Origin of the sequence: Hymenobacter antarcticus, assembly GCF_039539545.1 — a bacterium.
GTDB classification, from domain to species: domain Bacteria; phylum Bacteroidota; class Bacteroidia; order Cytophagales; family Hymenobacteraceae; genus Hymenobacter; species Hymenobacter antarcticus.
The window spans coordinates 1-57,671 of the sequence record NZ_BAABDI010000025.1; the positions used below are offsets into that span (position 1 = coordinate 1).

Sequence of the window (57,671 nt, forward strand, 5' to 3'; positions counted from 1 at the left end):
GAACGGCCCCACCTGGCCCTGAATTACTTAACCCCCAATCAAGTCCATTTGCAAGGAAAAAGCCCCGCCGGAAAATCCGAGCAGGGCCCTTGCCTTATTCCTGTCAACATATAGCCGGACGAGACATTATGTGCTATGCGGTTAGCTGGGGAGCTGGCGGGCGGGCATGGGGTGGGAGGGGGCTTGGTGCTCGGCAAAGTAGGTCTGGAGGATTTTGGCTTTGGCTTTGCCGACTTCGGTGATTAGCTCGGCTTCGGTGAGCTCGCGGATTTTTTTGACGGATTTGAACTTGTTGAGGAGCTTGTCGGCGGTGACGGGGCCGAGGCCTTTGACATCGGTGAGCTCGGTTTTGAGGGTGCCGGCATCGCGGAGCGAGCGGTGGAAGGTGATACCGAAACGGTGGACTTCGTCGCGCATGCGCTGGAAGAGGCGGAGGGACTCGCTCCGTTTGTCGATGTAGATAGGCAGCGGGTCATTAGGAACGTAGATTTCTTCGAGGCGCTTGGCGATGCCGATGACGGCAATCTGGCCCCAGAGGTTGAGGTCTTTCAGGGCCTTGACGGCCATGCTGAGCTGGCCCTTGCCGCCATCGACGATGACGAGTTGCGGGAGGCTGGCCCCTTCATCGACGAGGCGGCGGTAGCGGCGCGACACGACTTCGTACATGGAGTCGAAGTCGTTGGGGCCGATAACGGTTTTGATGTGGTAGTGGCGGTAGTCGCGCTTGCTGGGTTTGGAATTGCGGAAGCAGACCATGGCGGCCACGGGGTTATCGCCCTGGAAGTTGGAGTTGTCGAAGCATTCGATGTGCTTGGGGAGCTCGGTGAGGCGCAGGTCCTTCTTGATGGTTTCCATGATGCGCACCTCGTTGCTGTCCTTGCTCTTTTCGTTCATGCTTTCCTTCTCCTTGCGGGCGTAGAGCACGTTTTTGATGGCCAGTTCGAGCAGCTTGCGCTTGTCGCCGATTTGGGGGACGGTGAGGGTGGTGCCGGGCAGGGGGAGCTCGACGGCCACGTTGGTAAGTATTTCCTTCGACTCGCTTTCAAATTCCTGGCGCAGCTGCATGATGAGCGGGGCCAGGATTTCGGCATCGTCCTCGTCCAGCTTTTTGGTGACTTCGAGGGATTGGGTGAGGATGATGCTGCCGTTCATCACCTTTAAATACGTGATGAAGCCGGATTTCTCGTTGCTGGCGATGGCAAATACGTCGATGTTGGTGAGCGTGTCGCTCACGATGGTGGACTTCGCCTGGAAGTCTTCGAGCTTATCGAGCTTCTGCTTGAACTGGTGGGCCAGCTCGTACTGCATGTCCTGGGCGGCAGCGCTCATGCGCTCGCGGAAATACTGCTTGGGAATGCGCAGGTCGCCGTTGAGGATGTTGCGGATTTGCTGGATGTAGGCGTTGTAGGTGGCCTCGTCTTCGCGGGCAATGCAGGGGGCGTTGCAGTTGCCGATTTGCAGCTCCAGGCAGGGCTTGAACTTGCCGGCCTCGACGTTGGCGGCGCTCAGGTTGTAGTTGCAGGTGCGGAGCGGATACAGGGCGCGGATGAGTTCCAGCAGCACGTTGAGGGCGGTGCCGTTGGCGTAGGGGCCGTAGTAGCGCGAGCCGTCGTTAATCTTGTTGCGGGTGGGGATGAGGCGGGGGAACCGCTCGTTGGTGAGGCAGAGGAAGGGGTAGGTTTTGCCGTCCTTCAGCAGGATATTATACTTGGGCTGGTGCTGCTTGATGAGGTTATTCTCGAGCAGAAACGCGTCGGATTCGGAATCGACAATCGTGAATTCCAGGCGCTTGATGTTGCGGACCAGCTGTTGGGTTTTCTTATTATGGTCCTGCTTGGTGAAGTAGCTGCTCACGCGCTTGCGCAGGTCGATGGCCTTGCCCACGTAGATGATGCCCTCGTCGTCGAAGTACTTGTACACGCCGGGCTTGTGGGGCAGGGCATTGATGAGGGCTTGTAGCTCGGGATTGGCTGCCATAAATCGCAGATTGTCGCTGATTAACCGTGATTACGCTGATTTAGGCGGCGTATTGGACGAAGTGGAAGAAGGTGTCGGCTAGGGTTGAAAACCCAACTCGGAAGACGCTACCCGTAACAAAAAATGACCAGCAAAAGTCGCCGGTCATTTTTTAAAACCGTTGCTCAACCAATTTCACCGAAAAAAATCAGCGAAATCACGGTTAATCAGCGGTAGTCTGTGATTTAGATGTCCTGGTCGTCCAGGTCGCCGGCGTTGGGCACCTGCATTTTCTGGGCGTCGGGAATGGTGTCGCGCTGGCCGCCGTAGTACTTCGAGCAGTCGATTTCGATGCCGAGCGGGGCCGCGGGCCTGGGGAAGGGCGCGGTGCTGATGCCGATACTTTTGTCCTTGTATACCTTCTGCATAAACAGGCCGTAGAGGGGCAGGGCCAGGCGCGCGCCCTGGCCGTAGGTGCCGGTGCGGAAGTGGATGCTGCGGTCCTCGCCGCCAATCCACATGCCGCAGACCAGGTCGGGGGTGATGCCCATGAACCAGCCGTCGGAGTAGTTGCTGGTGGTGCCGGTTTTGGCCCCGATTTCGTACGGAAACTTGAAGCCGGTGTGCAGGATAGTGCTGGTGCCGCCGGGCTCGGTGGTGCTGGCTTGCAGCATGTTGGTCATGATGTAAGCGGTTTCTTCGCTGAGCACTTCCTTGGTCTGGGGCACGAACTCGCGCAGTACGTTGCCGTTCTTGTCCTCGATGCGCGTGACCATGGTGGGGGAGGTCCAGACGCCCTTGTTGACGAACGTGGAGTACGCCCCGCACAGCTCGTAGATGCTGCAATCGGACGTGCCGAAGCCCATGGACGGTACCGCCTCGATGGGCGAAGTGATGCCCAGGCGCTTGGCGTAGCTCACGATGGTTTCGGGCGTGAGCTTCATCACCAGCCAGGCCGTGATGGAGTTCATGGAGCGGGCCAGGGCCTGGCGCAGCGTGAAAGTGCGCCCCGTGAAGACGCCCTCAAAGTTGCGGGGCGTGTAGGCAGCGCGGCCGGCCACGGCCGGGAACGTGGTCGCCACGTCGGGCCGGGGGTAGCAGGGCGAGTAGTTCTGGTCGATGGCCGCCACGTACACGATGGGCTTGAACGTGGAGCCCGGCTGGCGCTTGCCCTGGCGCACGTGGTCGAACTTGAAGAACTTGTAGTTGGGGCCGCCCACCCAGGCCTTAATCTGGCCGTTGAGCGGGTTCATGGCCATGAACCCGGCTTGCAGGTAGCGCTTGTAGTAGGCCAGCGAATCGAGCGGCGAGAGGTACATTTCCTTCTCGCCCTGCCAGGTGAACACCTGCATCTTGTACTTCTTACGCAGGTAGAAGTTCACCGAGTCGCGGTTCCCGTCGTGGATGTTCATCAGCGACTTGTAGCGCTGGGTGCGGCGCATGGCCTTGTTCAGGAATTCGGGGATAACCTTGCCGTTTTCGTCACGCCAGGGCAGCTGGCCCTTCCAGTGGGCGGTGAACCATTTCTGCTGCAAGGCCAGGTGCTCGGCCACCGATTTCTCGGCGTAGGTTTGCATCCGCGAGTCGATGGTGGTATAGATTTTCAGGCCATCGGCGTAGAGGTCGTGGTCGGTTTCCCTGGCCCAGGCGATGAGGGATTTGGCCACTTCGGACCGGAAGTAGGGGGCCAGGCCCTTGGTGGGATTCTCCACGGAGTAGTGCAGCACGATGGGCCGGGCCGTATCGGCGGCCAGCTCGGCATCGGTGATGTAGTTGGACTTGGCCATCTGGCGCAGCACCCAGTTGCGGCGTAGCCGCGAGCGCACCGGGTGGGCAATGGGGCTGAAGCGGCCGGGCGCGTTCACGATGCCTACCAGCGTGGCGGCCTCGGGCGTGGTCAGGTCCTTGGGCTTTTTGTTGAAGAACGTTTTGGCGGCGGTGTTGATGCCGAACGAGTTCGAGCCGTACTCCACGGTGTTGAGGTACATGCGCAGGATTTCGCGCTTGGTGTAGTTGCGCTCCAGCCGGATGGCCAGAATCCATTCCTTGGCCTTGGTGATGAGCAGGCCCACCTTGCCGCTGCCGTTGAGCGAGCCATCATTGAGGTTGCTTTGCTCGCCGGGGCGGGTTTTGAACAGCACCTTGGCCACCTGCTGGGTGAGGGTGGAGCCGCCGCCGTTGCGGTTGAACGTGGCCACGCCGGCCACGGCCCGCATGATGCTCTTCATATCGATGCCCGAATGCTGCTCAAACCGCACGTCTTCGGTGGCGATGAGGGCATCAACCAGGTTCTGGGGCAGGTCCTTGAATTCGGCGGGCGTGCGGTTCTCGCGGAAGTACTTGCCCAGCAGCACCCCATCGGCCGAATAAATTTCGGAGGCCAGCTCAGAGCGCGGGTTTTCCAGGGTTTTGAGGTTGGGCATGCGCCCAAACAGGTTCAGAAAGTTGCCGCTCACGGCCAGCACAAACAGGCCCAGGCCCACCACACCCGCGCCAAACAGTAGCCACATGGTGCGCGTGAACGCCGTGAACCGCCCCGAACGCGCTGGTTTGGGGGCTAAAGGCTTGGGGCGACGGGCAGGCGAGGAGGGGGGCATCCGTTAGAGTTAAGAGTTGGGAGTTAAAAGTCAGGAGTTAAAACTCAAGCAGACCTAACCACCGCGCAAAGGTCCAACTGCGAACTCATAACTCATAATTCCTGCCTTTTAACTCATTTATATACGCGCTGGTAAAAGGCCAGATACCCGGCCAAATCGCCGGTAGCTTGCAGCAGCGTCAGGTTTTCGAGGCTGATAACCACGGCCTGGTAGCCGGCCCCGCGCAGGCGCGCCAGCGGCGACTGCGGCCCGCGCAGCTTGGTGGCGTAGCTCTGGGCCACTTTGGACCCCGGCAGGGCCCGCACCACCACCAGGTCCTGGTCGGTGCCAAGGGGCTGGGCCGCCACCTGCAGGTTATTGGCCCGGAAGAAGCGGTTGTTATACGTTCCCAGCTGAGTGGGCAGGTCGGCGGCAGCGGGCGTTGCTTTCGGGAACACCAGCACCACGGCGTGCGCCCCGCTCAGCTGCGTGGTGTAAGCCGTGGCCGGAGCCGTGGGCACGGCCGGAGCCGGGCTGGCACCAGTAACCGGCGCGCTAGTGGCTGGGGCTGGCGTGGCCGGCAGGTTTGCCGGCGCCGAAACCGGGGGAGCCGGCAGTTTCTGCGCGGGGGCTGCTGCCGGGGCCGGCTGCGGAGCGCCCACCGGTGCCGGGCCGGCCGAGCCGCTGGGGGCTGGCAGCGGGGTTTTGGCGGCCGGGGTCGGGGTTGTCGCCGAGGCTGCTTTAGTGGCCGCCGGGGCCGGGGCAGCCGGAATGGCCTTGGCCGGGCTTTCGTCAGCGCGGTACACGATGCGCATGCGGTTATCAATCTCGCCGGGCCGGAAGATGGATACCACGGGTTTCTCCGTCGAGGCCAGGGCCCCGGCAATCTCGCCCGTTTCGCGGCGCATATACGCCTGGGCCAGCGCCTGCGCCTGCGGCACCAGCGGGCTGTCGGGAAAGTCCTTGTAAAACTTCTCTACCGAAGTACGGGCCGTGAGCGGCGGCTGGGTGCGGATGATGAGCAGGGTTTTCAGGTAGGCCACCCGGTCGCTCAGGTCGCTCTTCGGGTAGGTCTTATCGGTGCGGGCCAGCACGGCGGTCGCCTTGCGAAACTCCTGGTTTTTGTAGTAGGTAAAAGCCGAATCGACGCGGCTGGCCACGGCGTTGTGCAAGGCCAGCTGATGCTCACGGTACAAGGGGTCGGCAATCAGTCTGGCATAGAGCGAAGTCGGAAATTCCCGTTGCAGGGCCGCCGCGTACTGCGCCATCTTAGCCGCGTCGGGCTTATCCTTATAGTGCAGATACAGAAGGTAGTAGGCATCGGGCGCGTGTTCGCCGCGCTCGTAGCGGGTCACCTGCTTCTCGTAGGTTTCGATGCCCTTGTCGCGCTCCTTCAGCTGCTCTTTGTAGATGCCGCCCAGCTCATACAGCGCCGCCTCCACCTGCTTGTCTGATACTTGCAGCATTTGGGGCGTGAGGGGCAGGTCTTTGCGATACTGCGTCACCAGCGTCTGCTTTTCCGCGTCGGGGTTGGCGACGGCGGCCGTTGCCACCAGCTCGTTATCAGTACCTCCGTTCACGCGGGTATCGCTGTTGCCGGTCATCGATACCGGAGCCCCCCCGTTGGCCGGGGTGTTGGGCGAGCTGCTGGCCTGCCGGCTGGTTCGCCAGTTGTCCTGCAGCTGCCGGTCGCCGTATTTCCGCAGGAAGTCGGCGCGGGCCGTGCCCAGCGTGGCGGGGTTGTCGAAGTACCACTTAGCCCCCGTGCCCGCCGCGGTGGGGTCGAAAGCCGTCAGGTCGGGGGCCGGGGCACCGCCGGGCAGCGACGAGCCCAAGGAACTGCCGCTGCTGCTGGTGCGCGAGGCAATTTCAGCGGCCCGGTCCTGGGTCTTCTGAATCGCTGCCAGGCGGGCCGCTTCCTTCTGCTTCGCCAGTATTTCGGCGTCGGCATACTGGTTGAGGCGCTGCGTGAGGTCGTCGCTTCCCAGGCGGGCCAGGGCCTGCAGGCTGTCCTGCGTTTCGATAATGGTGTACTGCTTGGCGAATTCCTTGAGAATGTCGCTCCGCTCCTTGATGGCCGCGTAGGTGCGGGCCTCCGGGGCCAGGCTCTGCACCGTGCTGTCGTAGTAAGCGGCGGCCAGGCGGTACTTCTGCAGGTTTTCGTAGTAGATGCGGCCCGCCAGCAGGTAGGTGTAGCTCTTTTGCAGGCGGTTGGTGGTGGTGGCCGCGATGGACTGGCGCAGCAGCTTCAGCGCCGCCGGGTAGTTCTGTTCGCGGTAGTTGAGCCGCGCCATCTCGTAGTAAATCTTGTCGCGGTAGTCCTTGTTCTTGAGGTCTTTCAGCAGGCCCGCGAAGTTCTTGTCCAGCTTCAGCCGGTCGGCCGGGCTCAGCTCCGAAACCTGGGCCAGCATCAGCTTCGACTGAAAGTCCAGCTCGTACGGCGGGTTGCGCTTCAAAATCAGGCCGAGCTGCTCGTAGGCCTTCTTGTTCTCGCTCGCTTCCTGATACAGCTGCGCCAGCACGTAGCGCGTCCGCGACCGTTCGTTCTTGAAATCAATCAGCGGAATGGCCTTTTCCAGCTGCGGAATAGCCCTGGCCGGCTCGCCCGTGCGGATGTAGTAGTCGGCGCGGGTCAGAAACAGCTGGCGCGCATCCTGCGGCAAGCCGGTTTCCTTGTCCAGCAGGTCCGACACCGCCTTGGCGCTCTCCAGCTCGCCCTGCGCCACGAAGGTGCGCATCAGCCCAATCAGCGCTTCGTGCTTGGCATTGGCGTCCTTGCTGGTCGAGTTCACGTACTTAAACGTGAGCGCCGCGTCATCAAACTGCATCTGATAAAACCGCGACCAGCCCACCAGTACGTAGGCATCATCGGTCCAGTCGGAGCCCGCCCGGTGCTGAATCGGCATCGAAGCCTTCTTGATAATGTCGTTCAGCTCGGCCCGGTTGGCGCGCACGCTGGTGCTGTCCAGGGTCGGGAACAGCGGTAGCGTCTGGTTGTAGTCGTTCACCCGGCTGCCGTAGAGCTTGTCCTCAACGGCGTGCAGCTTTTCGCGGGCCAGGAAGTAGGCATTGTCCCGGGCCGCCACGTTGTTGAACGCGTGCGCCACCAGGTTTTTGTCCGATGCACAGCCCGCCGCGCCCAGCCCCAGCAGGGCCAGGAGCAGCGTTGCCCAGCGGGTAGTCAGCAGTTGATGTGTCAAAGTCAAGAGCGAAGGAAAGGACGGACCAGAGCAGCCGGAACGTCCAAAGCAGCCGAAAATGTTCGTCGGCCCAGTCAGATAACGAAGCCGAACGGGTAAAATTACGTTTTTCCCGGGGCAAACGTAGCCCCGCGCCCGGCGTAACTTTGCCGGGCCGCTTTTCCGCCATCCATCATGCCCACCCTGCCCGAGTCCCCGCCGCCCGGTTCCAACCGTCTCCGCGCCTTCGCCAAGTATTCGGGCCTAGCCTTCCAAATGCTGGCCATCATCGGTGGCAGCACCTGGCTGGGCACATGGCTTGATGAGCGGTACCAGTCGCGCAATCCCTGGTTCACCATCGGGCTCATGCTGCTTGGGGTGCTGGTCGCGCTGTTCCAGGTTATCCGCAGCCTCACCAAAGACGTGGAGTAAACGGCGGCCTTCTTCCTACTAAAGAGTACTACTATGATGCAGTTCCTGCGCCAGTTTTTGATTTTTGGCGGTGGGCTGGCCCTCCTGATTTTTGGGCTGCACCTCGTGTACGGGCCGGCCGTAGTGCACCCGCGCACGGGGCTCATTTTTGTGGTGATGGCGGGCCTTACCTGGTTTGCCTACAGCCTTACGGCGCGCCTTGTAGCCCGCTCGCCCGACAACCTTGGCATTGGCTACCTCATCGGCATGACGGTGCGGCTGCTGGTGTCGCTGGGCCTCGTCACATGGCTGCTGGCAAGCGGAATTGCGCGCGAGCCGCGGGGCGTTTGGACCTTCCTCGGCGCCTTCTTCATCCTGTACTTTTCGTGGGCTGGGTTTGAAATCTGGGCTACTTTGAGTAACTTGCGGCCGATTTCAGGAAAGCAAGTGGCGCAATGATAGCGCGTTAGCCCGAAATTCCTCATTAACTAACTTTGAATGAAGCGTTTACTCTCGATTCTTCTTTGCTTCGTATCCCTGTCCGTTTTCGCTAACGAACCCGCCAATGAGGCCGCCAAGGGGGAAGGCTTCAATCCCGGCGAAATGATTTTGGAGCATATCGGTGATTCTCACGAGTGGCATCTGGCCACCCTGGGAGCCGGCGAACATGCCAACCACATCAGCATCCCGCTGCCCATCATCGCCTACCAGCCCGGCGCGGGCCTGAGCACGTTCTCGGGCAGCAAGCTGGCCCACGGCCAGAGCCACAACGGCCTCAAACTGGAGGAAGACAAGCTCGTCGCCCTCGACGGCAGCAAGGTATACGACTTCTCAATTACCAAAAACACCGCCTCGCTGCTGATTAGCGCCGTGCTCATGCTGCTGGTTTTCACCGCCGTAGCGCGGGGCTACAGCCGCAACCACGGCCGTGCTCCCAAAGGCATGCAGTCGTTCTTCGAGCCGGTTATCATCTTCATCCGCGATGAAGTGGCCAAGAAGAACATCGGCCCCAAGTACGAGCGCTACATGCCCTATTTGCTCACGGCTTTCTTCTTCATCTGGTTCAACAACCTGCTGGGCCTCATGCCCGGCGCGGCCAACCTGAGCGGCAACATCGCCGTGACCATGGTGCTGGCAGCACTTACCTTGATTATCACGCTGGCTTCCAGCAACAAATACTACTGGGCCCACATCTTCGCCACGCCCGGCGTGCCGAAGCCGCTGTTGCCCATCATGATTATCGTCGAGTTTCTGGGCATCTTCACCAAGCCCTTCTCGCTCATGATTCGTCTGTTCGCCAACATCACGGCGGGCCACATCGTGGTGTTGAGCTTCATTAGCCTGGTGTTCATCTTCAAGTCGTGGGCCGTGGCTCCCGTCACTATCGCCTTCGGTCTGTTCATTAACGTACTGGAACTGCTGGTGGCCATTCTGCAGGCTTTCATCTTCACGCTGCTCACCGCCATGTACATCGGCGGCGCGGTGGAGGACCACCACGATGCCGACATGCAGATGGGCTACGACGACGGTTCGGCCTCGACGCACGTTGCCCACTAATCCTCTTTTGACTTTCCGTCGGACGGCTCCCGCAGCCGTCCCGATGTTCTGATTGTTTCAGTCAGACCCTTGCAATCCCCCCCCCCCGCAGCGGGTCTGGCTAATTTTTCCCTTTTCCCCTTTTTCTTTTTTTTATGCTTCTTTCTTTGTTGATGCAAGTTGCTGCCATGGCAGCTAATTACGGTCCCGGTTTGGCAGTAATGGGTGCCGGTATCGGTGCTGGTTTGGTGGCTTTGGGCGTAGGCCTGGGCATTGGCCGCATCGGCGGCAGCGCCATGGATGCAATCGGCCGTCAGCCGGAAGCTTCGGGCAAAATCCAGACGGCTATGATTATCGCCGCCGCTCTGATTGAAGGCCTGGGCTTGTTCGCAGTCGTAGTCTGCGTACTTATCTGGACCAAACTCTAGGATATTCTGCCGGGCCCCGTGCCCGGAAGTAGTTGGAAGCCCGCCGCCCGCTGCTGCCTATGCAGTTGGCGCGGCGGGCTTACCTGCTCCTAATCTGCATAGTTGATTAGTCGGATTTTTCGATTTCCCCTTACTATACCGTATCAATGCTGCCAGCTTTTTTATCCCCTGAACTCGGCCTGATTTTCTGGCAACTGGTTATTTTCCTGCTGGTGCTGTTTCTGCTGGGCAAGTTTGCCTGGAAGCCGATTCTGTTGGCGCTCAAAGAGCGTGAAGACAACATCGAAGGTGCCCTGCGCATGGCCGACCAGGCCAAAATCGAGATGCAGCAGCTGAAAGCCGGCAACGAGAAGTTGCTGACCGATGCCCGCCTCGAGCGCGACCGCATGATGCAGGAAGCTACCGTGATGGCCAACCAGCACCGCGACGCCGAAAAGGCCCGCGCCACGGAAGAAGCCAACCGCATTATCCAGCAGGCCCGCGAAGCCATTCAGCAGGAGAAGAACATTGCCTTGGCTGAAGTGAAGAACACCGCCGCCAAGCTGTCGGTCGACATCGCCGAGCGCATCCTGCGCCGCGAGCTCACTGACCCCACTGCCCAAACGCAGCTGGTGGATTCGTATTTGAAAGACGTTAAGCTTAACTAACTGTCTGTCATGCTGACGAAGGAAGCATCTTATCGCAGCTGCTTTCGTCAGATTTAGCTTACCGAGCACTGCGGACCTGATAAGATGCTTCGCAAGCTCAGCATGACAAACTCCAAATAATATGGCTGACCAACGAGTAGCCGCCCGCTACGCCAAGTCGCTCCTCGACTTGGGCAAGGAGATGGGCACGCTGGAAACGGTGAAGCAGGACATGGACCTGCTGGGTAAGACCGTGGCCGAAAACCGCGATTTACGCCTCTTGCTGCGCAACCCGATTGTGAAGCACGATAAAAAGCTGGCCATCCTCACCGCCATTTTCAAGGGCAAGGTGTCGGACGTGACCATGCAGTTTTTCACCATCCTGACCCAGAAAAACCGGGAGTCCGCGCTCGAAAGCATGGGCACAGAGTTTCAGGCGCAGTACAACGTGATGCAGGGCATTCAGACCGCCGAAGTCACGTCGGCCACGCCGCTCACGCCCGCCTCGCGGGCCGAGCTGGAGCAGCTGGTAATCAAGCAGACCGGCCTCACGCAAGTGAAGCTTACCGAAAAGGTGGACGCCAGCCTCATCGGCGGTTTCGTGCTGCGGGTGGGCGACCAGCAGATTGACGATTCGGTGCGCACCAGCCTTCGCAAGCTGCGTACCTCTTTGCAGGAAAATACTTATTCAAATAACTAGTGATGAAGTGACGGAGCCAAGAGGGCGTCATGCTGAGCTTGTCGAAGCATCTCGCTCGCACCGTTGAACGATTGAATTGCTACCACACGCGAGATGCTTCGGCAAGCTCAGCATGACGTTCATTGGTTGGCCACCTTTTTTGCCTTCATCACCTCCATCACCTCATCACTTAGATTCCCAAACAAATGGCAGAAGTACGTCCGGATGAAGTCTCCGCAATCCTGCGGCAGCAACTGTCCAATTTCAAGTCCGAAGCCGAGCTGGAAGAAGTCGGCACCGTATTGCAGGTGGGCGACGGCGTGGCCCGTATCTACGGACTGGGCAAAGCCCAGGCGGGCGAGCTGATTGAGTTCGAGAATGGCCTGCAGGCCCTCGTGCTCAACCTGGAAGAAGACAACGTGGGTGCCGTAATGCTGGGCGACTACTCCGGTATTCAGGAAGGTGCCACGGTGAAGCGCACCAAGAAAATTGCCTCTATCAAGGTGGGCGAGGGCATCGTGGGCCGCGTGGTAAACACGCTGGGTAACCCCATCGACGGCCGCGGTCCCATCACCGGCGAGCTGTATGAGATGCCCCTGGAGCGCAAGGCTCCCGGTGTAATCTACCGTCAGCCCGTAACTGAGCCGATGCAGACCGGCATCAAGTCGATTGACGCGATGATTCCGATTGGCCGTGGTCAGCGCGAGCTGATTATCGGTGACCGTCAGACCGGCAAGTCGGCTGTGGCCATCGATACCATCCTGAACCAGCGCGAGTTCTTCGAGCGCGGCGAGCCCGTGTTCTGCATCTATGTCGCTATCGGCCAGAAGGCCTCGACGGTGGCCCAGGTGGTGCAGTCGCTGACCAAAGGCGGTGCCATGGACTACACGGTGGTGGTAGCGGCTTCGGCGGCTGACCCCGCGCCGCTGCAGTTCTACGCGCCTTTCACCGGTGCTGCCATCGGCGAGTATTTCCGCGACACGGGTCGTCCCGCGCTCGTGGTGTATGATGACTTGAGCAAGCAGGCCGTGGCTTACCGTGAGGTGTCGCTGCTGCTCCGTCGTCCTCCCGGACGTGAGGCTTACCCCGGCGACGTATTCTATCTGCACAGCCGCTTGCTGGAGCGGGCCGCTAAAATCAACGCTTCGGACGAAATCGCCCGGAACATGAACGACCTGCCTGATAGCATCAAGCATTTGGTGAAAGGCGGCGGCTCGCTCACGGCTTTGCCCCTGATTGAGACGCAGGCCGGTGACGTATCGGCGTATATCCCGACCAACGTGATTTCGATTACGGACGGCCAGATTTTCCTTGAGACCAACCTGTTCAACTCGGGGGTGCGGCCGGCTATCAACGTGGGTATCTCGGTATCGCGCGTGGGGGGTAACGCCCAGATTAAGTCGATGAAGAAAGTGGCTGGTACGCTGAAACTCGACCAGGCCCAGTTTCGCGAGCTGGAAGCTTTCGCCAAGTTCGGCTCCGACCTCGATGCCTCGACCAAGCTCACCATCGAGCGTGGCCGTCGCAACCTGGAGATTTTGAAGCAGCCCCAGTTTTCGCCCGTGAAGGTGGAAGACCAGGTGGCCATCATTTACGCCGCCACCAACGGCCTGCTCGACACCGTACCCGTGAACCGCGTGCGGGAGTTCGAGAAGGAGTTTGGCCAGGTGATGAACTCGCGCTACCCCGACGTGCTGAAGGCCCTGAAAGCCGGCAAGCTGGAGGACGCCGGCACCAAGGCCATCCGTGAGGTAGCCAAGGACGTTTCGGCGAACTACGCGGTGAAGTAAGAACCAAGTTAATAAGAGGAACGTCATGCTGAGCTTGCCGAAGCATCTCTCCCGCTTCGTTGAATCAGCAATGATTACTACTGCGGTAGAGATGCTTCGGCAAGCTCAGCATGACGTTCGATTATCCTCAATATGGCAAGCTTAAAAGAAGTCCGCAACCGCATTCAGTCGGTGAGCAGCACGCAGCAGATTACCAAAGCCATGAAAATGGTGGCGGCGGCTAAGCTGCGCCGCGCTCAGGACAACATTATCCGGATGCGGCCCTATGCGCAGCGGCTGAATACCATTCTGGCGAACCTGACGCGTAATGCCGACGACGACATCGTGAGCGACTTCGGCGTGGCGCGGGAGGTGCATAAAGTGCTGGTTATTGCCGTTACTTCGGACCGGGGCCTGGCCGGCGCGTTCAATTCGAACGTGTTCAAGGGCGTGAACGCGCTGATTGCCGGACGTTATGCCAACCTGCCGGCCACCAGCATTTCGGTGATGGCCATTGGCAAGAAGGCGCACGACTACTACACCCGCAAGGGCAACATCGTGGGCAACTACACGCACGTTTTCGCCAAGCTGTCGTTCGAGACGGTGCGCGAGGCGGCGGAAGTGGCCATGGACGGCTTCCGGGCCGGCACCTACGATGAGGTGGTGATGGTGTTCAACGAATTCCGCAACGTGGCTACGCAGATTATCCGCACCGAGCAGCTGCTGCCGCTGGTGCAAATTGAGGCTCCCGCCGGGGCTGCCCTCACGGCTAATGTGGATTACCTGTTCGAGCCTTCGAAAGAAGACATCGTGCAGACGCTGATTCCGCAGTCCATCAAAATCCAGCTCTACAAAGCGGTGCTGGAAAGCAACGCTTCGGAGCATGGTGCCCGCATGACGGCCATGGACAAAGCTACCGACAATGCCGGTGAGCTGCTGAAGGAGCTGAAGCTGACCTACAACCGCACGCGTCAGGCGGCCATCACGACCGAGATTCTCGAAATCGTGGGCGGGGCCGAGGCGTTGGCGGCGGGGTAATTCTTCGCAGTGAATGCAATTTGAAAGGCCCGCTTCCGTTGGAAGGGGGCCTTTTTTATGCTGCATCTCGGCTTTCTCCCGGTTTACAATGAAAAGCTTGGTCGTTATCTCCCGAATAGGTTGGCTACTAGGCATGGCTATTTCCGTTGTCCTGACCGGACCAGCTGCCCACGCGCAAGAACCGCCCCCGTTGGCTGAGGTGAGTGTTTACCCCAATCCGGCCCACATTCGCGCTACGGTGCAGGTACCAGCGGTGGCGGGTGCCACGCGGGCCACCATCACTCTCACTGATGCGCAGGGCACGGTCGTATTTGAGCAGCCGGTGAGCCTGACCGAGGCTGGCGGCACGGCCGAGGTGCCGCTGCTGGGCCGCACCCCCGGCCTGTATCGGGTACAGGTGCAGGCTGGCGACCAGCGAGTGGCCCGCCCGCTGAAGGTGGAGTAGCTAACGGCGCACTCGGCCGGCGGACTTCGGCGCTTCAGGCTGTTGCTCCAGTAGCTCCAGCAAATGGGCAGGCATGAGGTCAGTGAAATCCTTGATAACCGTGAGCGGGGCTTGGAAGTCGGGTGCTGAAAGACTAGTAGCCACGCCTACGCAGCGCATACCAGCCCGGTAGGCGGCCTGCTCGCCCAGTACGGCGTCCTCGAAAACGATGCAGTTTTCGGGCTTCACACCCAGCTTAGCGGCGGTGGCGAGGTAGGTGTCGGGGTGGGGTTTGCCCTTATCCACGTCGTCTTTACCCACGATAACATCGAAAAACGGGCGCAGCCTGAGGTGGTCCACGATGTAGCTGATGGTTTCCGTACCCGAGCCGGTGCCCAAGCCGATGGGGTGGCCCGCAGCGCGGGCCGCCCGCAGAAAGGCCGTGAGGCCGGGCAATTCGCGCCGCTTGCTCCAGTAGAGGGTGCGGTAGAGAAACTCGCGCTGTGCGGCATATTCCTCCAGCTGCTTTTTGGGCACGGGGTGGCGGAATACGGTCTTGAGGATGTCCGGGGCGGGCATGCCGTTCAGGCGCTTGAGGAGCTGGCGGGCGTTGGTGGTCAGGCCGAGGTCGCGGAACAGCAGCTGGAAGGCGCGGGCCTGGTAGGCCGTGTTGTCGACGAGCACGCCGTCCATGTCGAAGATGAGGGCAGGTTTCACGTAATGAGAACGTAATGCGAGTAGAGAAGGGAAAGTGCGCGGCTGGCGCACGGCGCGGGGTATCTTTGTGGCTGCGTAGTCTTACCCATTTTCCGTTGAAAAAGATACTTGCTTTCGTGCTGGCGGCGGCGGTAGCCGCCCCGGCCGCTGCCCAAACCCCCAAGCGCACCCTCCCATCAAAAGCCGGCAGCGCGGCTAAAACGGCTCCTTCAGGTGCCCTGGCGCGCCCCAGGCTGGTGGTGGGCATCGTGGTCGACCAAATGCGCTACGACTACATCTACCGCTACTGGAGCAAGTTTGGCAACGGCGGTTTCCGGCGCTTGCTAGGGGAGGGCTTCAGTTTCGAGAGCTGCCATTATAACTACGTGCCCACCTACACCGGGCCGGGCCACGCCAGCATCTACACCGGGGCCACGCCGTCGGTGAACGGCATCGTGGGCAACAACTGGTACGAGCGCGAAACCGGCCACAACACCTACGTGACCGAGGACAAGACCGTGCAGGGCGTGGGCAGCAGCGGCGCGGCCGGCCAGCAGAGCCCCCGCCACATGCTCACCACCACCATCACCGACGAGCTGCGGCTGGCCACCAATTTCCAGAGCAAAGTCATTGGCGTGTGCATCAAGGACCGGGGCAGCATCCTGCCCGCCGGCCACGCCGCCACCGCCGCCTATTGGTACGACGGCGGCAACGGCTCCTTTATCACCAGCACCTTTTACCAGAAAACCCTGCCCGACTGGGTGGTGAAGTTCAACCAGCGCGGGCTGCCTGCCAAGTACCTTTCGCGCCCCTGGAACACGTTGCGGCCCATTGCTGAGTACACCGAAAGCTCGCCCGATAACGTGGTGTGGGAAGCGGCATTTAAGGGCGAAGCCGCGCCCGTGTTCCCGCACAACCTGCCCGCTATCAGCGGCGTGCCGGCCGCCGTGGCCCTCAAAGACAACCTGCCCGGCCCCGCCAGCCAGACGGCCGCCGACGGCCAGAAGGCCTCAGCCACGCCCAAGGCCGGCGCCACGCCCGCCAACGCCGCCACCCCCAACCTGGGCCTGCTGTCCAGCACGCCCTTCGGCAACAACATCACCACCGACCTGGCCCTGGAAGCCATCCGCGCCGAGCAGCTGGGCCAGCGCGGCATCACTGATTTTCTGGCCCTGAGCTACAGCAGCACCGACTACGTGGGCCACCAGTTCGGGCCCAACTCCATTGAGGTGGAGGACACCTACCTGCGCCTCGACCAGGATTTGGCCCGCCTGTTTCAGTACCTCGACCAGACCGTGGGCAAGGGCCAGGCGCTGGTGTTTCTCACGGCCGACCACGGCGCGGCGCACTCGCCCGAGTTTCTGCGCGCCCACAGCCTGCCGGCCGGCGCCGTGGGGGCCAGCGTGATGCGCGACACCTTGCAAAACCGCCTCGTGCGCCGCCACGGGGCCGGCAACTGGGTGCTGAGCTACGAAAACCAGCAGGTGTACCTCAACCGCACGCTGGCCAACGACAAGAAAATCAAGCTCGCCGACCTGGCCGAGGAAGTGGTGCAGGTGATGGTGCAGCTGCCTGGCGTGAGCCGCGCCCTCACCGCCGAAGACATCCAGAAATCGCACTGGGAGAGCGGTACGCTCATGTACCTCGAAAACGGCTACTACCCCAAGCGCTGCGGCGACGTGCTGGTGGTGCTGGAGCCCGGCTGGTACGAGGCCTACAGCTTCCCGGCCAAGGGCACGACCCACGGCGAATCGTGGGCCTACGACACGCACGTGCCGCTACTTTTCTGGGGCTGGCACGTAAAGCACGGCGAGTCGGTAGCGCCCGTGCAGGTCGTCGACATTGCGGCCACCCTGGCGCGCTTCCTGCACCTGCAGGAACCCAGCGGCTGCACCGGTGTTCCACTGGTAGAAGTGCTAAAGTAAAACCCAATCCAACATTCGCGCAAGGTTTCGCGAGGTTGGAGGAAGTTTCGCAAAGTTTCCCCCCAGGATATTCCCTTGCGAAACTTCTTTCAACCTTGCGAAACCTTGCGCGCAAGCCTCATCACCCTATTACCTCATCACCCAGAAATGACCCATTTTAACCCCTGGCACGACGTGTCGCGCGGCGACAATAACCCCGAAGTCGTCCAGTCCATCATCGAAATCCCCAAAGGCAGCAAAGGCAAATACGAGCTTGATAAGGAAAGCGGGCTGCTGAAGCTCGACCGCGTGCTGTTCTCGGCCGTGCACTACCCGGCCGCCTACGGTTTCATCCCCCAAACGTATTGCGACGACAAAGACCCGCTCGATATTCTGGTGCTCTGCTCGGTCGATATCGTGCCCATGTGCCTCGTCGAGGCCAAAGTCATCGGCGTGATGCAGATGGTGGACCAGGACGAGGAGGACGATAAAATCATCGCCGTAGCCGCCCACGACATCTCCGTGAACCACTACAACGACATCGCCGACCTGCCCCCGCACACGTTGCTGGAAATGCGGCGCTTCTTCGAAGACTACAAGGCCCTGGAGCACGACAAGCACGTCACCGTGGAGCGCTTCATGGGCAAGGAAGATGCTTACCGCATCATCAACGCCAGCATCAAGCTCTACGAAGACACCTTCGGTAACCGTAAGGCGTAGCGGTCATTCGTTTTCAGCCATGGGGGCGAAGCAAGGCTGGAAGGCCCGGCTTCGCCCTTTTTGCGTTTGAAAAGATGTGATGCCGACCGCCGACCGCAGGCTTACCCGGCTTTACCTTCGCCCGTGGTTTCACCGTCGCCTTCCGCTGAACCGGCCATCGGACCGGGCTTGTTCCGCCGCGTCCTCGATGCCGTGCTGTACAGCAGCAGCTGGCTGGCCGCCGCCGCCGCCGCCCAAACGGCCGCCACGTTCCGCAACTGGTCGCCGGCCGGCGGGGTGAACTTCCGGGTGGTGGCACTGGTGTTTGCCGCCACGCTGCTCGTGTACAACCTCGATGCGGTACTGCCCTTCAAGCACCGGCAGCCGGCCGGCACCTCCCGGCGCAAGGCCTGGCAGCAGCAGCACCGCCGGGCCCTGGCGCTGCTGGCCGGAACTGCGGCGCTGGTAGCGGGCTACCTGTTTCTGGCAGACGGCTGGTGGCGCTACCTGCCCGGTCTGCTGCCGCTGGCGGCCCTGGCGCTGCTCTACTCGTGGCCGCTGGCGCGCTGGCGCGGGCAGCGCCGCGCCCTGCGCGAAGTGCCGCTGCTGAAAATATTCCTGATTGCCGGGGTGTGGTCGGCCATCACCGTGGGCGTGCCCACGCTGGCCCTGCACCGGCCGCTGGGGCAGGCCGCCGGCTTGCTGGCGCAGCGGTTCTGCCTGGTGCTGGCCCTGGCCATCGTGTTCGATATTCGGGACCTGAGCCGCGACCGGGCAGCGGGCACCCGCACCTTTCCCGTGGTGCTGGGCCCGGCCGGGGCCAAAGCGTTGGCCCTGGCGTTTCTGGCCGGAGCCATGGCCCTGGGATTCGAGCGGGGCGTGCCGCCGCTGGGGCTGCTGCTTACCGGCCTGTCGGCGGCCTCGGTTATCAGCTGGGCCGATGAGCGCCGGAGCGACTACTTCTTCGCCCTGCTGGCCGATGGGGTGCTGCTGGTGCCGGCCGTGCTGCACTTGTGGGGTTGAGCTGCAACCAGCGTGTACCCCGAAATTTCATTTTGGCCCGTGAGAACGGTTTGTTCTCACGGGCCAAAATGGAATTTCGGGGTACACGTTCTGTTCATGCTCCCTCAAAGCCGGGCCAATATGCCGCACGATATCCCCCGCCACCAGCCCGGCCTGCCCGGTTGCGGCGGCGGCCAAATCGCCGGCCAGCCCGTGGGCATACACGCCCAGGCGCACCGCCTCGAAAGCCGGTAGCTGAGCATGCGCTCGCAGGGCTAAGAGCATACCCGTGAGCACGTCGCCGCTGCCGCCGGTGGCCATGCCGGGGTTGCCGGTGCTGTTGAAGTGCAGGTCGCCGGTGGGGGTGGCCAGGCAGGTGTAGGCACCCTTCAATACCACGAGGCAGCGGTGGGTTTGGGCGAAATCGCGCAGCAGCTCCAGGCGGTGGTAGTCGTCGCGGGCCGGCTCGGTGAGGCGCTCAAACTCCCTGGGGTGAGGGGTAAGGACCGTGTTTTCGGGCAGCAGCGCCAGCAGCTCACGGTGCTGGCCCAGCAGGTTCAGCGCGTCGGCATCGATGATGAGTGGTAATGGTTCCGGGCGGGTTTGGGACGCGACAGCTTCCCTGAGCAGCTGTTGCAGCACGGCCAGGCTGGCGGCATGCTGGCCCAGGCCCGGCCCAATGCCCACGGCCTGATACGGTTGCAGGTCGGGCAGCTCGCTGAGGTAGTCGGCTTGCGGGTCGGGCCGGCACATGGCTTCGGGCTGGCTGATTTGAAAAATGTCATAGCCCAGACTCGGAATCTGGGCGGTGAGCAGGCCCACGCCCCCGCGCAGGCAGGCCCCGGCCGCCAGCACGGCCGCGCCCATTTTGCCCCGGCTGCCGGCCAGCAGCAGCGCGTGGCCAAAAGTGCCCTTGTGGCTGAATTTGGGCCGCGCCGGCAGGGCCCGGGCCACGGCCCGGGCATCAGTATAGTGCCAATAGGTAGCCGCCCCCGCGATAAACCGGGTGCTTAGCCCAATGTCCTCGATGTGCCATTCGCCCACGAAATCAGCATTCTGCGGCAGCAGGAAAGCCAGTTTGGGCAGGCCAAAGCTCACCGTGTGCCGGGCCCGCACCACGGCGCTGTCCGCCGGCTGGGGCGCATCGGCAAACAGCCCGCTGGGGATGTCCACGGCAATGACCCGGCCCCCGGCCCGCGCCAGGTGGGCGACCAGCGCGGCGGGCAGGCCGGCCAGCGGCCGGGACAAGCCGGTGCCAAACAGGGCGTCAAGCACCACCGTGGCGGGCGGAATCTCCGGCAGCTGCCCTTCGGTGATTTCGGCTACGGGTACGGCGGCGGGCAGGTGGCGGCGCGCGTGCAGCCAGTCGGCCGAATACTTGCCGGCCGGGAGCAGGGCCACGCGCACGGCGTAGTTGCCCTGGTGCAGCAGGAGGGCAATGGCGAGGCCGTCGCCGCCATTGTTGCCGGGGCCGCACAGCACCAGAATTTCACCGGCTTCTTCCGGGCCCAGCCGGCCACAAAACCAGTGGGCGAAAGCGGTGGCCGCGCGCTCCATCAGGGCGGCGGGCGGCAGGTGCTGCTCGTCGATGGTGGCCTGGTCGAGCTCGCGGGTTTGGGCGGCGGAGAGGATTATCATAGCAGGGAAGAAAAAGGTCTCGGAAAGCTACTTTTGAAGATGCAACAAACCGCCCGCGTCTTCATCGTGCCCGGCCTCGGCAGCTCCGGCCCCGACCATTGGCAAACGTATTTCGAGCGCACGCGGCCGGACTTTACCCGCATCAACCAACGCGAGTGGGACGCCCCCGACCGCGCCAGCTGGGTGGCCACCCTGGAGCAGGCCTTGGCCGGCGAGGACCTGAGCCGGGTGGTGCTGGTGGCCCACAGCCTGGGCTGCGTCACGGTGGCGCACTGGGCCGGACAGTTTGGCCACCGCATCAAAGGGGCGCTGCTGGTGGCCCCAAGCGACGTAGAAACCGCGCATTACGCCGCCTTCCCCACCACCGGTTTCGGCCCCATGCCGTTGGCGCGGCTGCCCTTCCCCAGCACAGTCGTGTTCAGCCAGAATGATGAGTGGGTAACCCCGGCGCGGGCCCGGCAGTTTGCCGGGGCCTGGGGCAGCGAGCTGGTGGACATCGGCGCGGCCGGCCACATCAACACCGCCAGCGGCCACGGGGCCTGGCCGGCCGGGCTGGCGCTGCTGGACGAGTGGCGGTAGGCGGCGCGGGCTGCCGGAATACGCAAAAAGGGGCTGGCCACGCGGCCAGCCCCTTTTTATCGTGGGCTCGTTGGAGCTTACTCCACCACCAGGCGCAAAGCTTTATTACCGGCCCACACTACGTACACGCCCGCCGGCAGCCCGGCCGGCAGCACCAGCGCCGCCGTGCCGCCCGCATCGGCCGGGGCCGAGGTCACGAGGCGACCCAGCGCGTCGAACACCGTGACCACCGCGCCGGGCTGCGCCCCCGTGAGCGTGGCCCCGGTGCGGGCCGGGTTAGGAAACAGGGCCAGGCCCGCCACCCTATTCACCGTCACTGCCCGCACGGGCGAGTAGGCAAAGGTGCCGTCCACGTCCACCTGCTTGAGGCGATAGTAGAGCAGGGCCGCGCCGGGCAGCTTGCTATCCACGAAGCCGTAGCGGCGGGCGCTGCTGCTGCTGCCAGCGGCGGCCACTATGCCCAGGGCAGTGAACTTCTGGCCGTCGGCGCTGCTGCCGCTGGCGGCCCCGGTCGGCACCACGGCCGTGAGGGAAGTGGGCGAGTTCACCGTCACGCTGCCGTCCTCGTCGCGCCGCTGCTTTTGCAACTGCCGCAACGCCCGCCGCTCACTATCGGTCAAGTGTACCTGCATGGGAACAAGTTTAGTACATTTCAACGACTATTTTCGCAACTCACTTCGCGACGAGTATAGCCATTGACCAACGCGTTTCGGCCCACGAATGGTGTTTGGTCGGCCAGCCGCACAGAATCATATACTGACCAGAATAGGTTTGCCACCGTCGTAAACTTACCAGGCGGCCATTGCGTTTTAACCTGGAAACAAGCAACCGCCAACTACCCAACCATGCAAACCTGGAACGACGTTATCCGCCTCGCCAACCACCCCACGCCCTCGCCCCGCCGCGTGGAGAAAACGCCCGAAGAGTGGCGCGCCCAGCTCACGGCCGAGCAATACCACGTCACGCGTGAGCACGGCACCGAGCGGGCCTTCACCGGCGAGTACTGCGAGGCCCACGAAGCCGGCCTCTACGCCTGCGTGTGCTGCGGCACCCCGCTCTACGACTCGCGCACGAAGTTCGAATCTGGCACCGGCTGGCCCTCTTTCACCCAGCCCGTGGAGGAAAGCGCCATTCGCTACAAGAAGGACACCAGCTACGGCATGACCCGCATCGAAGTGCTCTGCAACGTGTGCGACGCCCACCAGGGCCACGCCTTCCCCGACGGCCCGGCCCCCACCGGCCTGCGCCTGTGCATCAACTCGGCCAGCGTGCAGCTGGTGCAGCAGGAGCAGCCCGCCAACGGCTGATGAGTGGATAAACCCAGGCTTCGCGAAAGTCCATGTACAGCGTTTAACTCTCCCCTTTTACAGCGATTGTCAGGTTAGTGTACACTTTTGCAGAAAGTTAAAAGTTGAGAGTTAAAAGTTAAAAATCAGATACAATGAGTTTTAACTTTTAACTCTCAACTTTTAACTCAGTACACAAAAAGCGAAACTGCTCTAACGCTGTACATGGACTTGAAAACCGCTGCAACTATCCTTTGGCAGGGTAAGCCTTTGCCGAGATGCTGTGGGGAGGCTTTTTCGGGTATTCTTTGGCTTCGACAGGGCGCCATAAAGCCGCGACCGGGCTGCTGAGCGCCCCCCGGTAGCCGCTCCAACGTGGCACCAAAGACGTCCGCCCGGCCACCGTGGCCCCGGCCGGCTCAAGCACTCCGCGACCGGAAAGATTACGCCGGGGCGAGGCTGCCAAAAACCAGCTCGTGGTTCAGGGCCGTGGCGGCCCGGGTGCCACTGGCCGCCGCCAGAATATCCTGCCGGAATGGCCCGCTCATGCTGCCCACGGCGTACGTGCCGGGCACGGTGGTGAGGCCCGTGTCGCTCACCCGCACGTACACGCCGTCGGGGGTGAAGGCGCAGCCCAGCTGGGCGGCCAGGTTGGCGCGCTGCCGGGGCACGGGCCGGAGAAACAAGGCATCGAGGGGCAAGCGGCTGCCATCCGCGAAGGTTAGCGCAATCAGGCACCGGGCGGTGCTGTTGAGCGCCGCCACGGGCTTTTCATTCACGGCGATACCTAATTGCGCCAAATGGGCGCGTTGGGTGGGCGTGAGGCGGGCGGGGCCGTCGGTGGCCAGCGTCAGCTGCGGGGCCCATTGGTGCACCAGCACGGCTTGCTCGTAGCCGGCTTCGGCGCGGCCGTACACCACCACCCGGCTGTGGCGGTTTTCCCAGCCGTGGCAGTAGGGGCACTGGTACACGCCATGCCCCCACTTGCTCGCTACTCCCGGCACGGCGGGCAGCTCGTCCACGATTCCGGTGGCCAGTATCACGGCCGCGGCAACTACTTCGGTGCCGCTGAATAGGGTAAGTACGGTGCCCGTTTCGGTCCGCTGCACCCCTTGCACTTCAGCTACGCAGATTTCCACGTCGTAGGGTTGAAGCTGTTCGCGCACGCTGCGCAACGCCTCCTGCGCGCTGGCCCCACTACGGGGCAACAAGCGGTGAGCGTGAGCTAAGAGTGCCTCGCGGGGTGGTTCGCCGTCGAGCACTAGTACGCGGCGGCGGGCGCGCCCCAGCACCAGGGCCGCGCTCAGCCCCGCGTGGCTGGCCCCCACTACAACAACATCGTAACGGGACAGGGCAGGTAGTGAGAATTTACGTATCATGAACGTGGAAAGGGAAAAGTAGGTAGTCAGTGTTAAGTAGTCAGGAGCAAGGCATCAAAGCGCTGTCAGTCAGGTAATGACAATAAATGCCGCTCCTCATATCCAACTACTTTAGGTACTTGTGCAGAAGTAAGGGTATTCAAATCGAAACTGCCGGTCCGACCGCCCCAGGCGGTCTGACCGGTTGAAAATCAACCGGCCCGGCGGGCCATATTCCGGGGCCAGACCGGGGCCGCGCTGCTTGCAGGCAGGCGCGGCCCCGGCGGGCCAGGGCGGGCAGCCCCGGCCAAAACAAGCCCGCTACTCACCAGCAGGCCCGTTCCGGCCGGGTTGGCCCCGGAAATTGCCAGTCGCTTACTGCACCGTCACGGGGAAGGTCACTTCGATGTCGGTATCGCCGGGGGCGAAGGTGCCGTTCTTGGTGCCGGGCTGGTGGCGGAGCGTGATTTTGAGGTTGCCCGTGCCCGCCGCGGTGGTCACGACGCGGGTGGCCAGGCCCACTTCCAGGTTCTTCGAGTCCTTATCGGTGCGCGTGATGCCCAGCAGGCTGGCCGGCGTGGTGTCAAAGAAAAACAGGTGGTCGTCCAGCTCTTTTCGAATTTCGTCCGAGGTCACTACCACCGGGTTCTTAGTTTCGTCGAGCAGGGTGAGGGCCCCGGTGTAGGTCGTGTTCGGCTTCAGGTTGAGCGTGCCGATGGTGGGGGCATTGCCGCCGGTGCCATCGGTATCGCGCCAGGTAACGGTGGCGGTGGGGGCGGTGCTGCCGGCCGCCGGGGTGAGCAGGTAGGTCACGGTCGTGATTTGCTCATTGTCGTCGGCGGGTTCGGGGTCTTTCTTGTCTTTGCACGATGAGAAGATGAGCGGGGTGGCCAGCAGCAGGGCCGCCAGGCGGAAACGGGATTGGAAAATGGTCATGATGAAAAAAATGTGAGAATGTGAAAAATGTGAAAAATGCAATGAGAATAATGTTGAAAACCAGCGAATTGAATTCGCAAAAGGTCACTTTTTAGTCCCGCCAAAGGCCAGCGGCATCCGCAGGCGTAGCGTCACGTTCTGGCCCAGCTCATCCAGGAAATAGCGGTAGCGGTTCAGGTAGTCGCGGTAGCGCGTGTCGAGCAGGTTGGTGCCGGTGAGGCTGATTTCGAGCGGCGTGCGCGGGCCCAGGCGCAGCGTGCCGCCTACTTCGGCCCCCAGCAGGTAGTAGCCGGGCGGCGGGCTCTGGTAGTCGCGCTGCTCATTGTCGCGCGGCACGCGGGTCTGGCGGCGCACGCCCTGCGCCCCGAGCTGGGCATAAAACCCCGTGAGGCGGCGCGGCGTGGCGCGGGGGGCGGCGGCCGGCGCTTCGTAGCGCAGCCAGGTTTCGAGGCGGTCGGCGGGGGCCAGGATGAGGTAGTCGTTCAGCCGCAGGTCGCGCTCAACCACCGTGGCCGCCTTCAGGCCCAGGCTGAGCGGGCGGGCCACCCGGTAGGCCACCAGCAGGTCGAGGCCCCGGAAGCGGGCATCGGTTTGCTGGTAGCGGTACGAGGGGAACAGCCCCCGAATGTCGAGCACGGGCGGAATAAGCGTCTGAAAAATGTAGTTGTCGATGCCGGTCTGGTACACGGTCAGCTCGCCGTTGAGGCGGGGGTGGTCGTGCCAGCTCAGGCTCAGGGCCACCGAGCGGGCCGTTTCCGGCCCCAGCGCGGGCGTGCCCGCCGGGCGCGTGATGTCGTAGCCCTCTTCGTAAATACCGTTGTGCACGCCCTGGCTGGCCCGCTCGTTGGCGGCCGGCGCGCGCCGGAGCAGGCTGGCATCGGCCCGCAGGGTTACGTGCGGCCCCAGCTCGCGCACCAGCCCCAGCGAGGCGGCCGGCGTAGTGAAGGCAAAGCTTTCGCGCACCACCTCAAACGCGCCGCTCACGCGGGTGGGCCGGCGGGTGTCGAGGGCGCGGCGGTCGAGGCGCAGGCCCGCTTCAAGCAGCCAGGGGCCGGGGTGCCAGCGCCCGATGGCGTAGGCCCCGCCCGTGCGGTTGGTGTAGTACGGGATGAAAAAGCGGCTGCCCGGCCGGTAGGTATTGTCCTGCAACGTGCCGCTCAAGCCCAGCTCGCCGCCAAAGTTGCCGTGCGGGCGGGGCACCCAGCGCAGGTCGGCGGTGGTGGTCTGGTTGCGGTAGTCGAGCTCGGGCAGGTTCCGGGCGGCCAGGTTCTGGTTGCGGGGGCGGTACTTGTCGTACTCGGCCCGCCGGTCGGCCTGCTGGGCCAGAGTCAGGGTCACTTGCCCGCCCCAGCCCGGCAGATTATAGAAGCCGCTGAGCTTGAAGAGCGTGTGCTGAATCTGCTGGTAGGGCCGGTCGAGGCGGTAGCTGAACGCGGCCGGCAGCGGGGCCGGCGACGAGTCGCGGGCCACCCGGTTCCAGTTTTCCGGCACCGGGTACAGCCCCAGCTGGGCGTTGTACTGGCTCAGAAATGCCTCCACGCCCCAGCGCGCCCGCTGCCAGCCCACGGCCCCCGAGTAGTTGTACTCGGCCAGGGCCGAGGTGCTGATTCGGTAGTCGGGCGTGCGGCTGAGGCCGGCGCGGCGCACGGTGCCCTGCGCCCGCCAGGCCAGGCCGGGCAGCTTGCCGGGCGCCCCCTGCACCGTGGCCGATACCGCCCCCAGGCCGTTGTTGCTGGCCCCCACCAGGTGCAGGTCGGCGGTGGTGCCGGCCGAGTCGGGCAGGGCCGCCGGCTGGGCCAGCACCACCCCGCCGATAGCATCGGCCCCATAGCGCACGCCGGCCGCGCCCTTCACCACCGTCAGCCGCGAGGCCACGAAGGGGTCGATTTCCGGGCCGTGGTCCTGGCCCCACTGCTGGCCTTCCTGCCGCACGCCGTTGTTGAGCAATGCCACGCGGTTGGAATGCAGGCCGTGAATCATGGGCTTGAACACGTTCGGCCCGGTTTGGATGGCCGATACGCCGCTCACTTTCAGTAGGGCTTCGCCCAGGCTCTGGCCCCGGGTGGCGGCCAGCTCGCGCCCGGCCAGGGCCGCCGTGGCCTGGGTGGGCGTGGCCCCGCCGGCCGTGCCGCGCACCACGGCCCCGGCCAGCCGCACGGCATCGGCATGGAGCTGGAAGTTGCGGACGACGGCCGTGGCTACGCGCACCTCCAGGGTTTCGGGGCGGTAGCCCACGAAGCTTACTTCGAGGTGGTAGGTGCCGGGGCAGACGTGAAAGTGGTAGTTGCCGTCGGCCCCGGTGGCGCTCACCTCGCCGGTTTCGAGCAGGCGCACGGTGGCCCCCGGCAGCAGCGTACCGGCTTCGTGGTCGGCCACGCGGCCGGCCAGCGCCAGGGTGCAGGCCTCGGGGGCCGGGGCGGTTTGCGCCCGGCCCGGCTGGGCCAACAGGCTCAGCAGCACCACGCCCAGCCACGCCGCGACGCGGCCCGGCAGGCAGGAGAAAATTCCCATCAAAAAACAAAGGAGGCCGTGCCCAAGCAGCGGCGTAAGCGCAAGCCGGCCCCCGGACCGCGGCGCAGTCGGGGCAAGGCGTAGCTTAAATCAACAAAAGCCGGGTGCCGCTTAGGCCAGCGGCGGCCCGCGCAGCTGGGCGGGGCAGCGCGCAATCCAGGGCGCGGTAGCCACGGTGGGCACGGGCGCGGTGGCAAAGCACGGCTGAGTGGCCGGGGCCGGCACCACCACCGGCGCGCCCGGCAAAAAGGGCACGTTGTAGAGGTTGTCGATGGGGCAGTGCTTGTGCTGCATGCTCACCAGGGCTTTGCCCTTGTGGCGGAAGGCGGGGGCCTGGGCCGGTTCCTCGGTGGTGTGCTCGTGGCGGTGCAGGGCCAGTATCCACGCCTCGGGCAGCAGCGTCCGCGTGAGGCAGAGCAGCAGAAGCAAGGCGAAGTACGGGCGGAGGACGAGGCGCAACGGCGTAGTAGTAAGCGGGTTCCCTTCACGCGGGACCATCCCCCCGAGGGTTCGGTGGGCAGCCAAAGGTACAACGAAAAGCCAACGAGGGATTTTTGCCAATGCAGCCTGTTTGCGTTGGGGCTTGCCTCCCGCTGCCTTTGCCCGGCATTCGAACCCCTTTGCTGCTGCTATGGCAATGTCTTCTCCCGCGCCGCGCCAACGGCTGGTTGCCGGGCGCAGCCATTTCCCGGGCGGCGGCTTACCGTGCCGCCCTGCGTCAATCCCGTAGCTTTAAGCCCCGGTTGAAGACACCTTCGGCCGGGCCTTTGCGTTTACTGCTTATTCCATCCCAATCCCACCCGCGCCATGTCTTTGCTCTTCAACGATTTTGCCTCCTGGGGCGCGCACTGCGCCAGCACCGGCGAGCCCCTCTACCAGCCCGTGCTCGATTACGAAATCGAACAAAAAGGCCGCACCGAGGACGAAATCTGGACGGGCCTGCAACGGGCCTACGACGTGATGCGCGATGCCGTGAAGGAGAGTATGACCGGCGACATGACCTCCCGCTCGGGCATGATAAACAACGGGGCCAAGAAAATCGCCGCCTCGCCCGTCACCGTGCTTTCGCCCGAGTTCAAGCAGCTCATCACCCGCGCCCTGGGGGCCAAGGAGGTGAACTCGTGCATGGGCCGGGTGGTGGCCGCGCCCACCGCCGGGGCCTCCGGCATCCTGCCCGGCGTGCTGGTCACCATTCAGGATTTGCACAAGCTCTCGGACCGCCAGATTCTGGAGGGCCTGCTCGTGGCGGCCGGCATTGCCCTCATTATTGAGCAGAATGCCTCCCTGGCCGGGGCCGTGGGCGGCTGCCAGGCCGAAACCGGCTCGGCCGCCGCCATGGGCAGCGGGGCCATCGTGTACTGTCTGGGCGGGCCGGTCGAGCAGGTGTTCGCGGCCGTGGCCGTCACCATCCAGTGCATGCTGGGGCTGGTATGCGACCCCGTGGCCGGCCTCGTGGAAGTGCCCTGCGTGGTGCGTAACGCCTCGGCGGCGGCCATTGCCTTCTCGTCAGCCCAGATTGCCATTGCTGGTATCGACCCGGTTATTCCCGTCGACCAGTGCGTGGCGGCCCTCGGCGAAGTGGGCCAGGCCATGGAAACCCGCTACAAGGAAACCGCCCTCGGCGGCCTGGCCAACACCACGCGCGGCCGCGAAATCGAGAAAATGGTGCTGGTGCAGGATGTCAATATTCTGCCTGACGAAGGGGAGTAAGGTCGCGTCGTTGCTTCGCCTTTCCTCACAATAATGATACAAAAAATCCCCGCCGGCAATGCCCGCGGGGATTTTTGATTCGGACCGTAACCGGGCGTTTACTGCCGCACCAGGCGGCGGGTTTCCGTGCCGTCGGTGTTGCTTAGTCGCAGCAGGTACACGCCTGTGGCCACCCCCGTCAGGTTGAGGGAGTGGATGGCGGTGCCGGCGGCGGCGGGCAGCAGCTCGGTGGCTACCACGCGGCCCAGGGCATCAAGCACCGTGAGCTGGGTGGGCAGGCGGAAGCCCGTCAGCTCCAGCGTTACCTCGCCGGTGGGCGTGGGGTTGGGGTACACGCGCAGGCTGGTGCCGGCAATGCTGTTGCGGGCGGCCGTTACCACCAGCGGCGTCGAGGGCAGCGAAGCGCAGCCGTTGGCGTTGGTCACCACCACGGTGTAGGAGCCCAGCTGAGCGGCCGAGCCGTTTATCACGTAGGTCTGGCCCGTGGCCCCGGCAATGGCTACTCCGTTCAGGAAGAACTGGTTGCCGGTGGTCGCGCTCGACGTGAGCGTGGTCGTGGTGCCGTTGTAGGCGGCCGTGAGCAGCGGCGCCGCCGGGCGGGGGTTCACCGTGAAGGTGGTGGTTGCCGTTGCCGTTGCGCAGCCCCCGCTGGCCGCCACGGTGTTCGTCACCGTGTAGGTGCCGGCCGTGGAAGTCGCCAGGTTGATGGCACCCGTCGTGGCGTTAATCACCAGGCCCGTAGTCGAGGAGAACGTGCCGGCCGAAGCGCCCGCGCCCAGCGTGGGCGTTGCGGTGCCGGTGCTGCCGGCACAGCCAGTCGCTGAGGCGTAGCTGAACGTGGCCACCGTAGCCGCTGTGATGGTCACCGAAGCCGTGGCCGAGCTGCCGCAGGCCCCGGCTACCGTGTACGTCACGGTGTAGGTGCCCAGCGTCGAAGTCGTCAGGTTGATGGCACCCGTGGTGGCGTTGATACTCAGACCCGCCGGAGCGGCCGTGAACGTGCCGCCTGTAGTACCCGTCACCGTGGGGCTGGGGTTGGAAGCGCTGGCGCAGAACGACGCGTTAGCGAAAGCGAACGTAGCCGTCGTAGCCGGCGTGATGGTTACCGTAGCGGTAGCCGATGTTGCCGCGCAGCCGCTGCCAGCAGCGATGGTGTTGGTCACCGTGTAGGTGCCGGCCGTCGACGTGCTCAGGGTGATAACGCCGGTAGCCGGGTTAATCGTCAGGCCGGTGGTCGAGGAGAACGTGCCGGCCGTAGCGCCGGTGCCCAGCGTGGGCGTTACGGTGCTGGTGCTGCCGGCGCAGTAGGTGGTAGTCGCCGGGTAGCTGAACGTAGCCACCGGAGCCGCCGTGATGGTGACCGAAGCCGTGGCCGTGGCCGCCGCGCAGCCGCTGGCGGCTGCGATGGCGTTGGTCACGGTGTAGGTGCCCGGGGTCGACGAAGCCAGGGTGATGGCCCCCGTGGTGGCGTCAATCGTCAGGCCCGTGGTCGAGGAGAAGGTACCCGCGCTGGCACCCGTGCCGAAGCTCGGAACCGGATTGGTGGTGCTGCTCACGCAGAAGGTCGGCGTGGTGCCGTAGCTGAAGGTAGCCACCGGCGCATTCGTAATCGTCACCGACTGCGTGCTGCTGGAGGAGCAGGCCCCGCCCACGCTGTAGGTTACGGTGTAGGTGCCGGGCGTGCTGCTGCCGAGGGTGATGGCACCCGTAGTAGCGTTAATGGTCAGGCCCGCGGTGGAGCTGAACGTACCACCGGCGGTACCGGTCACGGTAGCCGTGGGGTTGGAGCCGCTCACGCAGAACGTGCCGCTGCCGTAGCTGAAGGCTGCCGAAGTGGCCGGTGCGATGGTCACCGACGTAGTGGCCGTGGCCGCCGCGCAGGCTCCTGAAGCAGCCACGGTGTTGGTCACGGTGTAAGTGCCGGCCGTGGAAGTGCTCAGCGTGATAACGCCGGTAGCCGGGTCAATCGTGAGGCCCGCAGTGGAGGAGAACGTGCCCGCCGAAGCACCGGTGCCCAGCGTGGGCGCTACGGTGCTGGTGCTGCCGGCGCAGTAGGTGGTAGTCGCCGGGTAGCTAAAGGTGGCTATCGGCGCCGGGCTGATGCTCAGGGCCAGCGTGGCCGTGGTGGCCGCGCAGGGTCCGGCAACATCCGAAGTCAGTGTAATGGTCACTGAGCCAGCGGCTACGTCAGCCGCCGAGGGCGTGTAGGTGGCGTTCAGCGTAGTGGCATTGGGCGCGAACGTGCCGGTGCCGCTGCTGGTGTAGGTGCCCGTGGTCAGCGAGCCCGTTACCGTGCCCGCCAGCTGGTAAGCCGACGTGCCGCAGGTAGCCGCCGTGGCCGTGGGGAAGCTGGCCGTGGCCGGCTGCGTCACGTTCACCTGAATGGCCGTGCGGGTCGCGCTGGCGCATTCCGTGCTCACGGCGATGTTATAGAAGTAGTAGTATGTGCTGCTGGCTCCGCTGATATACCCCCCGGTGATGGTCACGGCACCGCTGGCCGAGGCATAGGGGTAGGTATTGCCGCTAAAGTCGCGGTAGAGCGTGGGCGGGGCGGGCGAAGCAGCCGTTACCAGGCGGTAGGAGCCCGCGGCCGGTACGGCCAGGTTCAGGGGCAGTACCGTTGGCAGCAGGGCCGTGGTGCTGCCGGCGGGCACAGCAAACGGGCCGGCCGTGGCCACCAGTGCGCCCGTGGCGTTATCGCGCAGCTCCACCGTTACCGAGCCGGCGGTAGCCGTGGCGTTGAATACCGTAGCCGTCTGGAGTAGCACCGGCGCTGCCGCGGTGAACACCAGGCCGGTGTTGCCGCCGCTAAAGCCGCCGTCGGTCTGGCTGGCCGTGGCTTTGCCCACGTTTTCGCTGCCGCCCGTGAAAGCTTCAGCGTAGTACGTGGTCGAGGCCGTGAGCGCGGGCGTGGTATAAGTACCTGCCGTAGCCAGGGCCGTGCCGCCGGTAGCCGCGCCAAAGAAGCGTACCGAAGTACCCGTCGACGACGAAGCCGTGAGCGTAGCCGTGCTGCCGGCGCAGATGGCCAGCGGCGTGTTGGTAGCCGTCACCAGCGGGTTATTCACCGTGATGGTGGCCACGTTGCTGGTTGCCGTAGTGGCGCAGCGCACCTGAGCGCGGAAGTACGTGGTCTGGGTGAGTACCGGCGTGGTGAAGGTGGCGGCATTGGCACCGGTCACGTCCGTGAACGTCACGTTGTCGGCCGACTGCTGCCACTGAATCGTGCCGTTGGCGGCTCCGTTCAGGGTCAGGGTCGAAGTACCGCTCACGCACAGGGTAGCCGTGGCGGGCGTCACCGTGCCCGCCACGGGGGCGGCTACGGTGCGGGTCACGGCTGGCAGCACGTCGTTGCCGGTTACCTGGTCGCCCTGCACGGTTGCCGTGATGGCGAACGAGTACGTGCCGATAGCCGTCATGTCCAGGGTCGGAGCCAGCGTAACCGCCTGCGTGGCGCTCGGGGCCAGCGTGCCGGTCGAGAGCGTCGTGGTCAGGGTCTGCGGGCCGCCGGGCGTGGTCACCACCGCCGTCACGGTGGCGGGGTTCACGGCGAAGTCCAGGGTTTGCGTGCCCAGGTTGCGCACGGTGATGCTCACCGTTTCGGCCGCCGAGTAGCAGCTCGTGGTGGCGGCGGGCGTAGCCAGGGCCACCGGGGCCAGGTCGATGGGCAGCGGGCTGCTCACGCTCAGGTTGTCGAGGTGGAAATCGTAGTCCGGGGTGTCGTCAACCGTGCCTTCCGAAGCGAAGAAGGCCAGGATGATTTGCTGGCCGGCGTAGGTGCTCAGGCTAATCGAGTAGTTGGTCAGGCTGCCGTTGCCGGGCTGGTTGCCCGCGTTGAACTGGGCAAAGGCCGGGATGCGGGCAAACGTCAGGCCGCAGTCGGTTGAGATGCGCACCTCCACGAAGTCATCGGTGCCGGTCATGCCGGCCGGGTCGGGGTTGGTGCTGGCAAAGTCCGTGATGGCGGCATCGAAGGTGAGTACCGTCGAGGCCGTGGCCAGGAACTTGGGCGACACAATCCACTCGTTTTTACCGGTCGAGAACAGGTTGATTTTGGCCGTAGTGTTGCCGGCCGGGAACGAGGTCGACGTCCAGGCCGAAGTCGAGCCGGTGGGGATAGTGGCCCCGGTGGCTTCGGCCCAGCCCGGGAATACCGTGCCCAGGTTGGCCCCCGTGAACCCGGTGAAGGTGACCAGCTGCGGCTGCGTGGCCACGCCGACCACCGTGCGGGTCACGGTCAGCAGGTCGTTGCCGGGGGTGCCGTCGCCGGGGGTCGAAGCCGTGATGGCGAACGAGTAAGTGCCGACCGCGCTCATGTTGAGCGTGCCGGGGAAGGTCACGCTCTGCACGGCGTTGGGGGCCAGCGTGCCCGTGTTGAGCGTGGCGGTAAAGGGTTGCGTGGTGCCGCCGGGAATGGTGACCACCACCGTCACCGTCACCGGGTTGAGGCTCAGGTTCAGCGCTGCCGTGGCGTTGTTGGTGAAGCTCGCCGTCACGGTTTCGGCCGCCCCGAAGCAGCCGGCAGCGGCCGGGCTAACCAGGGCCGTGGCCGCCACATCAATGGGGGCCGGCGTAAACTCGTAGGCCCCAATGTCGGGCGTAGTGCTACGGGTGGTACCCGGAAAATCGACCGTAACCCCGGCAATCGGGGTCGCGATGTTGTTCAGGGCCGCCGCCGTGGGCGTCAGGTCGAACGGAACGGTGCCCGTCTGCGCGAAGTTGGGGTTAGCGCTCAGCGAATTGGCTTCCTGGGCAGTAGCCGTGCGCCAGGCCGCGAGGTCCACCGCGTCCACGCTGTTCAGGCGGCCAATGCGGGCAGTGCCGTTGGCACCCACGGTCACGAACAAGTCGTTGTAGTTGAGGGTGCTGCCGGCGTAGGTAGCCAGCGTGGTGTAGTGGGCGTAGAGGCCGGTGGTGGCCCCGCCGCCCGTGCCGCCGATGATGCTGAAGATGTTGTTGCGCACATCGATGTTCGTGGCGGCAGCGGCCGTGATGCCGTTGCCGTTGCTGAACGCGGCCGAGCCGGCCGAGCCCGTTGTCGCGCTAAGCTGGCCGGTCAGGTACACCGTGTTGTAGTAGTACTGGTCGCCAAAGCCGCCGTTGTTGTTGATGCCGCTGGTGTTCCACGACGCGCTGGTGGCTGAAGAGTTCAGGTTGTATACCAAGTTGTTATCAAAGCGGGTGGCGCTGGGATTGGCCGCGGTGTTGAAGCCGCTGGTCGAGAGCTGCGTCGAAATGCCGTAGAGCTTGGCGGTGCTCGTGCCCGTGTAGGTCAGGTTGTGCACCGAGTTGCGGGTCACGATGCCGGTTTTCACATCCTGCAACAAAATGCCGGTCATGTTAGAACCAGACGTAGCCGTGGGATTCACGATGTTCTGCACTTCGTTGCTGCTCACCACCGGGCTCAGGGCATTGGCCACCACAATGCCCGTTTGGTTGATGTTGGCCCCAACGGTGTTGGTAGGCGGGCCCACCACGTTGCCCGTAATCAGCAGGTTATCCAGCCCGCCCGCCGAGGTCGTGGTTGAGCCAAAGGCCTGGATGCCAATGGTCACACCGCGTACGCTGTTGTTTTGCAGGGTGGCGTCGTCGTTGTCGGCCCCATTGAGCAGGATGCCGAAAGTAGCGTTGGCCGTCACGCCGCCACCGGTCACGTTCACGTTGCGCACGGTGGTGAAGAGGTTGGACTGCGCCAGCCCGACCTGGGTGAGCAAGCCCAGCCCGTACGTGTTGGCGGTCAGGGCCGTATTGTTCAGGGTGAGGTCGCGCGTGGTGCCGCCAGCGCTGTTCGAGCCGTCGATGGTGACGTAGCGGGTGCCGGCCAGGGCCAGCACGCTGCCGGCGGCCGTTACCACGGGCGTAGCGCCGGTGTTGGGCTTGATGAGCAGCGTATTGGTGGCGCTGGCATCGGGGTTATTGAAGAAGACCACCGGGAAGGTTTCGCCCAGGGCGGCCGTGTAGGCGTTGTCGAGGAGCAGAAAGGTGACCGGCCCGCCCATGCCATTGTTGGAATAAGCGGCGGCGGCGGCCGTCAGGGTAGGGTAGGTGCGGGCGGGGTCGGGCGAAGTGCCCACGCCCACGTAGTAGGTGCCCGCCAACGCGGCCAGCACACGGTACTGGTACACGCTGGCCGGGCTGCCCGTGCCGGGCGGGTTGGCCCCACTGCCACCGAAGGGGTTGGTGCTCACATTGCCCGCCGCCGACAGGTCCTGCGCGGCCACGTAGTACTGAATGATGTCGTTGCCGGCCACGCCGCCAACCAGGGCGTAATCAAAGGTGAACGTGTAGGCCGCGCCGCTCACCGTGGTGGCATTCACAAACTGGAATGCGCCCGTGGTGCCCTTGCGGAAGTACAGGCGGGGGGCGTTGGGGCCCGTGGCAACGCCGCTGGCGTCCGTAATGGTCGCCGTGATGGTGCGGTTGGTCAGGCTGGACGTGTTGCCGAGCGGGGTGAGGGCAATGGCCGGGCCCACCAGGTCGAGCGGGGTAAATGCGCCTTCGTCGGCCCCAATGTCGGGCGTACCGGCATCGCGGGGGTCGCCATCATAATCCGTGCTCACGCCGGCAATGGGCATCGCGCCTTTTTCCACCTGCGTGGCCACGGCCGGGTTGATGTGCAGGAACGTTGCGTCGGGGCCGTTGGTGCTCAGGAAGGGCACGTCTTCAGTCACCGAGCTGCTCTCGCGCGGGCTGATGAAGGCCTTGTAAGCCGTCAGCGTCTGCTGCGCGTTGGTTGCCGTAGCGGTGCCCTCCACGTAAATCACATTCGTCGCCGAAGGCGTGCCGGCGAAGTACAGGTTATTGTTGGTGGTGGCGGCCAGGTTGGCCGGGGCCGTGCCCGCCGTGCCCGATACCCGGCGCAGCGCGGCCGTGAGGCCGCCCGTGCCCACGGCCGTCGACTTATTCACCACGATGTTGTTGCGCAAATCGAGGGTCAGCGTGGTGCTCAGCAGGCTGATGCCCGTGGTGCCAAACGTAGCCCCGGTGCTGCTGGCGCTCAGGTAAATGGTGTTGTAGTAGAGGTTGGCGGCCGTAGCGCCGTTCACCTGAATGCCATTGACGGCCGACAGGCCCGTGGCCGCCGGGGCGCGCAGGTCCCCAATGAGGTTGTTGGCCACCGGAAAGGTGCCGCCGCCGGTGATGTCAATGCCGTTGGCAATGCTCGTGGTGCCGCCCGCGCTCAGGTTATAAATCTTGTTGCGGGCAATGCTGGAACCCGCCCCGCCGCCCGATACGAAGAGCATGCCGCTCGCCGTGCCGGCCCCACTCCCCACCACCGATAAGGCGCTGATGGTGTTTTGGGTAATAACCTGAACCGTGGTAGCTGTGGGGAAGGTGCGAATGCCGGCCACCACGTGGGCGGTGGAAGTGGAGGTGCCGCCCACCGTCAGTCCCGAAATCAGGTTGGAGGTCAGGGTTTCCGCCGTGGGGCTGCTGTTCTGGTAGTAGCCATAAACGGTGCCCGCCGAGCTGGAAGTGCCCGAAATGGTGATGCTATTGTTGCTAATCGTGTTGTTGCTGGCCGTCACGGCCGTCGTGCTGGCCGTCAGGCATTGCATGGTGGTGGCGGTGCTTGGGGCCGCTGGCGTTTTGCTGTTGCCCGTGATGGTGTTGCCATTCATCGCCAGGGTGGTGGGCGCGCCCCCCGATACCAGCAGCATAGACCCGGTACCCGTCGCCGTGTTGTTCGTCACGGTGTTGGTGCTCAGGTTCACGGTGCCGGCCGAAGCCGTATTGACAACCCCGGAAAATGACCCGGTGGTGGCCGCCGAAAAGGCGCAGTTCGACACCGTGTTGCCGGTCAGGTTCACCGTGGCCGCCGACGCCGAGTTCACGATGCCATTGATGGTGCTGCTGGTGGTGGTGGCGCTGCTCAGCTGCACCGTGTTGCCGGTAATATTGACCGTGTTGCCAGCCGCCGTCGAGCCGATGCCGTTGTCGATGCCGGTCACCAGCGAAGCAGTCGAGCCGCTGGCCAGGGTCACGGTGTTGCCCGTGATATCGATGCTGGCCGAAGGGCCAGAGTTGCCATAAATGCCGCGCAGCGTGCTGGTTACCGCGCTGGCTGCCACCGGGGCGGTGGTGCCGCCGGCGAAATTCAGCGTGTTGTTCACCACGTTGTTCACCACCTTGAAGCCGTTCTGGTAGTTGCCCCCGATGCCCCAGCCCGTGGCCGTGGTGCCGAAGTTGTAGACCTGGTTGGCGGCCAGCACCCCGATTTCGTTGTTCTGGTCGTAGTTGGCCAGCGTAGTCAACGTCGAAGCGGTGAAGTACATCCCCGACGCCGAGTTGGTGATGATGGTGCCGTTGACCTTGTTGCTGGAGTGAGCGCCCGCCGGCGACGTAGCCGCCACCGAAGTAGCCAGGGCCGCCGTCGTAGCCGCCCCGTAGATACCGAAGGTGCCCGTGTTCACCTTGTTCAGCGTCACCACGCAGTTGCGGATGGTGTTGTTCTGGCAGCCGTCGGTGGGCGTGGGGCGGAACAGGGCAATGCCGAATTCCATCTGCGTCGTGGCCGTGGCATTGGCGGCATTTTCGGCCAGCTCCAGGCCGTCAAGCGTCACGTAGTCCGAGCCCGCGAGGCTGATTATGGCGTCCAGGTTGGTGGTAGTGCCCACGCCGGCCGTGATTCTGGGGTTGGCTCCCGCGCCGGCTTTTTGAAAGACAATGGGGTTGGCCGCCGTGCCGGTAGCCGTGATGGCCCCGGCCGTGGGGCTGGCAAACGTTTCGGCGTAGCCCGCCGCGATGTTGAACGTGACGCCGCCCGCCCCCACGCCCTGGGTGTTGAGGTCGGTAATGGCGGCGGCCACCGTGGCATAATCGCCCGGAATAGCCTTGGGGCCAGCTAATTGGGCGTTGGCAGCTGGTGCCGCCAATAGCCCGATAACCGCCACGGCCAGCCACCGGCCGAGCCGGTTAGCAAGTAGGGGTGTTTGCATAAAAGTTGCTGAATAGGGTGGAAAAAAGAGGGGTGAAACGAAAAAGGGAATTGGCTGTCAAAAAATTATTCGGGCGCGCTGGCCTACGAAGAGCGCCGTAAATTAAGCATTATTTCAAGGTGCATATGCCAACGGCCCGCTGAAAGTGGCCAGGTAGTTGGACCATAGAAAAAAAAGTGCCACGGTGTGAAGCCGTGGCACTTTTGAAAACCAGAAATAAAGCACCTTACTGACTGCTGTTACGCACCAGCCCCGCTGCGTACCAGCAGTTACTTCCTGATAGCCTTGAAGTGATGAAGCTGACCATCGAGTAGCAGCTGCCCGAAATAGGTGCCGGCCGGCAGGCCCGCCAGCCCGGCCACGGGTAGCCGGTTGGGCCCCGCCGCCACCTCCAGCCAACGCGTGAGTACCACCCGGCCCACAGCATCAAACAAGGTGAGCGGGGCTGCCTGGGCGGTGCGGGCCTCAGCAGCTATCAGCAGCTCTCCTTCAAAGGGGTTGGGCACCGCGCCCACGGCAAGCGTCGTTTCCGGTCCGAAGGCCACGGTGCGGACCGGCGAAAAGCTGGCCCTGCCGTCGGTATCTACTTGGCGCAGGCGGTAGTAACGCAGTCCGGTTTTGCCGGCCTCGCGGTCGGTGTAGGCGTAGCGGTGAGGGGTGCTGCTGCTGCCGGCCCCGGCCCCGGCCACGAAGGCCAATGCCTGGAACGTGCGGCCATCGGCGCTGGCCTGCACCTCGAAGCCGCGGTTGTTCTGCTCGCTGGCCGTGGCCCAGGTCAGGGCCGCGGTGCTGCCCTGGCGGGTGGCTTCAAAAGCGGTGAGCTCCACGGGCAGGGGGGCGGCGGTGCGGGTGAAAGTGCCTTCGTCGGCACCCAGGTCGGGAAGAACGGCGTTGCGCGTGTCGCCGTCGAAGTCGTCGGCGATACCGGCCACGGGCCGCCCCCGGCTCTCTACCTGGGTAGCCACGGTGGGGTCAATTTTCAGGAAGCTGGCTGAAGAGCCGATGGTGCTGAGAAAGGGCGGGTTCTCGGTGAGGGAGTTCGCCTCGCGCGGGGCCAGCAGCAGCTTGTACGCCGCCAGGTCCTGGGCGGTCACGGTGCCGTCGGTGAAAATGACGTTGGTGGCCGACGGTGTGCCGGCCCAGTACAGGTTGCGGTCGGTGGTGGCGGCAAAGTTGGCGTTGGTGGTGTTCGCACCGTTGCGGCGCAGGGCCGCCGTCGTGCCCGTGCCATTGGCTGTTGATAAATTGACTATTAGGTTATTGCGCAAGTCGGCCACCGGCGCGGCAGCGCCCACCAGCATGCCCGACGTGCCAAAGTTGGTGCCCGTGCTGCCGGCGTTCAGGTACACGGTATTGAAGTACACGTTGGCCGCCGTGCCGCCGGTCAGGCTCAGGCCGTTCACGGCGTTGGACGCGTTGGCGGCCGGGGCCCGGAAGTCGCCCAGCAGGTTGTTGGCGTAAGTGAACGTGCCGCCGCCGGTTTGGGCAATGCCGGTGGCCGCGCCGCCGGCACCGGCCGCGCTCAGGTCGTATATTTTATTGCGGGCAATGCTGGTGCCGGTGCCGCCGCCGCCCAGCAGGTAAATACCGGTAACGGTGCCGCTGTTGGTGCCCGCGATGCTGAGCGCGCCCACGGTGTTCCGGGTAAAGGTTTGGGGAGACGCGGAGCCGGGGCTGGTGCTGATGCCGCGCACCTCGTTGGCCGTGCCGGTGCCGGGGCCCGCCACGCTCAGGCCGGTTATCGTGTTGCTGGTCAGTGTTTCCGAACTGGGCGTGCCGTTCTGGAAGTAGCCGTACACACTGGCGGCATCCGTGTTGTTGGGAATGGTGTTGTTGGCGATGGTATTAGCGTTGAACGTCACCGCGCCGCTGTTGACGTTGGCGCTGAACAAAGTGCCGCTGGTAGCCGTGATTTGGTTGCCGGTTATCTGGTTGCTGCTCACCACGACCGGCGTGGTAACAGGAGTGGCGTTGGCTACTTGAATGCCGTAGAACTGCCCCGCCCCGCTTTTCGTGTTGTTCGTTATCTGGTTCGAGGCTATGGTAACAGCTGATGCGTTGACGCCCGTTCGGGAAATGCCATAAACGATGCCTGTGGTAGCGGTGCTATTGCCCGTGACCTGGTTGCCGCTAATGGTAACCGTTTGCGGTGAGGTCGGGTTGCTGCTGGCATCCAGAATCCAGGTCACGGCATTTGTGTTGACACCGCTCAGCAGGGAGTTCTGGACGGTGTTGCCGGTAATCGTGACACTCCCCAGCGCTGACCCGCCATTCTGCCGGATGCCATACACCGGCCCCGTCGTGGCCGATGTGATGCGGACCGTGTTGTTGCTGATAACTAGGCTGCCCAGCACGCCCGCTGCATTGCTCGACCCACACGAAATGCCATGCAGGATGGTGTTGCCAGTGGTGCCGGTGGGAATAACAATATCGTTTTTCTCTATCCGCAGGTCCTGCTGAAAATCAGCCTTAATCCCATGCACGGTTGCCGCCACGGTGCCGCCAATGTCGGAGATAGTGTTGCCCAGCGTGGAGCCTATTTTATTGCCAAGGTCTGGCAGGGCACTGGTCCCGCCCAGCAACGAAATGCCCCAATAGCTATTGGTAATCGTGTTGCCGTCGAATTCGTTGCCGGAGTTGCTCCCCGATGCGGTAGCCCCGGCACTCTGAGCAACGGCGCTGATGTTTTCGTTGGTGCCGTAGATGCCGACGGTGTTGCTGTTCGTCTTGTTCAGCGTCACGGCGCAGTTGCGGATGATGTTGCTCTGGCAGCCGTCGGTGGGCGAGGCGCGGAACAGCGCGTAGCCGTATTCTATCTTTTGGGCGTTGGTGCCGCCCGCGCTGTTGGTGTCGCTCACGTCAATGCCGTTGAAGGTAATGAAATCGGCCCCGCTCAGCTTAATAACAGCATCCTGAGTGCCGCCGCCGGCATTGGTCAGGGGCCGCACCACGGGCCGCACATTGGCACCGGCGGCGGTAGAGTTGTCGCGCTGAAACGTGACGCGGGCGGCGGCGCTGGTGCCGGTCACGGCGTTCAGCTGCACGTTGTTTTCGGGGTAAATGGTGTTGTCGCGCACGTTGAATGTGGTGCCGCAGGCAATGCCTGCCGCATTCAGCGAATTGAATGCCGTGCCAAACGAAGTGAAGTTGGTGGCGCTGGCATCGAGGGAGTTATCCACGGTGTAGGTGCCGCACAGCGGGCTGCCCGTGAAGCCGAACGTGGCCACGAAGTTATTGCCGCCGTTGCTGTCGAACCGGTCGCCCTCGTTGGTGCTGGCCCGCCAGAATACCTCCACCACGTAGGTGCCCTGCTGGGTGAGCCCGGCCGAGAGGTTAATGTTGGCCCCCGTCAGCGACCACAGCTGGTCGCCCGGCGCGGCGAGGTTGGCCCCGAAGGGAAGGTTCACCGCCGTGTAGGCCGGCGAGGCGCTGCCCCGGGTGGTGCTGCCCAGCAGGTACACGCGGTAAAACAGCGTAGCGCCGGTAACGTCGCTGGTCCCATTCTTAAAGGTGCGGACTTCCGCGCCTTCCAGAATCAGGCCGGGGTTGCCCGGCGAATAGCCTTTCAGCCCCAGCACGGCCCCTTCAAACGCGGGCGTGGCGAAGGCATTGGCGTTGCCTGCCCGAACGAAGTTGGCCACCGTGACGGCGGTATGAAAAATGCCGGTTGTGGCCCCGGCCCGCTGGCTGCCAACGATAATCAGCAGTCCCAGAATCAGCATCAAGCGTTGGTGCGCGCCGCGTGCCGCAGCTTTCAGTGTAGAAAGTAACGAATTGGGCATAGTCAAGTGGAGTAAGCGGACAAGCAAAGGGAGTCAAAACAAGTAAGCAAGGGTAAGACATCTTGATTTCGCAATAAGGAAATCTTGCCAAACTATAAAGTTCGTGCGCCGCCGGGCTTAAAGCAAATAAGCCGGACAATTGCCGGCTTATCTGGTCATCTGATGCTTGCCTCACGGGGGCGGGCGCTACGCCAATTTCAGGCCCGGGGCCATCGTCAGGCGGGCCAGAAAATCGAGGGCGCTGGCGTAGCGGCTGCGCAGCTCCTGGTACTGCTGCCAGGCCCCGGCGCGGTCCTCGAACAGGGTCAGGCCCTGCGCCTCCAGCTCGGCACAGGCCAGGTCGAAGTCGGCCCGGCCGGGGTCGGGGGCATCCTCGTTGGGGAGCAGGTCAACCGGCTTGGTGCCGGCCCGGTCATCAAAAAAGCGGTATATCCGGTTCAGGGCCAGGCAGCCAGCCTTGAAGGTGATTTGGGTCTGGCGGGGCCGGGGGCCGTCCACGGCACTGAACAGCAGCGCGGCCGTGTCCAAAATCAGCCCGCAGCTCGTGACCCAGGAGCGCCCCGGCTGCGGCGACCGGAAAAAGGACAGAATCGGCAGCGAGGTGTGGCTTTCCTCGATTTCCACAAACCAACGCTCCCATTCGGCCCACTGCTGGTCGTCGTTCTGCACCGAGCCGTCGTGGTTGAGCCAGCCCAGCAGGCAGGCGGCCGTGGGGGGCGTGCCGGCCCGTAGCTCCAGCAGGGCCACCGTCACCTCGCGCCGCGAAAACGCCTGGTAGATGGTGGGCAGGTAGGAGAGTAGCAGGGTGAGCAGCAGCAGGCCCAGCGTGGCTTCGGAGTAGGCCAGGACCGTTGCGGCGGCCATGACACTGTCGACGGTGCCCAGCGTGAGCAACGAGCTGCCGCTCAGCTGGTAGCAGTGCAGCCAGTTGCCTTCGCCCACCGCCCAGTACATGCCGGTGTAGCCCAGGCTCACCAGGGCTTCCCACACCACGGGCAGCGCCACCAGCGCCACCGGGGCGTAGTGGGCCATAATCCGGTCGCGCCGCTCGTAGGAGTTGGCCCTCTTCGCGGCCGCATCAAAAACAGTCCGAATGCTCATGAATACCCACACGTTCATGCGCACCACCTCATTGCGGGGCAGCACGAACGAGCGAATAGCCGCCGACAACGTGGTGATGACCAATACCATCCCGCCCAGGCCGGTGATTATGCGCAGAAATAGAAGCAGGTAGGGATGCATGACGCTCTCAAACGCAAAAAACTGGGCGGCGGCTATTTAGCCCCCGCCAGCGAGTAGCGCAGGCGCTGCCGGCGGCTGGCCAGCGTGTTGGCATACTGCTCGCGCAGCTCCGCCGGGAGCAGGGATTTTTCCAGCAAGTTCTCAATGGCGGGCTCGTGGCTCACGATATCGGCCAGCAGGCGGCGCACCCGGCTGGGCGGCAGGCCGATGCGAATACCAAGCTCCAGAAAATCATCGTAGGCCAGGAAGCCGTTGGCCGCGAAGCTGGCCGTTTCGTAGCCATCGGCAAACAAGTCGAGGGCCAGGCCGTTGCCGTCGCTTACGTGCAGGGCGGTGTTCAGCAGGTCGTAGGCGGGTGTGAGGTGGTACTCGCCGGTTTCGGGCCGGCGGTGCAGCGAGTAGTTCTTCAGGTGCGCGTCGCCGTTGGAGACGAGGTAGTTGAAGAGGGTGAGGCGGAAGAAGAGCGTCGCCTCGGGCAGGTAATGCGTGGGCAGGTATTTTTTCAGAAGCACACCTATTTCTTCGTAGCTGAAATCGTATTTGTAGTTGGGGCCGTGTTCCTGCTCGGTACGCTGGCTTAGCTGGGCAAAGTCCTCCTGGGCCAGTCGCAATCCGTCGGGCCGTACGTCGAAACGACGGGTCAGGTAGGCGGGGCTGCCATCGGCCATTTGCAGCAGGGCACACGCCGCCGTGGGCAGCTTAAATACCTGCCGGGCCAGCTGCATAGTAAAATGCTCGTTGGCGGGCACACTTTGTACAGCCCCAAAATTGGCAGGCGGCACGGGTTTCAGGAGGTAAGTACCACCGCGTACCACTAGTTCCAGGCGGCCGGGCTCGTCGGCGCTGCGGGCAAGCGAGAATTTTTCCTGCACGCCCGAAATGGATATTTGCCGGGTGAGCCGTTGAAAATTTTCGACTTCTGCCATCGTTGCCTGGGCCGGTGAGGCAAAAGTCAGGCGGTTGCTCACGGGCGCACCGTCGAATAGCTCCGTCCGGCAAGGGGGGCAGAAGTCCCCATCCGTCTTTCGCAGCTTGCGCAGGCAGCTGGCACAGTAGCTCATGTCAGGTCTTCGGGAATCGCCCGCACCGTAACCGCGCCGATTGTTTCGGAATGGGCCGTCATCAGGAGTCGGGTGAAATAATCTTTTTCGTCCAGGTGCAGCGTGCGGCATTGCAAGTCCTTAGCCGTGCCTTCGGCAAGCAAACCAGCAAAAAAAGCAAACAGCCCCGGCGCTACGAAAGAAGCCTGTTGTTTCGGCAGCGTGAGGCTGATGGGCGGATGCGCCGACAGCAGGTAGTCCGGATGGTAGCGAAAAACAAAGCCAGTGCTGGTTTGGCGCAAGGTTCCGGCTACAATGCCGTTGTACAATACTTCCCCAACGGTGTTTTTCATACGCTGGGTTTGAAGTCGATTGTGAGGCCCAAAACTTGCGTTAACTGGCTCAATGACCGAATGCCAATGTTACCCCGGCCACTTTCGAGGTCGCGGATAGTTCGGACCGAGACGTGTCCTAACTCAGCCAATTCCTCTTGGGTGAGACCTGCTCGTTCGCGACTGACACGAATAGTATTGCCAATTTTTTGCAAAGTTTTCGTCAATTTTTCGCAAAGTTTTTTGCAAAATGAGACGGCAATATATTGCCTGTTTTGAACAAATAAAAGCCAGGAAATATTATTTTTCAAATAAATGGGCAATATATTGCCGCTGGCAGGGCCATGTTGAATATGGTCCAGCGTTACCGCGCCTGCCACAGCTCCCGGAACGACTGCCCCGCGACGTGCAGACTTTCGCGCCGCTTGCTCCAGCCCACCTGGCCCAGCAGTTGGCCCAGGCTCCAGTCTTTAATCGCGGCGGGCAGCACATCGAGCGCCCAGCGGTGTTGCATGCTCCACTTCCAGAGGCCGATAGCGGCGCGCTCCTCCATCGGCGCATAGCCCTCGCGCACGCTTTGCTGGCGGTTGAGCAGCAGGAGGCTGTGCAACGGAATGCGCACCGGGCACACGCTGGTGCAGGCCCCGCACAGACTGCTGGCGTAGCTGAGGTGCTTATGCTCGGGCAGGCCGCCCAGGTGCGGGCTGATAACCGAGCCGATGGGGCCGGAATAGGTGGTTTCGTAGGTGTGCCCGCCGATGTTCTTGTAGACCGGGCACACGTTCAGGCAGGCCCCGCAACGGATGCAACGCAGGGCGGCGCGCTTGTCGGGCTGGGCCAGCAGGTTGGTGCGGCCGTTGTCGAGCAGGATGACCACCATTTCCTCCGGCCCATCGACCTCGCCGGGCTGGCGCGGCCCGAAATACACCGTATTATAAACGGTGACCTGCTGGCCCGTTCCGCTGGTGCTGAGCAGCGGCCAGAACAGGTCCAAATCCGTCAGCTTCGGAATGACTTTCTCGATGCCGACCACGGCGATGTGCAGCTTGGGGAAGGTGGCCGAAAGGCGGGCGTTGCCCTCGTTCTCCGTCACGGCCACCGCGCCCGCGTCGGCAATCAGGAAGTTGCCGCCGGTCACGCCCACTTCGGCGGCGGTGTACTTATTGCGCAGCAGGTGCCGGGCCGTGAGCACCAGTTCCTGGGCATCATCGGTCGATTTCGTGCCCAGGTGCTTCACGAAGATGTCGTTGATGTCGGCCTTGCTCAGGTGCATGGCGGGCGTCACGATGTGGTAGGGCCGCTCGCCGTTCAGCTGCACGATGTACTCGCCCAGGTCAGTTTCGACCGACTCAATACCCTGCGTGGCGAGGTACTCGTTGAGGTGGATTTCCTCGGTGGTCATGCTCTTGGCCTTCACCACGGTCTTGGTATTGCGGGCCTTGGTGAGCTTCCCGATTTCGGCCAGCGCCTCGGCCGTGTCGCGGGCCCAAATCACCCGCCCGCCCCGCGCCGTGAAGGCCGCTTCGAACTGCAGCAGGTACTCGTCCAGCTTTTCGAGTACGGCGGCCTTGAGGTAGGCCCCGCGGTCGCGCGCCAGCTCGTGCTGGTCATACAGCTTCATACCGGTGCTCACGGCCGCGTCATACTTGCCGATGTTGAACCGGATTTTGCGGCGGTGCTCGCGGTCGAAGGCTTTCGTTTCCGCGTCTTTGAGGAATTGTTCGGCTTTCATTTTCGCACAGAGTTAAAGGGAGGGAAAAGGAGTTTTAAGGAGGCTAATTGACCAGGCGGACAATCTGGTCCTTTAGGGAAACGGTATTGAAGTTAAGCAACAGGCCTACTCTCAGGCCAGACAGCTTTAAATAGTTGAGCAGCTGCTTGGAATGCACGGGAGCCAGCGCTTCCACCGATTTCAGCTCAAGAATAACCAGGGTCTCCACAATCATATCGGCCCGGAATGCCACATCTAGCCTGATGCCATCAAACATTGCCGGCACCTCTACCTGCGTCGCTACACGCAGCCCGGCTTTGCGCAACTCGTGCGTCAGCGCGGCTTCGTACACCGATTCCAGCAAGCCCGGTCCCATCACGGAGTGTACCCGAAACGCCGCACTCAAAACCCGGCCAGTCAGCGCCTCCAGTTCCATAAAAACTCTTTTTAAACTCCTTTTTCCTCGTTTTAAACTCCGTGCGAAACACGCTCAGGGCTTATTAGAATCAACCACAATACGCTGCTCCCGGTTGGCCAGCTCCCAGGCCGTGTGGAACACCAGCTGGGCCCGCTCTGCTAATTTATCGAATTCTATTTTATCCACGTCATCGGTGGCCTTGTGGTAGTCGGCGTGCTCGCCGGTGGTATAGAAGATAACCGGGATTTTGCGCCGGGCGAAGTTGTAGTGGTCCGAACGGTAGTAAATATGCTCGGGCTCGCCGGGCACGTTGAAGCGGTAGTCCAGCTCCAGGTGCGTGTAGTCGCGGTTGGCCGCCTCGTTGATGCGGTGCAGGTCCGACGACAGCTTATCCGAGCCCACCACGCACACGTAATGCTTGCGGCTACCGTGCTTGCGGTCGGTGCGGCCCACCATGTCAATGTTGAGGTCGGCAATGGTGTTGGCCAGCGGCAGCACCGGGTGCGCCGTGTAGTATTCGGAGCCAAACAGGCCTTCCTCTTCCGCCGTCATGGCGATGAACAGGATGCTGCGGCGCGGGCCGTGCCCGTCCTTCTTGGCCTGGGCAAAGGCCTGTGCAATTTCCAGCAGCGCCACCGTGCCCGAGCCGTCGTCGTCGGCCCCGTTATAAATCGTGTCGTGCTTCACGCCCAAATGGTCGTAGTGGGCCGATACCACCAGCACCTCGTCCTTCTTGTCGCTGCCCTCCAGAAAGCCCAGCACGTTTTCGGTGATGAGCTGCTCCTGCGGCTGCGGCAGAAAGATAGTGCCGGCCGGAGCCCGAAAGCCCGCCGGTACCGGCCGACCGGCCCGGCCCAAAGCGCGGGCGTAGTCCAGCAGGCCATTGATGGTGGTGCCGGCCAGCTGCAGCCCCAGCTCTTCCGAGGTGAAATAGATGCCAATGCCGGGCGGTACGGTTTCGCCCACGGTGTCAATCACGGCCGGGCCGGGGTCGGGGAGGGAGAAGGCGGGCTCACGCAGGGACGTGGCCAGCTGCTGGGCCTGCTTCCGAAAAGCCGCCGTGGGGGCAAACGTCATCAGGAAAATGCTACGCGCCCCCCGGGCCTTGGCCAGCGCCGCCTTGCGCAGGCCCGATTCCCAGTAGTCGGCCGAGCGGCCGTTGGTTTTCAGGAGCTTGCGGCCGCGCTCGTCCTGGGGCTCGCCCATGATGGCCACCACGTCCTTGCCCTGCACATCAAGCCCGGCATAGTCGGAATACGCCCCCTGCTCCACCCCAAAGCCCACGAACACCGGCTGCAACGCCGTTTCAGCGCGAAAGGGCGAAGTCATGGGGCCATAGCCGAAAAAGTCGCTCAGATACTCGTAGCGCTGGCCGTTGGCCTTCAGGTAGCCGCCGTCGGCGTGGGTGCCCCGCGTGAGCTGGAAGTGCTGCAAATACGGGTTGTCGCTGCCCGATACGGGGCCCTGCAGCCCCAGCTCACTCAGTTGTTTCACCAGGTATTCGGCCGCCAGCTTCTGGCCCGGCTGCCCGGCCTCGCGCCCCTGAAACGCATCCGAGGCCACGATGGTCAGGTGCTGGCGCAGCTCGGCGGGCGTGATGGAGGCCGCGTAAGTGCGCGGCAAGTCGGGGATGGCCGGGGTGGTAGAGGCGGCTGCCGGGCTGCCTTTGGTTTTGATTTTTAGCTTGCCGGGGGCTTGCTGCGCCGCGGTGGGTAGCCCGCTGGCCAGGGCCAGGAGCCCGCACAACACAAGGATTTTCATAGAGGAAAAGATGGTACGAGTGCTACAAAATGGTAAAATAAAACAAGAACGTCATGCTGAGCGCAGCCGAAGCATCTCGCGTGGGTTAGTAAACCAATCGATTGAGTTACTACCACACGCGAGATGCTTCGGCTGCGCTCAGCATGACGTTCGACTGAGCGTTACCAGTTACGGTTTGTTCGAGTCAACCACAATGCGGCCGTCGCGGTTGGCCAGCTCCCAAGCTAGGTGAAACACCAAGCGGGCCCGCTTCTCCATCTTCGGAAACTCGATTTTCTCGATTTCGTCACTCTCCTTGTGGTAGTCGGCGTGCACGCCGTTGAAGAAAAAGGCCACGGGTATTTTGTTCACCGCGAAGTTGTAGTGGTCGGAGCGGTAGTAGAAGCGGTTCGGGTCGGCGGGGTCGTCGAAGCGGTGGTCCAGGTCGAGCTGGGTGTATTGCTTGTTCTGCGCCTCGGTAATCACCTTCAGCTCCGAAGCCAGCTTGTCGGAGCCAATAACGTACACATAATCAGGCTTGCCCTCGTGCTCCACGTCGGTGCGCCCAATCATGTCCACGTTCAGGTCAACCATCGTTTTGGTCAGCGGAAACACCGGGTGCTTCGCGTAATACTCCGAGCCAAACAGGCCCTTCTCCTCGCCCGTCACGCTCAGGAAGAGCAGGCTGCGGCGCGGGCCGTGGCCCTCTTTCTTGGCCTTAGCAAACGCCTCCGCCATCGTGACAATCGCCGACGTGCCCGAGCCATCGTCATCGGCCCCGTTGAACACCTCGCCGTCGTGCATGCCCAGGTGGTCGTGGTGCGCCGAAATCACGATGACGTCATCCTTCATATCCGTGCCCTCGATGAAGCCCAGCGCGTTTTCGGTTTCCACCGGCACGCGCTTGCGGATGGCCTGTATCTGCATCGGCACCACCGTGAACGTGGACGGCACCGGCTGCTTGGTGCTGCTGATTTTGGATAGATACGCCTGAATGGCGGCATCGGTGGTGCCCAGCGCGGCCAGGCCCACGGCCGGCGACACGAAGAACGAGGGCGTGCGGCTGGGCTTATCGGCAACCTTATCGGCCACCATCATCGTGGCCGGGCGCGTGATGAACGGCGTGAGGCGCGCCGCCTGCTTGGCAAAGTTGCTGGTGGGGTTGAAGCTCACGAAGAACACCGAGCGGGCGCCTTTCTGGGTGGCCAGCTGGGCTTTGGCGCGGTAGTCGTTGCCCCATTTGGTGGGCGAGCCGTCGGCGCTCAGCACCGCCTTGCCCTCTGAGGTGGTGGGTTCGCCGAGGGCAATAAGCAGGTCTTTGTCCTTCACGTCGAGGCCGGCGTAGTCCGAGTAGCCGGGCTGCTCGATGCCGTAGCCCACAAATAGGGGCTTGACGGTGGTTTCCTCCGCGAAAGGCGAGTCGCTCAAGCCGTAGAAATCCGTGAGCCAGGCGTAGCTGGTGCTGCCCACTTTCAGGGTTGCGCCGTCGGCCCAGGTCACCTGCTCCACGTTGAAGCGCTGCTGGTAGGGGTCTTTGGAATTAGGCACCGGGCCCGTCAGGCCGGCATTTTTGAACTGCTCAGCTACGTAAGTGGCGGCCATGTGCTGGCCCTTCATGCCGGTTTCGCGGCCTTCGTACTCATCCGAGGCCAGCACTGCCAGGTGGGTGCGCAGCCGCTCGGCGTTCACCTGCTCGGCGTATTTCACGCTCCAGTCGGTGCGGGTGGCGGCAGTTTTGGTCTTGGTTTTGGCCGCCTTGACGGTCGGGCTGTTTTTGACTTTAACTTTTGTCTTACTCTGGGCGTGGGCCGGGGCCGCGCTGGCCAGGGCCAGCAGGGCAATAAGAAGGGTTTTGTTGGTCATCAGTAAGAAACGGGTGGGAGTCGAAATATTTTTTGATGAAAACGGTCATGCTGAGCGCAGTCGAAGCATCTCTACCGCTTCGTTGCACCAGCATGTATATAGTTACGCGGTAGAGATGCTTCGGCTCCGCTCAGCATGACGTTCCGGTAATTGTCAGTTAAGCACGGGTAATGAGCACGCTGGCATAAGCCGCTACGCCTTCTTCCCGGCCCACAAAACCCAGCTTTTCGGTGGTGGTTGCTTTGATGGAGATGTCGTCTTCGGCAATGCCCATCACGGCGGCCAGCACGCGCTGCATTTCGGCAATGTGCGGGTTCACCTTGGGCCGCTCCAGGCAAATGGTCGAGTCGATGTTGCCCACCTCGTAGCCCTTGGCCCGGAGCAGGCGCATCACCTCGCTCAGCAGGCGCTTCGAGTCGATGCCCTTGTACTGCGGGTCGGTGTCGGGGAAGTGAAAGCCGATGTCGCGCAGGTTGGCCGCGCCCAGCAGCGCATCGCAGATAACGTGGATGAGCACGTCGGCATCGGAGTGGCCGAGCGCGCCGTGCGTGTGGGGCACCAGAATGCCGCCAAGCCAGAAAGGCAGCCCTTCGCGGAGCTGGTGAACGTCGTAGCCGAAGCCAGTGCGGATTTTCATAAAATCAGAATTGAAGCAGGCCGCCAACCGGGCCGCTGCAAAAGTACCCGGCCGGGAGTTGTTTGGCCGCAAGTAGCCCGGAGGCTTGTTCACAATTAAATAATGCGATTATTGAATGCAATTCAACTAAAATTATTAGCTTTGTGTTACTACTAAAATTAGTTAGTTATGCGGCTGTCAGCTTGCTTTTTTTCGGGAAACAATAAAGTAATCGGGGGCGGAGTGCGTCGGGCAGAGGCGAAAAGTGCCTTGACTGGCTGGGAGCGACAAAAATTAATAACGGAAACTTTAAGAACAGTAAAAGTTTCCGTTGTATCTTTGCACCCTTAGTTATGGAAATCAAAGACCGAATCCTTCAGCACGCGCAAACGCTTTTCCTGCGCAACGGCATCAAAAGCGTGAGTATGGACGACATCGCCGCCGATATGGCCATGTCGAAAAAGACCCTTTACAAGTGGTTTGAAAACAAAGACCAGATTGTGCTGGCCGTGATGGGCCAGCACCTGGACAAGGTGCAGGGCGAGTGCGCCACCGTGGCGGGCCAGGCCACCAACGCGGTGGAAGAGATGCTCAACATCTCGCAATGGGCCGACCAGCAGTTTAGCGGCATTCACCCCAGCATCTTCCACGACCTGAAGAAGTACCACCCAGCTGCCTGGGGGTTGTTTGGGGCGCATAAAAACACCTTTATCCTTAGTCAGATATCTCAGAATCTGCGCCGTGGCATGGCCGAGGGCCTGTTTCGCCCCGACCTCGACGTGGAGGTACTGGCCCGCCTCAGTCTGGCCCAGATTGAGTTGGCCTTCGACCAGGAGCTGTACCCGCCCGCGCAGTTCGAGCCCGTGCGGGTCAACCGCGTTTTCGACGAGCATTTTCTGCTGGGCGTGGCCACCCTCAAGGGCCACAAACTCATCAACGATTACCGGCACGTAACCGAAGCCGAATAACCCCGCCCCCCGCTTACCACCCCGCTTACCCGTTTCCTTTTTTGCTGTTATGAAGATGCTGTTTCGAACCAGATTCCTACTGGTGGCCGCCCTTAGTGCGGCCGTACCCCAGGCGCTGCTTGCCCAAAGCTCGCCCTCGGCGCTGCCGGCCGCCCCGCCCACCACGGGCACCATGCCCCTGAGCCTGCGGCAGGCCATCGGCTACGCGGTGCAGAACAAGCCGGCCCTGCTGGCCACCCGCCTGGGCGAGGCCACGGCCCGCGCCAAAGTCGGTGAAATCAAGAGCGCCGGCCTGCCGCAGGTGAACGTGGGCGCCACGTTGGCCGACAACTTTAAGCTGCAAAAAAACCTGGTGAGCTTTCCGGCCACCCAAACCCTGCTCACCCAGAGCGACCTGAACGCCGCCACCACCGGGCAGCAGGCGGTGCTGGGCACCCAGCAGCTGGCCCTGCCGCCCCAGGCGTTTGCCTTCGGCCTGCAGTACGCCGGCAACGCCAGCGCCTCGGTGTCGCAGCTGCTCTTTGATGGCGCGTATCTTATTGGTTTGAAGGCGGCTAAGGTATATGAGCAGCTGGCCCAGAAGCAGACCCAGCAGGCCGAAATCGACGTGGTGGAGCAGGTGAGCAAGGCGTACTACAGCACGCTGGTAGCCCGCTCGCGCCTCGCCCTGCTGGCCCGCAACGTGCAGCGCCTCGACACGGTACTCTTCCAGACCAACGAGACCTTTAAGGCGGGTTTCGCCGAAAAGCTGGACGTGGACCGCCTGCGCGTGCAGCGCAACAACCTGGTGGTGGAGCAGCAGAAAGCCCAGCGCCTCACCGAGTTGAGCGTGGCGCTGCTCAAGTTTCAGATGGGCCTGCCGCAGCAGCAGGGCATCCGCCTCACCGACTCCCTCGGCGCGGCCGTGGTGGATGCCGGCGCGCTGCGCCAGCGCCTCGGCGCGGCCGACTTTGTGAATGGCGGCGCGGGCGTAGGGGCTGTGCCTACCGCGCCCACCCCGCCCGGCCAAGACAACACTGCCGCACAGAGCCGGCTCGACCAGCAGGCGGCCCTCTCGGGTGGCCAGCCCACGGCCGCCCGGGGCGCGCTGAACTACAATAACCGCATCGAATTCTCGACTCTGGAAACCCAGCAGGCCCTGGCCGGGCTGGACCTGCGCAACCGGCAGGCCGGCGCGTACCCGCGCCTGCTGCTCACGGGCGCTTATGGTTTCACGGGCTCATCCCAGTCGGCGGGCGACTTGTTTGCCTTCCGGGGGCCCGACTCGCGCAATGGCAGCGGCTTTGCCAACCAGAACTGGTTCGGCTTCGGGAACGTGGGCCTGACCTTGCAGGTGCCGGTGTTCGATGGCTTCCGCCGCAAGTTTCTGGTGCAGCAGAGCCGCCTGCAGCAGCAAGGCATCGAGCGCGGCTTCGAAACGCTCAAGCAGAGCATTGACCTGCAGGATGCCCAGAGCCGCACGGCCCTGACGAATGCCCTCGACGTGCTCGACAACCAGCAGGCCAACCTCACTTTGGCCACCGACGTGGCCCGGGTCACGCGCATCAAGTTCAACGCCGGTGTGGGCTCCAACCTGGAAGTGATTTCGGCCGAAACCGACCTGCGCTCGGCCCAGACCAACTACTACGGCGCCATTTACGACGTGCTGGTAGCCAAGGTGGACCGTGACAAAGCCACCGGCGAGCTGTTCAATCAGGTTAAAAAGTAACTATCTGTCATCCTGAGCTTGCGAAGGACCTTATCATGTCCGCGCCGCTCAGCAACATTCATTCACTTGTGCTGGCGTGATAGGATGCTTCGCTCCGCTCAGCATGACAAGACAAAACACCCGCTTACCCATGCGCTTTTATTCAACTCAACCCGCCGCCCTCCTCCTCGCTGGCACCCTGCTGCTCGCCTCCTGCGGCGGTTCGAACAAAGACCCCAAAGCCGAAATCGCTAGGCTCAAGAAGGAGCAGGCCGCGAACCAGGCCAAGATTGCTGAGCTGGAAGCCAAAACCGGCGGCCCGGCTACCGTCGCGGCCACGCCCGTTTCGGTGATGAATGCCAAACCCGAGAGCTTCAAAAGCTACCTCGAAGTGCAGGGCCGGGTCGATTTCGACCAAAATGCCACCGTCGGTTCCCGCGCCGCTGGCACGCTCACCAGCCTGCGCGTGCAGCGCGGCGACCGCGTGGGCAAAGGCCAGGTGCTGGCCACCGTCGATGCCAGCATCCTCGATGCCAGCATGGCCGAGCTGCGCACCCGCATGGACCTGGCCCGGGTGGTCTACGAGAAGCAGAAAGGCCTGTGGGACCAGCAGATTGGCACCGAAATTCAGTACCTGCAAGCCAAGAACAACTACCAGGCCCTGCAGCGCAACCTGGCCACGCTCAATCAGCAAAAGGCCCTCTACAACGTAGTGGCCCCCTTTTCGGGCACCGTGGATGAGGTGCTGCCCAAGCTGGGCGAACTGACGGCCCCCGGCGCGCCGGTGGTGCGCCTGACCAGCGGCACGGGCGGCAAAATCCTGGCCGATGTGAGCGAAGCCTATGGCAACAGCATCAAGGCCGGCGACCAAGCCGTGGTCACCATTCCGGATTTGGGCGACAAAGAGCTGCCCGCCACCGTGCGCGTGGTGAGCCGCTCCATCAATGCCACCAGCCGCACGTTCACGGTGGAGCTGCGCCTGAAAAACAGCAAAACCGCCGACCTGCGCCCCAACATGGTGGCCACGGTGCGCATCCTAAACTACAACCAGGCCAACGCCACGGTTATCCCGGTCGACCTCGTGCAGCGCGATGAGCTGAACAGCTACGTGTTTATCGTGGGCCAGGAGGGCGGCAAGTCCGTCGCCAAGAAGCGCATCATCAAAACCGGCAACACTTACAACGGCAAGGTGGAAGTGACCAGCGGCCTCACCGCCACCGACCAGATTATCTCGGGCGGCTACCAGAACCTCAACGAAGGCCAATCTGTAGCTGTTAGCCTATAGCTATTAGCTGTTAGCTTTTGGAATGAATCCGCTTGTTGAACAGCTAGGAAATAATGAAAAACTACAAGGAACTGAAAGTATGGCAACGAGGACTGGAGGTAGTGGCTGCGACCTACGAACTGGTGCGCCAACTGCCGCGTGAGGAAACGTATGGTTTACGCAGCCAGATGACTCGAGCCGCCGTTTCCATTTCATCCAACATCGCGGAGGGCAGCAGCCGCTCTAGTGAGAAGGAATACCGCCACTTCCTTGAAATCGCCCTCGGTTCCTGTTTCGAATTGGATACTCAGCTTATGGTCGCCATCAAGGTTGGATTGATTACGCTGCCTCCGGAAAGCCAACTGCCAGACTTGCTGGAAGAAGAGATAAAAATGCTCCACGGTTTCATTGCACGTCTTTCTCTACCAAAAGCCAACAGCGCATAACTGATAAGCTACCACCTAAAAGTCACTGTTCTAAAAAAGGCTAACAGCTAACAGCTGTCAGCTAAAAGCTAAAAATGCCATGCAGGACGCAGAAAAAGAATTCGGCCCGACCAGTTGGTCCATCAACAACAAAACCAGCATTTACATCATCACGGTGATTCTGTGCCTGGTGGGGATTTTTGCCTACATCAAGCTGGGCAAGGAGAAATTCCCGGACATCGTGATTCCGCGCATCATCGTGGCCACGGTGTATCCCGGCACCTCGCCGGCCGACATCGAGAACCTGGTGACGCGCCAGCTCGAAAAGGAGATTAAGGGCGTGAACGGGGTGAAGAAAATCAACTCGACCTCCAACCAGGACTATTGCATTGTCGACGTGGAGTTTAACTCCAACGTGGACGTGCAGTACGCCAAGCAGCTCATCAAGGACGCCGTGGACAAGGCCGCCACCGAGCTGCCCAACGACCTGCCCGCCGCGCCCACGGTGAAGGAAATCAATATCTCGGAGCAGCCCATCATGTACGTCAACCTGGCCGGCAACCTGCCTTCGGCTCAGTTGAAGAAATTTGCCGACGACTTCCAGGACAAGATTGAGGCCCTGCCCGAAATCACCCGCGTCGACATCATCGGGGCGCTGGAGCAGCAGGTGAACGTGGACGTGGACCTGAACAAGCTGCGCGCCTCGCGCCTGGGTTTCAACGACATCACCGCCGCCATCGGCCGCGAAAACATCACCATCTCGGGCGGCACCATCGACGTGGGCGAGCAGAAGCGCGCCGTGCGCGTGGCCGGCCAGTACGTGCGCGCCGCCGACATTGCCGATATCCAGGTGAAAAATCTGAACGGAGCAGCCGTGCGCCTCGGCGACATTGCCACCGTGACGGACGGCTTCAAGGACCGCGAAAGCTATGCCCGCCTCGACGGCAAGCCCGCCATCACCCTGAACGTGGTGAAGCGCCAGGGCGAAAACCTGATTGACGCTTCGGATAAAATCAAGCAGATTATCACCGAATCCAAGGCCAACCTGCCCAAGGAGCTCACCATCACCGTAACCGGCGACACCTCGAACGATACCCGCGTCACGCTCAACGACCTTATTAACACCATCATCATCGGCTTCCTGCTGGTAACCTTGATTCTGATGTTCTTCATGGGCACCACCAACGCCCTGTTCGTGGGCTTGTCGGTGCCGCTGTCCATGTTCCTGGCCTTCGTGATGCTGCCCCTGTTCGGGTTCACCCTGAACATGATTGTGCTCTTCGCCTTCCTGCTGGCCCTGGGCATCGTGGTCGATGATGCCATCGTGGTAATCGAAAACACCCACCGCCTGCTGCACGAGCACCCCAACCTGACCACGCCCAAAGCCGCCAAGTTCGCGGCCGGCGAGGTATTCGTGCCCGTGCTGGCCGGCACGCTCACCACGGTAGCGCCGTTCGTGCCGCTGCTGTTCTGGCCGGGTATCGTGGGCTCGTTCATGTACTACCTGCCGGTTACGCTCATCCTCACGCTGCTGTCGTCGCTCATCGTGGCGTTTATCATGAACCCGGTATTTGCCGTGAGCTTCATGCAGCGCGACGAGCACCTCGACCACGCGGATAAGCCCAAGCTCACGCGCGGCTTCCTACTGTGGACAGGCGGGTTTGTGGCGTTGGCCTTGGTATTTCACCTGGCTGCCATTGGTTCCGCAAACGCTGGGGTACCGGTCGCACCTGGGGTTTCAGTTGGTAGTGGTGCTGGTTCATCCGCCCCTGGATTTTTCCAGACTAACGGCCATTTTCTCGGTAACCTGTTCCTGGTCGTCATCGTGTTTGTATGGCTGAATAAATTCGTGTTCGTCTACATGATTGCCGCGTTCCAGAGCAATCTGCTACCCCGCTTCCAGAATGGCTACGCCAACCTGGTGCGCACCGTGACCGGCGGCACGCTCTGGCGGCAGGGGGCCATTCTGCTGGGCATGGTGGTACTGTTCATCCTCTCCTTCGTGGCCGTGGCCATTCGCAAGCCCCAGGTAGCCTTCTTCCCCAAGGGCGACCCCAAGTTCGTGTACACCTACCTGAAAATGCCGGTGGGCACCCGCGTCGAGTTGACTGACTCGATAACCAAGGTGCTGGAAAACCGCATTTATACGGTCATCGGCCGCAACAACCCCGACGTGGAATCGGTGATTAGCAACGTGGCCATTGGGGCCGGCGACCCCGCCGAAGCCACCGCCCAGGGCGTGTCGCAGTCGCACATGGGCAAGGTGGGCGTGGCTTTCAAAGAGTTTAGCGAGCGCGAAGGCCAGGCCACCCACATCTACATGGACAGCATTCGGGAGGTGGTGAAGGGCATTCCCGGGGCCGAAATCTCGGTCGACCAGGAAGCCAGCGGCCCGCCCACGGGCAAGGAAATCGCCATTGAAGTAGCCGGCGACGACTACGTGGCCCTGGCCCAGCTCTCGAAGAAGGTCATTCGCTACGTCGACTCCCTCAAAATCGGCGGTGTCGAGCAGCTGCGCTCCAACCTGGAAGACCGCAACCCCGAAATCTCGGTCAACATCAACCGCACCCGCGCCAACCGTGAGGGCATCAGCACTGCCCAGATTGGCTCCGAAGTCCGCACCGCCATCTACGGCACCGAGGCCAGCAAATTCAAGACCGACGACGACGAGTACCCCATTCAGGTGCGCTACGCCGCGCCCTA

The 57,671-nt window shown here is 62.9% G+C and carries 41 protein-coding genes (1 of these 41 running past the window's edge); 20 read left to right on the top strand and 21 right to left on the bottom strand.

What is annotated here, in order from left to right:
- Positions 1-141: 141 nt before the first annotated feature.
- The 3 genes from uvrC to porW form a co-directional block, all read right to left on the bottom strand.
- Entirely contained in the window at positions 142-1,977 is a 1,836-nt protein-coding gene (uvrC, locus tag ABD819_RS15825; protein ID WP_345125829.1) for an excinuclease ABC subunit UvrC, read from the bottom strand.
- 224 nt (positions 1,978-2,201) lie between these two features.
- The gene (locus ABD819_RS15830) at positions 2,202-4,466 is read right to left on the bottom strand and encodes a penicillin-binding protein 1A (RefSeq protein WP_345125830.1); all 2,265 of its coding nucleotides are present in this window, start codon (positions 4,464-4,466) and stop codon (positions 2,202-2,204) included.
- A 200-nt stretch (positions 4,467-4,666) separates the two neighbouring features.
- Positions 4,667-7,732 (bottom strand): type IX secretion system periplasmic lipoprotein PorW/SprE, encoded by a 3,066-nt coding sequence (gene porW / locus ABD819_RS15835; protein ID WP_345125831.1) that lies wholly within the window; start codon positions 7,730-7,732, stop codon positions 4,667-4,669.
- Positions 7,733-7,906: 174 nt separating this feature from the next.
- Here porW and ABD819_RS15840 point away from each other — a divergent pair, with 174 nt between their 5' ends.
- The 9 genes from ABD819_RS15840 to ABD819_RS15880 all read left to right on the top strand — a co-directional run bounded on the left by ABD819_RS15840 (position 7,907) and on the right by ABD819_RS15880 (position 14,643).
- Positions 7,907-8,143, top strand: a complete 237-nt coding sequence (locus ABD819_RS15840) for an AtpZ/AtpI family protein (RefSeq protein ID WP_345125832.1) — start codon at positions 7,907-7,909, stop codon at positions 8,141-8,143.
- Between the two features lie 33 nt (positions 8,144-8,176).
- On the top strand, positions 8,177-8,581 hold the full coding sequence (locus tag ABD819_RS15845) for a hypothetical protein (RefSeq protein ID WP_345125833.1): 405 nt from the start codon (positions 8,177-8,179) through the stop codon (positions 8,579-8,581).
- A gap of 39 nt (positions 8,582-8,620) precedes the next feature.
- Entirely contained in the window at positions 8,621-9,679 is a 1,059-nt protein-coding gene (gene atpB / locus ABD819_RS15850; RefSeq protein WP_345125834.1) for a F0F1 ATP synthase subunit A, read from the top strand.
- A gap of 134 nt (positions 9,680-9,813) precedes the next feature.
- Positions 9,814-10,086, top strand: a complete 273-nt coding sequence (gene atpE / locus ABD819_RS15855) for an ATP synthase F0 subunit C (protein WP_345125835.1) — start codon at positions 9,814-9,816, stop codon at positions 10,084-10,086.
- A 146-nt stretch (positions 10,087-10,232) separates the two neighbouring features.
- Positions 10,233-10,733, top strand: coding sequence for a F0F1 ATP synthase subunit B (gene atpF / locus ABD819_RS15860; protein ID WP_345125836.1), 501 nt, complete (start codon positions 10,233-10,235; stop codon positions 10,731-10,733).
- Positions 10,734-10,854: 121 nt separating this feature from the next.
- Complete coding sequence (gene atpH / locus ABD819_RS15865; protein WP_345125837.1) at positions 10,855-11,412, top strand: ATP synthase F1 subunit delta; 558 nt, start codon at positions 10,855-10,857, stop codon at positions 11,410-11,412.
- 185 nt (positions 11,413-11,597) lie between these two features.
- The gene (gene atpA / locus ABD819_RS15870) at positions 11,598-13,181 is read left to right on the top strand and encodes a F0F1 ATP synthase subunit alpha (RefSeq protein ID WP_345125838.1); all 1,584 of its coding nucleotides are present in this window, start codon (positions 11,598-11,600) and stop codon (positions 13,179-13,181) included.
- Positions 13,182-13,313: 132 nt separating this feature from the next.
- Complete coding sequence (atpG, locus tag ABD819_RS15875) at positions 13,314-14,198, top strand: ATP synthase F1 subunit gamma (protein WP_345125839.1); 885 nt, start codon at positions 13,314-13,316, stop codon at positions 14,196-14,198.
- Between the two features lie 133 nt (positions 14,199-14,331).
- Positions 14,332-14,643, top strand: a complete 312-nt coding sequence (locus ABD819_RS15880; protein ID WP_345125840.1) for a T9SS type A sorting domain-containing protein — start codon at positions 14,332-14,334, stop codon at positions 14,641-14,643.
- Here the strand turns inward: ABD819_RS15880 and ABD819_RS15885 are convergent, their stop codons facing one another.
- On the bottom strand, positions 14,644-15,339 hold the full coding sequence (locus tag ABD819_RS15885; RefSeq protein ID WP_345125841.1) for an HAD family hydrolase: 696 nt from the start codon (positions 15,337-15,339) through the stop codon (positions 14,644-14,646).
- A 95-nt stretch (positions 15,340-15,434) separates the two neighbouring features.
- Here ABD819_RS15885 and ABD819_RS15890 point away from each other — a divergent pair, with 95 nt between their 5' ends.
- The 3 genes from ABD819_RS15890 (at position 15,435) to ABD819_RS15900 (ending at position 18,944) form a co-directional block, all read left to right on the top strand.
- Positions 15,435-17,243 (top strand): alkaline phosphatase family protein, encoded by a 1,809-nt coding sequence (locus tag ABD819_RS15890; protein WP_345125842.1) that lies wholly within the window; start codon positions 15,435-15,437, stop codon positions 17,241-17,243.
- Between the two features lie 147 nt (positions 17,244-17,390).
- A complete protein-coding gene (locus ABD819_RS15895; RefSeq protein ID WP_345125843.1) occupies positions 17,391-17,942 on the top strand; it encodes an inorganic diphosphatase in 552 nt (183 codons plus the stop codon).
- 123 nt (positions 17,943-18,065) lie between these two features.
- Entirely contained in the window at positions 18,066-18,944 is an 879-nt protein-coding gene (locus tag ABD819_RS15900; RefSeq protein WP_345125844.1) for a UbiA prenyltransferase family protein, read from the top strand.
- Between the two features lie 27 nt (positions 18,945-18,971).
- On the opposite strand, the gene ABD819_RS15905 is transcribed toward ABD819_RS15900, so the two are convergent.
- The gene (locus ABD819_RS15905) at positions 18,972-20,561 is read right to left on the bottom strand and encodes an NAD(P)H-hydrate dehydratase (RefSeq protein WP_345125845.1); all 1,590 of its coding nucleotides are present in this window, start codon (positions 20,559-20,561) and stop codon (positions 18,972-18,974) included.
- 39 nt (positions 20,562-20,600) lie between these two features.
- Between ABD819_RS15905 and ABD819_RS15910 the strand changes: the two genes are divergently transcribed.
- Positions 20,601-21,140, top strand: a complete 540-nt coding sequence (locus ABD819_RS15910) for an RBBP9/YdeN family alpha/beta hydrolase (protein ID WP_345125846.1) — start codon at positions 20,601-20,603, stop codon at positions 21,138-21,140.
- 77 nt (positions 21,141-21,217) lie between these two features.
- On the opposite strand, the gene ABD819_RS15915 is transcribed toward ABD819_RS15910, so the two are convergent.
- Complete coding sequence (locus ABD819_RS15915) at positions 21,218-21,772, bottom strand: T9SS type A sorting domain-containing protein (RefSeq protein WP_345125847.1); 555 nt, start codon at positions 21,770-21,772, stop codon at positions 21,218-21,220.
- 213 nt (positions 21,773-21,985) lie between these two features.
- Between ABD819_RS15915 and msrB the strand changes: the two genes are divergently transcribed.
- Entirely contained in the window at positions 21,986-22,447 is a 462-nt protein-coding gene (msrB, locus tag ABD819_RS15920) for a peptide-methionine (R)-S-oxide reductase MsrB (RefSeq protein WP_345125848.1), read from the top strand.
- Between the two features lie 422 nt (positions 22,448-22,869).
- Here the strand turns inward: msrB and ABD819_RS15925 are convergent, their stop codons facing one another.
- The 4 genes from ABD819_RS15925 to ABD819_RS15940 form a co-directional block, all read right to left on the bottom strand.
- Positions 22,870-23,805 carry an NAD(P)/FAD-dependent oxidoreductase gene (locus ABD819_RS15925; RefSeq protein ID WP_345125849.1) on the bottom strand — a complete coding sequence of 312 codons (936 nt, stop codon included), beginning with the start codon at positions 23,803-23,805 and terminating at the stop codon, positions 22,870-22,872.
- A 354-nt stretch (positions 23,806-24,159) separates the two neighbouring features.
- Positions 24,160-24,720 carry a hypothetical protein gene (locus tag ABD819_RS15930; protein ID WP_345125850.1) on the bottom strand — a complete coding sequence of 187 codons (561 nt, stop codon included), beginning with the start codon at positions 24,718-24,720 and terminating at the stop codon, positions 24,160-24,162.
- 84 nt (positions 24,721-24,804) lie between these two features.
- Positions 24,805-27,231 (bottom strand): TonB-dependent receptor, encoded by a 2,427-nt coding sequence (locus ABD819_RS15935; RefSeq protein ID WP_345125851.1) that lies wholly within the window; start codon positions 27,229-27,231, stop codon positions 24,805-24,807.
- Positions 27,232-27,342: 111 nt separating this feature from the next.
- The gene (locus ABD819_RS15940) at positions 27,343-27,690 is read right to left on the bottom strand and encodes a hypothetical protein (RefSeq protein ID WP_345125852.1); all 348 of its coding nucleotides are present in this window, start codon (positions 27,688-27,690) and stop codon (positions 27,343-27,345) included.
- Positions 27,691-28,038: 348 nt separating this feature from the next.
- Here ABD819_RS15940 and sdaAA point away from each other — a divergent pair, with 348 nt between their 5' ends.
- Complete coding sequence (gene sdaAA / locus ABD819_RS15945; protein WP_345125853.1) at positions 28,039-28,941, top strand: L-serine ammonia-lyase, iron-sulfur-dependent, subunit alpha; 903 nt, start codon at positions 28,039-28,041, stop codon at positions 28,939-28,941.
- A 98-nt stretch (positions 28,942-29,039) separates the two neighbouring features.
- Here the strand turns inward: sdaAA and ABD819_RS15950 are convergent, their stop codons facing one another.
- The 11 genes from ABD819_RS15950 to ispF form a co-directional block, all read right to left on the bottom strand.
- Positions 29,040-37,880 (bottom strand): Ig-like domain-containing protein, encoded by an 8,841-nt coding sequence (locus ABD819_RS15950; RefSeq protein WP_345125854.1) that lies wholly within the window; start codon positions 37,878-37,880, stop codon positions 29,040-29,042.
- 269 nt (positions 37,881-38,149) lie between these two features.
- Entirely contained in the window at positions 38,150-41,662 is a 3,513-nt protein-coding gene (locus ABD819_RS15955) for a beta strand repeat-containing protein (RefSeq protein WP_345125855.1), read from the bottom strand.
- A 186-nt stretch (positions 41,663-41,848) separates the two neighbouring features.
- Positions 41,849-42,904: a hypothetical protein gene (locus tag ABD819_RS15960; RefSeq protein WP_345125856.1), complete on the bottom strand. Its 1,056-nt coding sequence runs from the start codon at positions 42,902-42,904 to the stop codon at positions 41,849-41,851.
- A gap of 32 nt (positions 42,905-42,936) precedes the next feature.
- Positions 42,937-43,965: a HipA domain-containing protein gene (locus ABD819_RS15965; protein ID WP_345125857.1), complete on the bottom strand. Its 1,029-nt coding sequence runs from the start codon at positions 43,963-43,965 to the stop codon at positions 42,937-42,939.
- The gene (locus ABD819_RS15970; RefSeq protein ID WP_345125858.1) at positions 43,962-44,297 is read right to left on the bottom strand and encodes a HipA N-terminal domain-containing protein; all 336 of its coding nucleotides are present in this window, start codon (positions 44,295-44,297) and stop codon (positions 43,962-43,964) included. The genes ABD819_RS15965 and ABD819_RS15970 overlap by 4 nt, the downstream gene beginning before the upstream one ends.
- On the bottom strand, positions 44,294-44,656 hold the full coding sequence (locus ABD819_RS21565) for a helix-turn-helix domain-containing protein (protein ID WP_425554017.1): 363 nt from the start codon (positions 44,654-44,656) through the stop codon (positions 44,294-44,296). The genes ABD819_RS15970 and ABD819_RS21565 overlap by 4 nt, the downstream gene beginning before the upstream one ends.
- Entirely contained in the window at positions 44,641-46,008 is a 1,368-nt protein-coding gene (locus tag ABD819_RS15975; protein WP_345125859.1) for a LutB/LldF family L-lactate oxidation iron-sulfur protein, read from the bottom strand. Before ABD819_RS15975 ends, ABD819_RS21565 begins: the two co-directional genes overlap by 16 nt.
- A 43-nt stretch (positions 46,009-46,051) precedes the next feature.
- The gene (locus ABD819_RS15980; protein ID WP_345125860.1) at positions 46,052-46,423 is read right to left on the bottom strand and encodes a GxxExxY protein; all 372 of its coding nucleotides are present in this window, start codon (positions 46,421-46,423) and stop codon (positions 46,052-46,054) included.
- 54 nt (positions 46,424-46,477) lie between these two features.
- Positions 46,478-48,166, bottom strand: coding sequence for a M28 family peptidase (locus tag ABD819_RS15985; RefSeq protein ID WP_345125861.1), 1,689 nt, complete (start codon positions 48,164-48,166; stop codon positions 46,478-46,480).
- Between the two features lie 168 nt (positions 48,167-48,334).
- Positions 48,335-50,008 (bottom strand): M28 family peptidase, encoded by a 1,674-nt coding sequence (locus ABD819_RS15990; RefSeq protein ID WP_345125862.1) that lies wholly within the window; start codon positions 50,006-50,008, stop codon positions 48,335-48,337.
- Positions 50,009-50,165: 157 nt separating this feature from the next.
- Entirely contained in the window at positions 50,166-50,645 is a 480-nt protein-coding gene (gene ispF, locus ABD819_RS15995; protein ID WP_345125863.1) for a 2-C-methyl-D-erythritol 2,4-cyclodiphosphate synthase, read from the bottom strand.
- A 332-nt stretch (positions 50,646-50,977) separates the two neighbouring features.
- Between ispF and ABD819_RS16000 the strand changes: the two genes are divergently transcribed.
- The 5 genes from ABD819_RS16000 to ABD819_RS16020 all read left to right on the top strand — a co-directional run.
- A complete protein-coding gene (locus tag ABD819_RS16000) occupies positions 50,978-51,592 on the top strand; it encodes a TetR/AcrR family transcriptional regulator (RefSeq protein ID WP_345125864.1) in 615 nt (204 codons plus the stop codon).
- Between the two features lie 49 nt (positions 51,593-51,641).
- Positions 51,642-53,300 carry a TolC family protein gene (locus ABD819_RS16005; RefSeq protein ID WP_345125865.1) on the top strand — a complete coding sequence of 553 codons (1,659 nt, stop codon included), beginning with the start codon at positions 51,642-51,644 and terminating at the stop codon, positions 53,298-53,300.
- A gap of 130 nt (positions 53,301-53,430) precedes the next feature.
- Entirely contained in the window at positions 53,431-54,564 is a 1,134-nt protein-coding gene (locus ABD819_RS16010; RefSeq protein WP_345125866.1) for an efflux RND transporter periplasmic adaptor subunit, read from the top strand.
- Between the two features lie 53 nt (positions 54,565-54,617).
- Positions 54,618-54,989: a four helix bundle protein gene (locus ABD819_RS16015; protein WP_345125867.1), complete on the top strand. Its 372-nt coding sequence runs from the start codon at positions 54,618-54,620 to the stop codon at positions 54,987-54,989.
- 79 nt (positions 54,990-55,068) lie between these two features.
- Positions 55,069-57,671 carry the 5' portion of an efflux RND transporter permease subunit gene (locus tag ABD819_RS16020; RefSeq protein WP_345125869.1) on the top strand. Its footprint extends 934 nt past the window's final position, so the window shows 2,603 of its 3,537 coding nt (coding positions 1-2,603); the start codon lies at positions 55,069-55,071; its stop codon lies beyond the right edge, outside the window.

Coding starts and splice junctions, on each gene's coding strand:
- atpF (WP_345125836.1), top strand. CDS start 10,233: ATGCTGCCAGCTTTTTTATCCCCTGAACTCGGCCTGATTTTCTGGCAA.
- ABD819_RS15915 (WP_345125847.1), bottom strand. CDS start 21,772: ATGCAGGTACACTTGACCGATAGTGAGCGGCGGGCGTTGCGGCAGTTG.
- uvrC (WP_345125829.1), bottom strand. CDS start 1,977: ATGGCAGCCAATCCCGAGCTACAAGCCCTCATCAATGCCCTGCCCCAC.
- ABD819_RS15845 (WP_345125833.1), top strand. CDS start 8,177: ATGATGCAGTTCCTGCGCCAGTTTTTGATTTTTGGCGGTGGGCTGGCC.
- atpB (WP_345125834.1), top strand. CDS start 8,621: ATGAAGCGTTTACTCTCGATTCTTCTTTGCTTCGTATCCCTGTCCGTT.
- ABD819_RS15955 (WP_345125855.1), bottom strand. CDS start 41,662: ATGCCCAATTCGTTACTTTCTACACTGAAAGCTGCGGCACGCGGCGCG.
- ABD819_RS15840 (WP_345125832.1), top strand. CDS start 7,907: ATGCCCACCCTGCCCGAGTCCCCGCCGCCCGGTTCCAACCGTCTCCGC.
- ABD819_RS15975 (WP_345125859.1), bottom strand. CDS start 46,008: ATGAAAGCCGAACAATTCCTCAAAGACGCGGAAACGAAAGCCTTCGAC.
- ABD819_RS15935 (WP_345125851.1), bottom strand. CDS start 27,231: ATGGGAATTTTCTCCTGCCTGCCGGGCCGCGTCGCGGCGTGGCTGGGC.
- ABD819_RS15990 (WP_345125862.1), bottom strand. CDS start 50,008: ATGACCAACAAAACCCTTCTTATTGCCCTGCTGGCCCTGGCCAGCGCG.
- ABD819_RS15985 (WP_345125861.1), bottom strand. CDS start 48,166: ATGAAAATCCTTGTGTTGTGCGGGCTCCTGGCCCTGGCCAGCGGGCTA.
- atpH (WP_345125837.1), top strand. CDS start 10,855: ATGGCTGACCAACGAGTAGCCGCCCGCTACGCCAAGTCGCTCCTCGAC.
- ABD819_RS16005 (WP_345125865.1), top strand. CDS start 51,642: ATGAAGATGCTGTTTCGAACCAGATTCCTACTGGTGGCCGCCCTTAGT.
- atpE (WP_345125835.1), top strand. CDS start 9,814: ATGCTTCTTTCTTTGTTGATGCAAGTTGCTGCCATGGCAGCTAATTAC.
- ABD819_RS15970 (WP_345125858.1), bottom strand. CDS start 44,297: ATGAAAAACACCGTTGGGGAAGTATTGTACAACGGCATTGTAGCCGGA.
- ABD819_RS15960 (WP_345125856.1), bottom strand. CDS start 42,904: ATGCATCCCTACCTGCTTCTATTTCTGCGCATAATCACCGGCCTGGGC.
- ABD819_RS15950 (WP_345125854.1), bottom strand. CDS start 37,880: ATGCAAACACCCCTACTTGCTAACCGGCTCGGCCGGTGGCTGGCCGTG.
- ABD819_RS15980 (WP_345125860.1), bottom strand. CDS start 46,423: ATGGAACTGGAGGCGCTGACTGGCCGGGTTTTGAGTGCGGCGTTTCGG.
- ABD819_RS15965 (WP_345125857.1), bottom strand. CDS start 43,965: ATGAGCTACTGTGCCAGCTGCCTGCGCAAGCTGCGAAAGACGGATGGG.
- atpA (WP_345125838.1), top strand. CDS start 11,598: ATGGCAGAAGTACGTCCGGATGAAGTCTCCGCAATCCTGCGGCAGCAA.
- ABD819_RS15905 (WP_345125845.1), bottom strand. CDS start 20,561: ATGATAATCCTCTCCGCCGCCCAAACCCGCGAGCTCGACCAGGCCACC.
- sdaAA (WP_345125853.1), top strand. CDS start 28,039: ATGTCTTTGCTCTTCAACGATTTTGCCTCCTGGGGCGCGCACTGCGCC.
- ABD819_RS15895 (WP_345125843.1), top strand. CDS start 17,391: ATGACCCATTTTAACCCCTGGCACGACGTGTCGCGCGGCGACAATAAC.
- ispF (WP_345125863.1), bottom strand. CDS start 50,645: ATGAAAATCCGCACTGGCTTCGGCTACGACGTTCACCAGCTCCGCGAA.
- atpG (WP_345125839.1), top strand. CDS start 13,314: ATGGCAAGCTTAAAAGAAGTCCGCAACCGCATTCAGTCGGTGAGCAGC.
- msrB (WP_345125848.1), top strand. CDS start 21,986: ATGCAAACCTGGAACGACGTTATCCGCCTCGCCAACCACCCCACGCCC.
- ABD819_RS16010 (WP_345125866.1), top strand. CDS start 53,431: ATGCGCTTTTATTCAACTCAACCCGCCGCCCTCCTCCTCGCTGGCACC.
- ABD819_RS16015 (WP_345125867.1), top strand. CDS start 54,618: ATGAAAAACTACAAGGAACTGAAAGTATGGCAACGAGGACTGGAGGTA.
- ABD819_RS15925 (WP_345125849.1), bottom strand. CDS start 23,805: ATGATACGTAAATTCTCACTACCTGCCCTGTCCCGTTACGATGTTGTT.
- ABD819_RS16000 (WP_345125864.1), top strand. CDS start 50,978: ATGGAAATCAAAGACCGAATCCTTCAGCACGCGCAAACGCTTTTCCTG.
- ABD819_RS15880 (WP_345125840.1), top strand. CDS start 14,332: ATGGCTATTTCCGTTGTCCTGACCGGACCAGCTGCCCACGCGCAAGAA.
- ABD819_RS15830 (WP_345125830.1), bottom strand. CDS start 4,466: ATGTGGCTACTGTTTGGCGCGGGTGTGGTGGGCCTGGGCCTGTTTGTG.
- ABD819_RS15910 (WP_345125846.1), top strand. CDS start 20,601: ATGCAACAAACCGCCCGCGTCTTCATCGTGCCCGGCCTCGGCAGCTCC.
- ABD819_RS15930 (WP_345125850.1), bottom strand. CDS start 24,720: ATGACCATTTTCCAATCCCGTTTCCGCCTGGCGGCCCTGCTGCTGGCC.